Source organism: Syntrophus buswellii, assembly GCF_046097065.1.
Classification (GTDB): domain Bacteria; phylum Desulfobacterota; class Syntrophia; order Syntrophales; family Syntrophaceae; genus Syntrophus; species Syntrophus buswellii.
The window spans coordinates 2,395,172-2,452,842 of sequence record NZ_CP175563.1 but is presented as its reverse complement, the minus strand read 5'-3'; the positions used below and the strand labels follow the sequence as shown (position 1 = coordinate 2,452,842).

Annotated in this window: 42 protein-coding genes and 1 tRNA gene (1 of these 43 cut by a window edge); 20 read left to right on the top strand and 23 right to left on the bottom strand. The window is 56.5% G+C overall.

The window, feature by feature from the left end; all coding sequences use genetic code 11:
- Positions 1 to 365: 365 nt before the first annotated feature.
- Entirely contained in the window at positions 366 to 719 is a 354-nt protein-coding gene (locus ACJ77P_RS11185; RefSeq protein ID WP_367359736.1) for a hypothetical protein, read from the top strand.
- Here the strand turns inward: ACJ77P_RS11185 and ACJ77P_RS11180 are convergent.
- Positions 704 to 946, bottom strand: coding sequence for a hypothetical protein (locus ACJ77P_RS11180; protein ID WP_408998271.1), 243 nt, complete (start codon positions 944 to 946; stop codon positions 704 to 706). The two genes, ACJ77P_RS11185 and ACJ77P_RS11180, sit on opposite strands and share 16 nt — an antisense overlap.
- On the opposite strand from ACJ77P_RS11180, the gene pcnB reads away from it, so the two are divergent.
- Positions 937 to 2,289: a polynucleotide adenylyltransferase PcnB gene (gene pcnB, locus ACJ77P_RS11175; protein ID WP_367359734.1), complete on the top strand. Its 1,353-nt coding sequence runs from the start codon at positions 937 to 939 to the stop codon at positions 2,287 to 2,289. The two genes, ACJ77P_RS11180 and pcnB, sit on opposite strands and share 10 nt — an antisense overlap.
- Before the next feature lie 119 nt (positions 2,290 to 2,408).
- Here the strand turns inward: pcnB and ACJ77P_RS11170 are convergent, their stop codons facing one another.
- Positions 2,409 to 2,714 carry a hypothetical protein gene (locus ACJ77P_RS11170; RefSeq protein WP_367359733.1) on the bottom strand — a complete coding sequence of 102 codons (306 nt, stop codon included), beginning with the start codon at positions 2,712 to 2,714 and terminating at the stop codon, positions 2,409 to 2,411.
- Between the two features lie 293 nt (positions 2,715 to 3,007).
- Between ACJ77P_RS11170 and ACJ77P_RS11165 the strand changes: the two genes are divergently transcribed.
- From ACJ77P_RS11165 to ACJ77P_RS11150, 4 genes are all read left to right on the top strand, one after another.
- Positions 3,008 to 5,806: a C25 family cysteine peptidase gene (locus ACJ77P_RS11165; protein ID WP_367359732.1), complete on the top strand. Its 2,799-nt coding sequence runs from the start codon at positions 3,008 to 3,010 to the stop codon at positions 5,804 to 5,806.
- Between the two features lie 103 nt (positions 5,807 to 5,909).
- Positions 5,910 to 8,309: a PD-(D/E)XK nuclease family protein gene (locus ACJ77P_RS11160; protein ID WP_408998270.1), complete on the top strand. Its 2,400-nt coding sequence runs from the start codon at positions 5,910 to 5,912 to the stop codon at positions 8,307 to 8,309.
- The gene (locus tag ACJ77P_RS11155; RefSeq protein WP_408998269.1) at positions 8,303 to 11,125 is read left to right on the top strand and encodes a UvrD-helicase domain-containing protein; all 2,823 of its coding nucleotides are present in this window, start codon (positions 8,303 to 8,305) and stop codon (positions 11,123 to 11,125) included. The genes ACJ77P_RS11160 and ACJ77P_RS11155 overlap by 7 nt, the downstream gene beginning before the upstream one ends.
- A 467-nt stretch (positions 11,126 to 11,592) precedes the next feature.
- The gene (locus tag ACJ77P_RS11150; RefSeq protein ID WP_408998268.1) at positions 11,593 to 12,825 is read left to right on the top strand and encodes a calcium-binding protein; all 1,233 of its coding nucleotides are present in this window, start codon (positions 11,593 to 11,595) and stop codon (positions 12,823 to 12,825) included.
- Here the strand turns inward: ACJ77P_RS11150 and ACJ77P_RS11145 are convergent.
- The 3 genes from ACJ77P_RS11145 to istA form a co-directional block, all read right to left on the bottom strand.
- Positions 12,817 to 13,323: a hypothetical protein gene (locus tag ACJ77P_RS11145; RefSeq protein ID WP_408998267.1), complete on the bottom strand. Its 507-nt coding sequence runs from the start codon at positions 13,321 to 13,323 to the stop codon at positions 12,817 to 12,819. The genes ACJ77P_RS11150 and ACJ77P_RS11145 overlap by 9 nt on opposite strands.
- Before the next feature lie 312 nt (positions 13,324 to 13,635).
- On the bottom strand, positions 13,636 to 14,409 hold the full coding sequence (gene istB / locus ACJ77P_RS11140; protein WP_408998266.1) for an IS21-like element helper ATPase IstB: 774 nt from the start codon (positions 14,407 to 14,409) through the stop codon (positions 13,636 to 13,638).
- Between the two features lie 11 nt (positions 14,410 to 14,420).
- Positions 14,421 to 16,052 (bottom strand): IS21 family transposase, encoded by a 1,632-nt coding sequence (gene istA, locus ACJ77P_RS11135; protein WP_408998265.1) that lies wholly within the window; start codon positions 16,050 to 16,052, stop codon positions 14,421 to 14,423.
- 70 nt (positions 16,053 to 16,122) lie between these two features.
- Between istA and ACJ77P_RS11130 the strand changes: the two genes are divergently transcribed.
- The 8 genes from ACJ77P_RS11130 to ACJ77P_RS11095 all read left to right on the top strand — a co-directional run bounded on the left by ACJ77P_RS11130 (position 16,123) and on the right by ACJ77P_RS11095 (position 34,554).
- The gene (locus ACJ77P_RS11130; protein WP_408998264.1) at positions 16,123 to 16,677 is read left to right on the top strand and encodes a Fic family protein; all 555 of its coding nucleotides are present in this window, start codon (positions 16,123 to 16,125) and stop codon (positions 16,675 to 16,677) included.
- A complete protein-coding gene (locus ACJ77P_RS11125; RefSeq protein WP_408998263.1) occupies positions 16,643 to 16,987 on the top strand; it encodes a hypothetical protein in 345 nt (114 codons plus the stop codon). The genes ACJ77P_RS11130 and ACJ77P_RS11125 overlap by 35 nt, the downstream gene beginning before the upstream one ends.
- A 752-nt stretch (positions 16,988 to 17,739) precedes the next feature.
- Positions 17,740 to 20,994 carry a DISARM system SNF2-like helicase DrmD gene (drmD, locus tag ACJ77P_RS11120; RefSeq protein WP_408998262.1) on the top strand — a complete coding sequence of 1,085 codons (3,255 nt, stop codon included), beginning with the start codon at positions 17,740 to 17,742 and terminating at the stop codon, positions 20,992 to 20,994.
- Positions 20,991 to 26,360 (top strand): Eco57I restriction-modification methylase domain-containing protein, encoded by a 5,370-nt coding sequence (locus tag ACJ77P_RS11115; RefSeq protein WP_408998261.1) that lies wholly within the window; start codon positions 20,991 to 20,993, stop codon positions 26,358 to 26,360. Before drmD ends, ACJ77P_RS11115 begins: the two co-directional genes overlap by 4 nt.
- 47 nt (positions 26,361 to 26,407) lie before the next feature.
- Complete coding sequence (locus ACJ77P_RS11110; RefSeq protein ID WP_408998260.1) at positions 26,408 to 26,641, top strand: AAA family ATPase; 234 nt, start codon at positions 26,408 to 26,410, stop codon at positions 26,639 to 26,641.
- A 166-nt stretch (positions 26,642 to 26,807) separates the two neighbouring features.
- Positions 26,808 to 27,623 (top strand): hypothetical protein, encoded by an 816-nt coding sequence (locus ACJ77P_RS11105; protein ID WP_408998259.1) that lies wholly within the window; start codon positions 26,808 to 26,810, stop codon positions 27,621 to 27,623.
- On the top strand, positions 27,613 to 28,611 hold the full coding sequence (locus tag ACJ77P_RS11100) for a nucleotidyl transferase AbiEii/AbiGii toxin family protein (protein WP_408998258.1): 999 nt from the start codon (positions 27,613 to 27,615) through the stop codon (positions 28,609 to 28,611). The genes ACJ77P_RS11105 and ACJ77P_RS11100 overlap by 11 nt, the downstream gene beginning before the upstream one ends.
- A gap of 15 nt (positions 28,612 to 28,626) precedes the next feature.
- Positions 28,627 to 34,554, top strand: a complete 5,928-nt coding sequence (locus tag ACJ77P_RS11095; RefSeq protein WP_408998257.1) for a DEAD/DEAH box helicase — start codon at positions 28,627 to 28,629, stop codon at positions 34,552 to 34,554.
- Positions 34,555 to 34,669: 115 nt separating this feature from the next.
- On the opposite strand, the gene ACJ77P_RS11090 is transcribed toward ACJ77P_RS11095, so the two are convergent.
- From ACJ77P_RS11090 to ACJ77P_RS11015, 16 genes are all read right to left on the bottom strand, one after another.
- Positions 34,670 to 34,757, bottom strand: a tRNA-Leu gene (locus tag ACJ77P_RS11090).
- Between the two features lie 96 nt (positions 34,758 to 34,853).
- Positions 34,854 to 35,726, bottom strand: coding sequence for a type II secretion system protein N (locus ACJ77P_RS11085; RefSeq protein ID WP_367361100.1), 873 nt, complete (start codon positions 35,724 to 35,726; stop codon positions 34,854 to 34,856).
- 27 nt (positions 35,727 to 35,753) lie between these two features.
- On the bottom strand, positions 35,754 to 36,326 hold the full coding sequence (gene gspM / locus ACJ77P_RS11080; RefSeq protein WP_408998256.1) for a type II secretion system protein GspM: 573 nt from the start codon (positions 36,324 to 36,326) through the stop codon (positions 35,754 to 35,756).
- Complete coding sequence (locus ACJ77P_RS11075; RefSeq protein WP_408998255.1) at positions 36,316 to 37,779, bottom strand: hypothetical protein; 1,464 nt, start codon at positions 37,777 to 37,779, stop codon at positions 36,316 to 36,318. The genes gspM and ACJ77P_RS11075 overlap by 11 nt, the downstream gene beginning before the upstream one ends.
- Positions 37,779 to 38,747 carry a general secretion pathway protein GspK gene (locus ACJ77P_RS11070; RefSeq protein ID WP_408998254.1) on the bottom strand — a complete coding sequence of 323 codons (969 nt, stop codon included), beginning with the start codon at positions 38,745 to 38,747 and terminating at the stop codon, positions 37,779 to 37,781. Before ACJ77P_RS11070 ends, ACJ77P_RS11075 begins: the two co-directional genes overlap by 1 nt.
- Positions 38,748 to 38,749: 2 nt before the next feature.
- On the bottom strand, positions 38,750 to 39,421 hold the full coding sequence (locus ACJ77P_RS11065) for a type II secretion system protein J (RefSeq protein WP_367361096.1): 672 nt from the start codon (positions 39,419 to 39,421) through the stop codon (positions 38,750 to 38,752).
- Entirely contained in the window at positions 39,418 to 39,807 is a 390-nt protein-coding gene (locus ACJ77P_RS11060) for a prepilin-type N-terminal cleavage/methylation domain-containing protein (RefSeq protein WP_367361095.1), read from the bottom strand. Before ACJ77P_RS11060 ends, ACJ77P_RS11065 begins: the two co-directional genes overlap by 4 nt.
- On the bottom strand, positions 39,788 to 40,306 hold the full coding sequence (locus ACJ77P_RS11055) for a Tfp pilus assembly protein FimT/FimU (RefSeq protein ID WP_408998253.1): 519 nt from the start codon (positions 40,304 to 40,306) through the stop codon (positions 39,788 to 39,790). Before ACJ77P_RS11055 ends, ACJ77P_RS11060 begins: the two co-directional genes overlap by 20 nt.
- Positions 40,299 to 40,742, bottom strand: a complete 444-nt coding sequence (gene gspG / locus ACJ77P_RS11050; protein WP_367361093.1) for a type II secretion system major pseudopilin GspG — start codon at positions 40,740 to 40,742, stop codon at positions 40,299 to 40,301. Before gspG ends, ACJ77P_RS11055 begins: the two co-directional genes overlap by 8 nt.
- 20 nt (positions 40,743 to 40,762) lie before the next feature.
- The gene (gspF, locus tag ACJ77P_RS11045; protein WP_408998252.1) at positions 40,763 to 41,986 is read right to left on the bottom strand and encodes a type II secretion system inner membrane protein GspF; all 1,224 of its coding nucleotides are present in this window, start codon (positions 41,984 to 41,986) and stop codon (positions 40,763 to 40,765) included.
- A 58-nt stretch (positions 41,987 to 42,044) separates the two neighbouring features.
- On the bottom strand, positions 42,045 to 43,697 hold the full coding sequence (gspE, locus tag ACJ77P_RS11040) for a type II secretion system ATPase GspE (protein WP_408998251.1): 1,653 nt from the start codon (positions 43,695 to 43,697) through the stop codon (positions 42,045 to 42,047).
- Positions 43,687 to 45,495: a secretin N-terminal domain-containing protein gene (locus ACJ77P_RS11035; RefSeq protein WP_408998250.1), complete on the bottom strand. Its 1,809-nt coding sequence runs from the start codon at positions 45,493 to 45,495 to the stop codon at positions 43,687 to 43,689. Before ACJ77P_RS11035 ends, gspE begins: the two co-directional genes overlap by 11 nt.
- A gap of 61 nt (positions 45,496 to 45,556) precedes the next feature.
- The gene (locus ACJ77P_RS11030; RefSeq protein ID WP_408998249.1) at positions 45,557 to 46,597 is read right to left on the bottom strand and encodes an InlB B-repeat-containing protein; all 1,041 of its coding nucleotides are present in this window, start codon (positions 46,595 to 46,597) and stop codon (positions 45,557 to 45,559) included.
- A gap of 287 nt (positions 46,598 to 46,884) precedes the next feature.
- Positions 46,885 to 47,556 carry a hypothetical protein gene (locus ACJ77P_RS11025; RefSeq protein WP_408998248.1) on the bottom strand — a complete coding sequence of 224 codons (672 nt, stop codon included), beginning with the start codon at positions 47,554 to 47,556 and terminating at the stop codon, positions 46,885 to 46,887.
- Between the two features lie 206 nt (positions 47,557 to 47,762).
- Positions 47,763 to 48,551, bottom strand: coding sequence for an alpha/beta hydrolase (locus ACJ77P_RS11020; RefSeq protein WP_408998247.1), 789 nt, complete (start codon positions 48,549 to 48,551; stop codon positions 47,763 to 47,765).
- Positions 48,552 to 48,623: 72 nt separating this feature from the next.
- The gene (locus ACJ77P_RS11015) at positions 48,624 to 48,812 is read right to left on the bottom strand and encodes an SAP domain-containing protein (RefSeq protein ID WP_367361086.1); all 189 of its coding nucleotides are present in this window, start codon (positions 48,810 to 48,812) and stop codon (positions 48,624 to 48,626) included.
- A gap of 402 nt (positions 48,813 to 49,214) precedes the next feature.
- On the opposite strand from ACJ77P_RS11015, the gene ACJ77P_RS11010 reads away from it, so the two are divergent.
- The 6 genes from ACJ77P_RS11010 (at position 49,215) to ACJ77P_RS10985 (ending at position 55,084) form a co-directional block, all read left to right on the top strand.
- The gene (locus ACJ77P_RS11010; RefSeq protein ID WP_367361085.1) at positions 49,215 to 49,772 is read left to right on the top strand and encodes a YbhB/YbcL family Raf kinase inhibitor-like protein; all 558 of its coding nucleotides are present in this window, start codon (positions 49,215 to 49,217) and stop codon (positions 49,770 to 49,772) included.
- Positions 49,773 to 49,846: 74 nt separating this feature from the next.
- Positions 49,847 to 50,560, top strand: a complete 714-nt coding sequence (locus tag ACJ77P_RS11005; protein ID WP_367361084.1) for a J domain-containing protein — start codon at positions 49,847 to 49,849, stop codon at positions 50,558 to 50,560.
- 268 nt (positions 50,561 to 50,828) lie between these two features.
- Entirely contained in the window at positions 50,829 to 51,905 is a 1,077-nt protein-coding gene (speD, locus tag ACJ77P_RS11000; protein WP_367361083.1) for an adenosylmethionine decarboxylase, read from the top strand.
- A gap of 29 nt (positions 51,906 to 51,934) precedes the next feature.
- The gene (uvrC, locus tag ACJ77P_RS10995; RefSeq protein ID WP_408998246.1) at positions 51,935 to 53,779 is read left to right on the top strand and encodes an excinuclease ABC subunit UvrC; all 1,845 of its coding nucleotides are present in this window, start codon (positions 51,935 to 51,937) and stop codon (positions 53,777 to 53,779) included.
- A gap of 78 nt (positions 53,780 to 53,857) precedes the next feature.
- On the top strand, positions 53,858 to 54,712 hold the full coding sequence (locus ACJ77P_RS10990; RefSeq protein WP_408998245.1) for a flavodoxin family protein: 855 nt from the start codon (positions 53,858 to 53,860) through the stop codon (positions 54,710 to 54,712).
- A 24-nt stretch (positions 54,713 to 54,736) separates the two neighbouring features.
- Positions 54,737 to 55,084 carry a hypothetical protein gene (locus tag ACJ77P_RS10985; RefSeq protein WP_408998244.1) on the top strand — a complete coding sequence of 116 codons (348 nt, stop codon included), beginning with the start codon at positions 54,737 to 54,739 and terminating at the stop codon, positions 55,082 to 55,084.
- A 22-nt stretch (positions 55,085 to 55,106) separates the two neighbouring features.
- Here the strand turns inward: ACJ77P_RS10985 and ACJ77P_RS10980 are convergent, their stop codons facing one another.
- Together ACJ77P_RS10980 and ACJ77P_RS10975 are read right to left on the bottom strand one after the other, a co-directional pair.
- Positions 55,107 to 57,275 carry an acetate--CoA ligase family protein gene (locus ACJ77P_RS10980; protein WP_408998243.1) on the bottom strand — a complete coding sequence of 723 codons (2,169 nt, stop codon included), beginning with the start codon at positions 57,273 to 57,275 and terminating at the stop codon, positions 55,107 to 55,109.
- A gap of 14 nt (positions 57,276 to 57,289) precedes the next feature.
- Positions 57,290 to 57,671: the 3' portion of a hypothetical protein gene (locus ACJ77P_RS10975; protein ID WP_408998242.1), read on the bottom strand. Its footprint extends 35 nt past the window's final position; the window shows 382 of its 417 coding nt (coding positions 36-417); its start codon lies beyond the right edge, outside the window — the gene reads right to left on this strand; the stop codon is at positions 57,290 to 57,292.

Below are 57,671 nucleotides of genomic sequence, written 5' to 3'. Positions count from 1 at the left end.
GGGAATTCTATTGAAGCTTAGCAGAAATTGACAAATCGTCAACGGATGCTTTTGCATGCGGCCTGCTTTGCCTTCAACAGGCCAGGAGATTAGGCGCATGAAGGGGGCCCCGATTGCGGCGGCCGGATCGGCCGTGCCGGCAGGCAGACTGTCCACGGAAAGGGCGTGATTTCGTGTTGACAGACCATTTTGTTCCGGAGTATGAAGGAGACATGGTTTGGGCGGAACGTGTTATCGTGTCGTTTTTCTTCATCAATCAACTCAGCCCCTGGTGATTGCTCCAGAAAGGCGATGCGAAGTTGAACCGCGGCATTCCCTCTGCGGAATAAAGCGGGTGGTCCTCATTTTTTAAAGAGTCTTTGACTATGGTGAATTTTATTAAGGAAGTCCTGTCTCCTGATGATCGATGCGTCTGCGTCTTTACAGAGCAGGATGGATTTCAGAAGAACCTTGCCCTCGATGCAAACGGCATCTTCAAGAGCGGCATCTGGAAGCTTGATGAGCTCGATATGCTGGGGGTGAACAAGATCGTTGTCTACTACCGGAATGAGAAGATCAATAAAATCATTATCGGGGACTACAAGGGAGTCAGTCCCACAATTTTTCGCGGTCATTACTGCATCCATTTCCAGATGACGAACATCGATCAGACGCTGACGAACTGGAATGACTTCTGTAATGCGGGAAACGACTCGGTAAAATATTACCGCCAGGATTGACGGGCCTGCATCCGGGCAAGGCAGGCGGTGAACAGTCTCAAGAAGCGGGCGCTTTTCCCCCTGCCGCGAACGCATGTCCGTCTCCTGCCGTTGAGCAGGCCGATGTCCGGGAATCCGGGCCATCGCCGGGCTGGTTCGTGACGCCTGCCGGGAAGTTCAACGGCGTTGCCGATCATGGGGTTTTGCTTTTTCTGCAGAGCGTGGTATGGTGCGGGCCATGCAACCACAAATTCTTCCCAGGAAGGAACACCGGATATCCCGGAAGCACATAAACCAGAATGTTCTGCGTACGCTCTATCGGCTCCGGGACAAAGGCTTCATCGCTTATCTGATCGGAGGCTGCGTCCGCGACCTGCTCTTGGACCGCACTCCGAAAGACTTCGATATCGCCACAAACGCCACACCCAATCAGATCAAGCGGCTCTTCCGCAACTGTCGCCTTGTCGGCCGCCGTTTCCGGCTGGCTCATCTCCACTTTTCGGACGGAATCCTTGAGGTTTCAACGTTCCGGGCCTCCGCCCCCTCCGGCGAAGAGGAGACGGAAGAGCCAGGCCTGGAGAATCGGCCTCCCCGGCACCTCAAGGACAGCGACGGAATGGTTCTCCGCGACAACGTCTTTGGCACCCCGGAAGAGGACGCCCTCCGCCGTGATTTCACGATCAATGCCCTTGCCTACAGTATCGAAGATTTTTCTGTGATTGACTACTCGACGGGGCTCAGCGACCTGCGCGAGGGGCTGATCCGGCCCATTGGCGACCCTTACGAGCGGTTTACCGAAGACCCGGTACGCATGCTCCGGGCCGTTCGTTTTGCCGCAACCCACGGCTTCACCATCGAGGAGTCCACATGGGAGGTCATCCGCCGGCTGTCCTTCACAATTTCCCGCGCATCGCCGGCAAGGCTCTACGAAGAAATGCTGAAGCTCTTCCTGATGGGTTCCTCGCGCCCGGTTTTCGATCTGCTCGAAACAAGCGGCCTTCTCGCCGCGCTTTTCCCCCTGCTTGGCCAGTGGCTCAGTGGAAGCAGTGATCACAGGGCTGCCCTGGCGGCAAATCTCGAAGGCCTGGACCGGCTGTTCCAAAGTGGAACAGCGCCTTCCCCGGCGCTTTTCTTTGCGGCGCTGTTCGGCCCCAGCCTGGAGGAGGGGGCGCTGGAACACCAGAGAGACGGCATCCCCCGCCAGCAGTCGCTGGATGCCGTCTGCACGGCTTTCCTGCAGGAGCTCCGCAATATTGTGAGCCTTCCCGCGCGGATCGGCGCACAGATGCGGACCATCCTTGCCGTGCAGACAGCGCTGCACAGAAGGCCGCCGCGCCGCCCCGCCATCATGGCCGGCAGAGCGGGGTTTGCCGATGCACTGGCGTACCTGCGCCTCACGGCGGAATGGAAACGGGAAAATCAAGCGGCATTAAAATGGTGGGAGGCTTACCTTTCAGGGGTGCCTGCCAAAATGGAAGCAGAGCCCTCTCCCGAGGAAGCCCCGGTAAAGCGGCGAAGAAAAAAAAGGCGCAGACACCGCCCTGCCGCTCCAACGGCGGCGATTCCTGGCGCGCCTGAAGCGGGCAGTTGATTTCCCCTCCGGATTAAAGCTGATTTGCTGCAAATCCGTTCGGAAGGAAGATTCGCTGCTCAGCCGGGACGGCACCGTTTCTGTCCGGTCCATGACGCCGGACCTTCTTCTTATTTCCTTCATTCGGTATTGCCGTCCTGGGTCATGTCGATAAGACGCTGCAAAAAGTTTTGCAGGATCCGGATTCTAAATTCAATCCTGCCTTGATCCTCTTTTTCATGTCGACATGATTTTTCGTCGCCGGTGATCTCACCTCCAACCGGATTCGTGATGTTTTGCAGTTCCGCCTCATATGACGACAATTCTTCCTCAACGGCGAGAATCTGTTCATATCGCGTCATGGATGCGAATTCTTCCGACGGGATAATTTCGACAAGTCCCTTTTCTTCCGCAATTTCAATCTGAAACAATGAGTTCGAACTCATGATGCAGCCTCCCCTGTCATATATTTTTCTGATGGCGTTGCTCTCTTTAATATCCCATACGCCGAAGAGCTGCAAGTATGGCATGTTCTACCAAGCCGAGAATGAAAATTAAAGAAACAAACGATCATTGTTCTTTTTTTAATTGACAGATCCATATCCTGATTTTAGACTTCACAATCTTTCAAGAAGATTCACCTTTTCCCATTTTCAATTTGCAAAGCGGCTCTATGAGCTGGTTCTTTTAATCCAGCTTTCCTCCAATGACTTATGGCGCTTCTAGAAAGGATCATCTCATGGTAAAAGAAACCGCCGGAAAGGCAACCCCCGCATCCGTCACAAGAACTACCGAAAAAACCCTGCTATTCAGAAAATCCGACGTTCTGTTAAAACCAACTCTCTTCGGCATTTCTCTGTCCATGAAGGATTTTGAAACAAGAGGCGAACCGGGAGAGCCGGCACTGCCGAGGAAAATAATCCGTGTGGCTTTGCCCAAGGGGCATTCAGCCAGAAAGCTTTCACAGAAAACGGGATCGACTGTTCTTCTCAACCATACCCCGGAACCTCTTTCCTGCATTCAGGAGCCATCTTTAGGCACCAATCCTGAGCTTCCCTATTCCCGCATAAAGCGCACCCTGGTTCGGCCCGACAGAGAAAAATATCAAGCGGCTTTCACCATGGGGAAAAAAGTATGTCGGCTTGCCGGCCAGGAAATGATGGGGCTGATTCCTTGTGCCCTTGTAGAAATCTGGCCCGTCCGGTTCACGCGGGAAGGCTTGCTGGAACTGGTCGAAGAGGTCACATTGAAGATCGTATCGGAGCCGTCAAAGGAAATCGCCCGGCAGGAAAAAGAAACGCTGCTCAGACTTTCGCCGAAAACAATTGTCCGCAGGCATGTGATTGCTAATGATCTTGTCATTAATAATGCCCTGGTGCAGAAGGAATTGAAAAGGAACATCGCCACGCTTCAAAGGTCTCTGGAAAAAGAAACAGGGCTAAAGAAAAAGACCTTCAAGGCCAATAGCATAAAACCGCCGTCCGAATGCGATTATCTTATTCTCACCGACAACAACAAGTGGGATCCCGCCACAATGCAGCCGACAAGCCTTATCGGAGACATGGTGGGGGAATTCGTGCGGTTGGCCAACTGGAAGAAGTCCCGTGGTTTGAGAACCTACGTGGCCACCGTGAAGAACATTGTGGACGGTAAGTACGGGGATTTCAAAACGGGAGCCAGGGATCTGCAGGAAGTCATCCGTAATTTTCTCCAATGGTTTTGTCGTTCCCGGGGCGTTGAATACCTGCTTCTGGGCGGAGATGTCAGCATGATCCCCGCCCGACAGGTTGCGGGTGCGGCCTGGGGCCAGATCGGCTTTGGTTCACTGGACAAAAAGAATGTCATAGAGTGGAAAGGCACGTACATGGGGATGCATATCGACACCGGCGATTTCGGGCAGTCTACGCATATCCTCACCAATTACGATACCGGGCGAATCATTCCTTTCGACAGTGCGGGAACCTCGAACACGACAACTGCCGGCTGGTATCACACGACGGACAGCACATTCACGACGCGCACAGCGGCCAATACGGAATGGGTTCGGATCAATGGCCCCTCGGCCCAGATCAACGCGAAGATGGTCTGGTACACCAACATGAATCTGATTCCCACCGATCTCTATTATGCCAGCCTTTACGGATCCGGTTATTCCGTAGCGGGCAAACATGACTGGGATCAGCTCGACAACGGCCTATACGGTCAGCACAATGCGACGAATAATTTCGACATGGTGAATTATCAGGCTGATGTCAGCGTCGGGCGTGCACCGGTTGAATCGATTGCAGAGGCACAAACCTTTATCGATAAGATCCTTGAATATGAAAAATGGGGTTCCACGCCTCGGCCGGATTCTGATTACGACCGCTTCCGCCGCATGCTTTTTGCGGCAGCGACCTGGGGCAAATACATCCGTATAGAGCGTGATCCTGCCGGCAGTGACCCGCCGGCAAACAACAAATACACTTCGTCAGGTGAGCACGCCCTCCTCCATTGCGATACCCTGCCGCCTGACGCCGGCAGTCAATTGACCTGTTATTTCAGTGATCAATATTATCGGCTTTTGAATTACAACAGCGGAGCAAAGCACAATCATCCCGGCTGGTACTATGCCAAAAGCGGCAATGACCTTTCACCCAGTGTGACGGTATGGGATTTTTTCTTCTTTTCCTGGGAATTTCCCAAGCCCACCGCGTGGATTGCAGTCTGGGACGGCAATCCGGATGTGCTCAATCCCATGTACTATGCCTTGGATTTTCCGGATCTCGACAGCTCTATCACCGAACAGGAAGCGCTGCGGGAAAAGATGCAGACGACCTTTCCGGAGATTTCCCAGATCGAACGGCTTTACACCGATGAGGCGGACATGAATCCGGCTGAAGTTGCAGAAACCTGGCTCCGACACCTGACCTCTGAGAACCTGACGGATGCCCTCAATCGTGGACCTCATTTTGTCAGCATGACGGGGCATGGCAATTCAGACTGGTGCGCCTATCTGTGCACCGCTCTGGTGAACGGTCTTATCAACGGTCCCAACACCTTCATCCTGTATGCCGATTCCTGCATGACCGGTATGTTTGATGTGAACGACTGTGTGGCGGAGGCTTCCCTGAAGCATCCCGGGGGCGCCGCCGTGGCCTATGTTGGAAACAGTCGATTCAGCTGGATAGGAACGGGCGCCCTTTACCGTGAACTGTTTTTCACGCGGCTGCAGACCGTCCGGCATATCGGGGAAATGAATGACTCACGCTTTGAACTTCTAGCCGGAACAACGGGATGGACTCGCGAATCCAGAATCTGGTATTGTTTCGTTCCTCATCTTTTCGGCGATCCTGAAATGCCTGTTTACCGCAACATAGCAGAAGCAAAGAACTACTATATCGGGAACTGGAATACCTATGAGTTGCACGATTGCCGTTGCCAGTGGGTGGAGCGCATGAGCTTGAAGCACAAAGTCTATTTTGAAAAGCTTCAGATGGGATTGAATGCCGGTTATGATGGGTGCGGCTTCTGCCTGAAGAAGCATCACACCTGTTAAGAAGGTACTTTAACGTACCGAATATGGATTGAAATACCGTCCCGGCCATGGAAGCCTTACGATTTAGTTGTCTTTGACACAACCCCGGAAGGAATTTGTTGCCATGCCTGATCCCAACTCTCGACAGGAAGATCTCCATCCGGCTGTCGATGCCCTCATTGACCGGCTGCGGGCCTCTTACCCGGACATGAGTGCCTTCACGATTGTTTCGATGACGGATCGTGGCCGCGACTTTTTGCATCACCTTGTCCATACCCGGATTGGCGGTCTTCTTCCCACCATCCTTTCATTCAACGACTATCGAACCCGGCGCATCGCGGAAGCTTCGGGCCGCTCGGCCGTGCCGGAGGATGAAGCCTTCATCCATTTCCATGTCCTGCGTTGCCGGGAAGCGGGCCGATCTCTTCCCCCGGCCGACACCCAGCGCCTGCTCTCGTTTCTCACCATGATCGCCGATTTTTCCGTTACCATGGACGAATTGCGTGTCCTGGATCGGATCGGTCCCGAGCAACTCGACCGGATTGACCGGTTCTTCACGACGATGGAGGATTTCCGCGCCCGCCTGGCTTCCTCGGGGCTCTTCTATCCGCCTTTCGAAGCGGCGAGGTTTGCCGATCTGACTCCGGAGAAAAATGAACTATTCTTTGGTCTCCCTCTCATGACTCCCGTGAACGAACGCTTTTTTAATCGCATCCCGCAGGATCGGCTCTTCGTGGATGCACCGCTCTTCGGTCCGCAAATGCCCGTGGAGACGCCAGAGTTCGAGACGTCCCTCTCGCTCGTCCGGCGTATCGGAGTTGACGAAACACGCCATCACGGCGAGCCGCCCGAGTTCACCGAACTGGCCGAACGGTCCGCTCTGCCGGCGCTCCTTGCCGGCGAAATCGACGACGTTCTCCGGGAACGGCAAGGCGACGGAGAACCGCTCTTTATTGTGCTTCTGGACGAGACGCTCTCGTTCTATCTGTGGGAATTTCTCTTCCGGCCTCTTGGCGGGCAGGTCAACTTCGCGCCGTGGATTCCCTTCACCCACTTCGCGGCGGCACACCGGCTCCGTTCTGCGATCCACACCGGACAAGGGCTGGCAACCGCGCGACGTGACCTCGTCGCCGAACTTACGGCCAGATGGAGCGAGCTTGACGAGGCCGACCGATCGGCCTTCGAAGGGGCGATTACGCTGTGCGATGAACTGGAACGTCTCCGCCCGTTGATCGGTGGCGAATGGTCGGCCCTGGCAGAGCACTTCGTCGCCACAAAGAAACTGCGGCTCCACGGAAGGCGCACCGCCCCGATCCAGGTGGTGGGCTTAGGCGACGCAACCGGCGTTCCCTATGGACGCGCTGTCATCCTGCCGATGAACAGCGGCGTCTTCCCGAGGGAACCCTTCAGCGGTCCCTATCTCAACCTGATCCATCTGCCGCGCATCTACCGGACCCAATACGAGGCGGACGATCTTGCCCTGCGGCAGTTCCTCTCCTTTGGCCGCTCGGCCCACATCGCGGCCCTCTATAACCAGGCGGGCGGTCAGGCGCCGTCACCTTATTTCTCGTTTCTCGCCACTGAATTTGACAGCAGGACGGTGAAGCGGCGGATGGTTCCGGTCCCCTTCTCCGTGCCTACGGGCAGCCTCGCCATCGAGAACACCGACGAACTGAGGGAGCAACTGCGGCGGTACACCTGGTCTTTCAGCTCCCTGAAGAAATTCTTCACCTGTTCGTGCCGCTTCATCCTCGAAGATATGCAGGGCTTGACCCCGCCGCCGTGCTTTGAGGCCGAAGACAGCGCCAACCTTCTCATCGGGGATTTTCTTCACCGTTTCTTTGCAGAACTGAAGGAGCATCGCCCGGCTGTCGATCTGTGGCGCGAACGATTCGACGAATGCTGGGAACGCGAAGAGGAACTCCAGGTGAAGCTCCCGGACCAGGCGGTCCGCAAGGCCATTGTTTCGAGCCATCTGGGCGATATCGCCGCCTGGGAGAAGGAAACGGGGCGGCTGCTTCTCTTCTCCGATGACGTTACCGCCGCCGAGCTTGAACTGCGTGCGCCGTTCGGCAGCGGCCGCTACCGGCTCAAGGGACGACTCGACCGCCTCCAGCATCAGGGAGACAGGGAACTCATCGCCGATCTGAAGTACAAGGAGAAGACCTCCCGAAAGGGGCTCCTGGCCGACCAGGTCGAAGATCCTGATTCCTTCGATGATCGGTTTCAACTCCTCATTTATGCCTATCTCGCCCTTCACAGCGGGCGAGCCGCACCCGACCGACTGGACGCGGCCCATCTCTTTCTGCGGCCGCGGGTACGCGGCGATTACGAGAGCCGCCTGGCCCTGGAGGATCTTGCTCATTGCGATGAGACAATGGAGCGGATCGCCCGGCGCCTTGACGCCCTCCTTGCCCAGGAATGCTTTATCCCCAACTTCCGAGCCGACGGCTGTCCCTACTGTCCCTGCAAGGCGCTCTGCCTCAGGCCCGATCTCTATCGGACGGGAGGGCGCCCATGGTAAAGAGCCTCTTCGTTACCGCCTCGGCCGGTTCGGGAAAAACCTTCCGTCTCACCCAGGAGGTCCGACGCCATATCGAGCGGGGCACGGAATTTGTCGTCGCCGCCACCTTCACCCGCGCCGCAGCGGCGGAAATGGAAAAGAGGATCCTTGAAGCCATCGAGAAGGGGCCGGAGTGCGCCGCCGACAAATTACGGCTTCTCATGCGGGCCGCCCGGGTCCACTTTTCGACGATCGACGCGCTCTTCCTCCGCTTCCTTTCCACGGAGGCCTATGTGCCGCAGGTCGCCGACGATCATGAAAAGGCCATCATCACGGCGCTCGCCGACGAGCGCTTCTTCCGGCATCCGCGCGTCCTGGCAGACATCGAGAGTATCGTGATCGCGGCCAGGATCCTCCACATGCAGCCCGAGTCACTGATCAAGGCCCTGGACAATGGTAAAGAGGCTCTGGAGGCCTGGGACTGCCCCGAGGATCTCCTGGACACTCTCAGGGGTGAACAGGGGCGCCTGGCAGCCGAGTACGAGGCGCTGCAGAAGCGGGTGCAGGCCGTCGCGGAGACGACCAGAGGCGCCCTGAAGTCGCAGGTTGTCGTCCCACTTCTTGCGCCCCTCGCCGAGGTCGATCTGAGCAAAAAGGTATTTCTCAAATCCGGTCTGGAGGACGTGAAAGTCGCCGCCGCCGACCGCGGAACGGCCGCCTACGCCACCCTGCGGGAGCTCTATCCCGCAATGCGCCGCCTCGTCGCCCGGCATCTGATCAACACCAAGCGCCTCCGGAGCGCCCTGCTCAAGCATTTCATTGCCTTGCGCTTCGCAGTGGTTGCTGAAGAAAAGGAGAAACTCGGCCGGCTCTATTTCGACGATATCCCCAGGGCGCTCATCGCCCTGGACGGGTCCCGAAACCCCGATCGGCCTTTCTTCATGGCGCGGCTCTACGAACTGGGATTCCACCGGATGGCCCATCTGCTCCTCGACGAGTTCCAGGACACCTCGCAGATCCAGTACGACCTGCTCCGACCGCTGATCGAGGAGATTCTCAGCTCCGTGGGAGAGAATGCCGAAGGAGAACGGTCCGTCTTTCTCGTGGGAGACTGGAAACAGTCGATCTACCAGTGGCGGGATGCGGCGCCCGACCGGCTCCGTGACAGCATCGCCCCTGCCTTCGCAAGCGGGCAGATCGCCACGGAGACGCTGCCCCACAATTACCGTTCATCGCCGCTCCTCATCGAGTTCTTCAACAACCTGGTCGCCGTACTCTTCGCCGGTACGGACAAAGTCAACCTGCAAGAGCCGCCGGAAACGCCGAAACATCCTTACAGCGGTCTCACCGAGGTAGCCGTCATTCCGGCTGCCTGCAAAGCCGGAGACGAGCCGGCCTATGAGCGGCTCGTGGCGGCTATGATTCAGAAGAAGGAGGAATTCGGTTGCCCCTGGGGCGATATGGCGGTCCTCTGCCGCACCAACATGCATATGGATAAGGCTGCGAAGATGCTGGCGAATGCCGGCATCCCCACTTCGGGGATCCGCGGCCGGGAGCTTCTGTCTCTCCGGGAGGGAACGGCGCTTTACCTGTCCCTCATCGCCCTTTTCACCGGCCACGACGGTCAATTTCTCCCTCGGGCTCTTGCCTGCCTGGGCTATAACGAGGCATTGACAACGGCCATTACCGGGCTTTCCGGCACAATCGGCAACGCGACTCAGCCTCACCGTTTCGCCGCCTTTGCCTCGGCCCTGCGGGAACTGACGCCCCATTTCCCGCGTGTCCTCATCGAGACGCTCTGGGATGAGGCGGAACGCTACTTCGACCGGCCCGACGCCGTCGATGGGCCTGCCTTTCTGCGCTATCTGCTTTCGATGTCGCACCTTGTCACCGTGCCCGAGGGGGAACATGCCGACCGGGTAAAACTGGCGACGATTCACGGCACCAAGGGCCTCGAATTTCCCCACGTCTTCCTCTTCTGGAAGGAGGGGCGAGACCGGGCGCCCGAGATTCCTCACCCCGATGACGGCTGTCCGCTTAGCCTGAGCAAGGATGAACTGGCCTTTCTCGCAACCGGCCCCATTCCGGGAGCGACGGCCATCGCCGAGGCGGTGGATGCGGCAAGGGAAGAGAAGGCCGAGGAAACGGCCAACCTTCTCTACGTTGCCGCGACCCGCGCCGCCCAGAGCCTGACGATTCTCCTCCGGGCCAATGGCGAAGGCGCGCTGAAAGGTTTCAGTGAGTTGATGTTGCAGACAGCCCGGGAGGCCATCTCGAACGCCGAACGGACGGCATTCGGCTGGCGGCATGACTATGGCCCCGAGAGGCCGCGGCCTGCGGATTATGAGGAACTGGCGGCGCCCGATCTAGCCGGAATCTCCCAACCCATAGACGATGAAGAAATGGACCCGACCCTCCGTTCTGCCGACATCGAGGCGGGGATCGAGCGCGGGATCCGCATCCACGAGGCTCTCTCCCGACTCACCAGCGGCGGCCGGACGATCCTTCCGGGCATCCTCGCCGGAGAGGAGCAGGCCGTCGTCGAGAGGTTCCTGGACAATGCAAAGGTACAGGAAATTCTTTTCCGGACCGGGAAAGTGCTTACCGAGCAGCACCTTTCCGACACCCGCGCCTTCGGCATCGTCGACCGGCTCATCATCGCCCCGGACCGCATCACCCTCATCGACTTCAAGACGGGCCGCGTGGGCCACCTGGCCGACAAATACCTGCCCCAGATGCTCCGCTACAGGACTATTCTCCAAAAGCTGTTCCCGGCACGTCCGGTCGAATGCTATCTGCTGTTTGTGGACGAACCGCAGCGGATTGTGATGATCTGATTCCTTCTCCACCGCCGATCACGAGTAATTTCCACTACCTCCCGTGGGGCTCTCTAATTGTGACAAAATCCGACCACAGGAATTTTCTCAGAAGCCATGGAAGATTAGCCGTCTCAGAAAAGAGAATGCCGATTCTCTGATTTTTAAAGAACTGGTGAATCGGGTTTTCAAAGGAAACATTGGCCGCTACGGCCTGTCCCATGGCGTCACATCGTGCGTAAAGGGATTTTCTTGGGAAACAAAACCCATATATCACACGTTTTTACAAAATAATGTTAATAATTAAAATATGTTACAAATATTTTGCCGCTGCGAGAGTTGAGCTCTATGAACTTATTCCACAGTTTTTAACTGATATAAATTCCGTAATAAACTCGTAGTGACTTCATCGTATAGACGGTTTAGTTTGGAATCCATTCATTTGATATAAATTCCTCTGTAATATTCTATTGAGGAAGGAGAAAATCATGGCAAATATCATCCTTTATGTTCCCGAAGAGAAAATGCATTTTGAGAATCTTGACGATTTTTATGACATAGAAGCCTCTTCAAGCAAGATTACGATTTACTGGGACAGCACTTACCTCAACAAGACAATCGCTTACGGCTCCTTCGATTATGAAGATGAAACCGGAGTCATCACGGGTATCGAGCATTACTGGGATGGAGAAAAGCAGCTCAAGATCAGCGATTTCAGTATTGACGTGAACGATTTCGACATCGATCATTTCACCGACGCGGAATTCCTGAGATACAACGACAAGATTACCGGTTCTTACGGTGCGGATTACCTGGAATCATTTGCAGGTGATGACACGCTGTACGGTAATGGCGGCAATGACACCCTGGATGGCGGAGCGGGAAGCGACAAGCTGTATGGAGGTGCCGGCAACGATAAGCTGATTGGCGGCTCCGGGAATGATTATATGGCGGGCGGGACCGGCAACGACACCTACTATGTAAACAGCGCGGGAGATTCTGTTTATGAGACTGCGAGTGCCGGAACGGATAAAGTCTATGCAACGATCAGCGACACCCTGGATGCCAATGTGGAAAATCTTTACCTTTCCGGGACAGCAGCGAAGGGAACCGGCAACACGCTTAATAATATAATCCAGGGCACCACCTATGCCAACACTCTCTACGGGCTTGCCGGCAACGACACCCTGAAGGGGTATGGCGGCAATGACACCCTGGATGGCGGGGCGGGAAGCGACAAGCTGTATGGAGGTGTCGGCAACGACAAGCTGATTGGCGGCTCCGGTAATGATTATATGGCGGGCGGGACCGGCAACGACACTATCTTCGGAATGGGCGGTAATGATAAGTTGTATGGCGGCACCGGTCAGGACCGTTTTGTCTTTGGCGAATCCGGCTCGGCCAATCGCGACGAGATCTTGGACTTTTCGCATCTTGACGACACGATCGTTCTGAAGGATATTCTTGACGGCGCAACCAATTCTTCCATCAAAGGCCTTTCTTTCAGCGGCGGCGTTCTGAATGCCGGCGATTATTTTGAAGGCGCCAACAAGACGGGCAGCGGTCTCGATGACGTAAGCGGTATTTACAACAACACGACGACCGGTGCGATTTATTACAATCCCACAGACCACGTTGGCGGAGATTCCATTCTGATCTGCACGGTCGGAATTGCCTCAGCCACATCACTGGACAACGCAGACTTTGCCTACTCAACCTGAATTACCAATTCTCTGCGTCATCCAGCAGAGTTCCCTTTGATGATGTCTGCCAGATGAATGACCCTCGTCCACCCTCTCGGCCGGAACATCGGTTGCCTTGCGGGTCGCTTCCCTGAGCCGCTTCTTCCTGTTGGTGCAGCGGTCAAGATCGGTTCGTACGGGAACCAGCCGATTCTGTTCCTTGCTGGACACCAACAGAGTGCAGGAAATGAGAAGTGCATGTTCCGCCACCAACCGGTGATATATCCGCGGTGCCGTGTGGCGCTGCTTCTTCGGCTGATCCTTGTCCTCCTTCAGCCACGTCTCAATCATCTCCAGGAAGGGTTCAAGAGCCGGAAAGGGCTGATGCTCTCTTTCCCTATAGCCCCATAACTCACCCCGGATCGCCTTCTTGATCGTGTTCCGGGAATGACCCGTCAATCGTGCGATCTCGCTTATGTTCTTGCCGTATACCCGATGACTCGTCCGTACCAACTCATGCTGATCCATCTTGAGCAACTCCGATTCCTCCTGCTTGAAAGATCTGGAATACAGTATCTTCTTAGCAGGTCTCTGGTGCTCTGGGGTGGTCAATTTTGGGTTAGCACAAGGCCCTTTCCCTGATCAATTTTAGGTTAGCACAACCACGCGTGAACCCTTGGAAGCAGCACGCGTTGCCGATATCATGGAAATCATAAATTACAGAAAGGCTATGAACCATGCTGTTGATTTTCTAAGTGCCCGTCCTTGTCCCGGATGGCCACTTGAAAATCCCCCACCTGTGGCCGGGTCAAAATCCCCCACCCCAAGGTCGGCAGAACAGGTGTTAAGCTAGTTATTTTTCTTTTCTAACGCAAGTCTTTTAGAAGCCTCCTTGAGCCGGTAACTCTTTCCTTCAAATTTCAGCAGATGCCCGCGGTGCAACAGACGGTCCAGAATGGCCGAAGCTGTAGCATTGTCGCCGAGGAGCTTTCCCCAGTCCTCAATCGGCCGGTTTGAAGTGATCATCGTGCTTCTTCGGTGGCGATAGCGCTCCAGAATCACATCCAGCAGATCATCAGCGGCGGCCTGCGGCAGACGTTTTTTCAGAAACAGATCATCAATCACCAAAAGATCGGCGCCGCAGAACAGCTTGAACAGCTTTTTGCGCTTTCCTGTTTGCGTGGCTTCAAAGATGTCTTCAAAGAAGCATTGCGCTTCCCGGTAGGCCACCTGATAACCGGCCTGGATCGCGGCATGCGCAACCGCTTTGGCAATGTGGCTTTTACCAGTGCCGGGGTGGCCGATCAAAAGCGCATCGGCGGCAGATTGCACAAACTTTACGCTGATCAGCTCAAGAATCTCCTGTCTGGGGAGACGGGGATTATAAGACCAGTCAAAATCCTGCATCATCTTTCGTTCATCCAGCCCGGAGCTGTGAAAACGTCGCTCAATCAATCGTGATTGCCGGCAGTCCAATTCATCTTGAACAAGCTCTGTCAGGACATCCAGAACACTCATTGATCCGTTTTGTTGTGCCTGCAGACAGCGGGCTTGAAGGGTCTGGGCCATGCCGTGCAAGTGCAACGATCGGAGGTGTTTCTCAACTTCTTCAATCGTTCTCATGATTCCTCCTTTCACTGAAGTATACGGGGATGACGACCGTTGCCGGCTGCGTGGGTTTCAAAAAAAAGCGCATAGTCCTGTGGGGAACGAATGAGACTGTGCTCCCGGGTCAATTCGTCGGAAGACTTCTCCGGGGTGGTTGCTTTGTCTAAATCCTCAACCAGCTTTCGAATGATTCTGGAGGAAGAAAGCCCCCGTTCAAGGGCCATCCGGGCAACCTGCTCAATATGAGCAGCACAATGTTTGCGGGCAAGCGCAACAATGCCCTGCATGCGGCGGTGCCCCTGCCGGCCCTCCCCTTCAAACAGTTGCTTGCACAGTTTTTCCGTAATAGGACCGATCGCCGCGGCCTGAGCCAATAAATAACACGTCTGTCGGGAAGGATTGAAGATCCGGTCTTTTTCCTCAATCACGACCATCCCCTTGCGGGTGCCTTTTGGATGCCGCCGCAAAACAGTCAGCGTTTGAGGATCAATGATTTCAATCTCGCAGTCGTAAATGCGCACCATCACTTTGGTATGCAGCCGGGCGGGCAATGCGGCGTAATAGCAGTCGTGGACCTGGATGGTGCCGTCATCCTGAACCGTGCGGGTTTCCTGGGAAAAGTAGGAGAAGCTGCTCAATGGAAGAGCCTGGAGAAACGGTTTTTCTTCCTCAAACATCTCCTGGACCTGCCGTTTCATCCGGCCGTGAATCCGTACGGAGGCCCAGCGTTCTTCCCAGTGCATAAGCCACTGGTTTTGTTCTTCGATGCTTTCAAACCGGCGGCCTTTCAGGGCTGTGTCCTGGGTGTGCTGGATCGCGTTTTCAACGCTGCCCTTGCGATCGGGATCTGCTACGCGGGCAGGATCCGCCACAACGCCGTAATGAGCCAAGACAGAGGCATAAACCGGGTTTAACCCCGGTTCATAGAGATCGGGCTTTATGACCCCCTCCTTCAAGTTATCAAGAACCACATATCGCGTAGCCCCGCCAAAATACCGGAAGGCCTCTTCATGCAGTTTGGCCCATACCACCTGACTTGATGTCCAGACAACCTTCCGGAAACAGCGGCGGGAATACTTCAGCGTCATGACAAACAATCGGGGACGGCGGTATGTGTTTGTGCCTGGTTTACGTGTGAGAGCGCCGAGACCGTAGTCCACCTGCGCCTCCTCGCCAGGTGGAAACTCCAGCCGGTCATACTGGACAGGATCTTTTCTGCGCAGTCCACGGCAAAACCGTTTCACGCTGTTGTATTTGTGCTCGAAGGCAAATCGTTCAACCAGGTCCTGATAAATGGAGACGGCATTGCGCCCCAGGCGTACCTGTTCCTCAATCCATAAACGGTGAGGATCACAGGCTGAGCGGGCATGGGCCGACATGGGATACTCATCCTCTGACGACTCAGATGCGGATACTGACGCCTCCTGAACCGGTGGCCGGGGTGGGGGATTTTGATCAACACCCTCTCCGGAGTCGATGGCCACTTCGGGGGATTTTGAGTTACCTTCGCCAATCGGCTTGTTGCTTCCCACCATACGGGCATATTTACGGATGGTTTTGCGATCCACGCGCACTTTGCGCTCGATTTCGCGCTGACTGATGCCATTGGTAAGTAATGTAATTATTGCTGCTTTCTTGTCCGGCTGCAAAACGTTCATCCTTTCTCTTCCTCCCAGGTATATAAAATGGGAGTCTGTAACGTTCTGCCAACCGTTTGTGAAGGTGCTTTTGAAAACCTGGTTTTCAGGTCTTAAAAACAACCGCTGGGTGGGGGATTTTCAAGTGGCCACAGGTGGGGGATTTTGGGTGGCCACCCGGGCTTGTTGCCTAAATCTCATGAAAGAGCTGCATTTCATCCTTTTGGACAGTGTTCGGGGGCGCGATAAAGCACGAGGCGAATTTCGGAGAATTCAAAATTATATCGGTAGACCGGGAGATCCTATTGAAAAAGCCTCTTTCATGCCGCCTTTGTGGAACGACGTGGAACCTGCATTGGACAACTGGGAAAAATATTTACATACGGATGAAAAGGATCGGCTCGTTCAGCTGGCTGTGTCCAAGGCTCAGTTTGAATTGATACACCCTTTCCTTGATGGTAATGGTCGTTTGGGCAGAATGCTCATTCCGATCTTTCTTTATGAGAAAGGCCTTTTGTCCAGTCCTATGTTTTATATGAGTGAATATCTTGAGAAAAACAGAGATGTGTATTACGACAGGCTAAGAGCTCTGTCGCTGAACGACGACTGGAATGGCTGGATATCTTTTTTTCCTGCAAGGGGTTAGGGATCAGGCGACTGCCAATACCTTAAAGACTAGGAAAATACTTGATCTCTATGAAAAAATGAAACGGGAAATACCTGACATTGTCCACTCACAGTATGCTGTTCAAGCCATTGATGCGCTTTTTGATCGACCTATTTTTAGCAGCAGTGATTTTGTTGTCCATTCAAAGGTGCCACGGGATAGCGCACTGAGAATCTTGAAGGACTTAAAGAAAAAAGAAATAATACGAGATATTCGACCATCACGCGGTAGGCAAGCGGCAATTATTATTTTCCCTCAACTGATCAATATCGTAGAGGAATCAAGTTGAGTTGCACAAGATCCACAAAAGATCATTTGAGTTGCAAAAACAAAAAAATATGCAACACAAATGATTTATAAAATAGCAAGTGCCTAATTTCAAAATACAATATTTACACTATTAGACGTGCTAGGGATTTTCAAGTCGTCGTTCACAGATTTAGTGATTTTTTGAATTGTAAGAGAACATGGCTGCAGTTATCTCGCTCATCAACTTCAAAGGCGGAACCTGATATGCACTATGTCTGCTTAAAAGAAAAATCAAGTGGGCGTGTCCCGCAGCAAATCGAGTTTGTTTTGGCTGATCTGCCGGAAAACCTAAGGGAGAAGTTAACTCAGGCAAGAGCGAGGGCATCCAAAGAAGTATCCCCGAAGGGTGTTGAATAGGGAACGCCCGAAAAAGCTCTGACAACAGCACTCTGCATTCCTACCTTACCCCAGCATCCAAGACACAATGCTTTATCATGCCGTGTTGTCACGGATATCTTCCATCTTGCAATATATCGATATGGTTAATCTTTTATATGCCGATTATTCCATTATGATGCCGAATGTGATATAGCTCTGCCGGTGTTGCTCGATATTCTCACGCTGGGTTGACTCTATGGACCTTCTTTATATCCATTCAATAGCGGCATTCTTTCCTTTCCTTTTGTCTGCTCTAGTATTATCCATATTATCGCATGCCGTGATCAGAATCGCTGAAGGTAACTTTTCCGAAATAAACGATGTAGTCATCAAAACTATGGATGAGTAATCCGCATGGAAGTGACATCAAATATAAAAGTGCCTCGCCCCGGTATGTTCGCCATAGTTCGTAACCGTCGAGGAATCGTTTCTGCTGTGGAACCTTTCGATGGTGCAGAAGGACGGCTTCACCTTGTCCATCTTGACTACAAGGACGACCAACTTCCTGCTGAAGAGCAGCTCCTGTGGGAACTTGAGGTGAGAAAAGTCCTTCTCGAACCCACGGCCCTTCCGAGCGTCGTTAACACCGATCCCATGCCGGCGGAAGATTTCGATGCCCTGTTACGGGCAGCACGCTGGACGGCAGGAATGCCCTTTCTCGATCCTGACGACGGTGGTCCATTGAATTCTCTGCCTATTTCCAGCCCATTCCATGGAGCCTTTCAGGTCGAGGACTTTCAGCTTGTGCCTCTTCTCAAAGCCCTGCAGATGCCCCGAGTCAATCTTCTGCTTGCCGATGACGTAGGTCTTGGCAAGACCATCGAGGCCGGATTGATCCTGAGCGAACTTTTACTGCGGAGGCGGATCCAGCGTGTCCTGATCCTGACCCCGGCCTCGCTCCGTCTCCAATGGCGTGATGAAATGTGGGAAAAATTTTCTCTGCCTTTCGCTCTCGTGGACAGAGCCGAGACCCAAAGCCTGCGTCGGCGCCTCGGTATGGATGCCAATCCCTGGCGCACTTTCAGCCGCATTATCGCATCCTATCATTACCTGCGTCAGGAAGATGTACTTACACAGTTTCTGGCCGCCTGTCGCACTCCGGAGGGGTCGCCGCATCTGCCGTGGGACCTGCTCATCGTCGATGAATGCCACAACCTGATGCCTTCACCCTTTGGTGAAGAAAGCGATCTGTGCCGCATGCTTCGCCTGCTGGCGCCCCAATTCGAACACCGCCTATTTCTCAGTGCGACACCACACAACGGCCACACCCGCAGTTTTACAGGCCTCCTCGAAATTCTTGATCCCGTGCGCTTCAGTCAGACAGACGAGATGAAAAAAGCGGAAAGGGAACGTGTCCATCAGATCGTTCTCCGGCGTCTGAAAAAAGAAGTCAACGCTCGTACCAATCCACCCAGGTTTTGCAAACGCAATCCGCCTCAGGCTCTCGTTCTTGAACTCTCACCTCAGGAGATCGCCTTGAGCACGGCTTTTGATGACTTCCGCAAAGCCATTCGGAAACTGGTCAGTGCCGGTGAAACCCGTCGCCGTCGCGCCGGCTGTTTTGCCGTTGAAATCCTCGGCAAACGTCTTCTGAGCTGTCCGACAGCCTTTGCCGAATCATGGCGTCGATGCCGCGAAGGTCTGGAAGAAGGCGTTCCCGCGGAAGAAACTGACGTCATGGCAGCCAAGCGCCACCTCGAACGAGAAACCGGCGACGACAGAGAAACCCAATCCCGCGAAGCCACAGCCGCTGGTGTCGTCGGTTCCTGGCTGAAAGCCGTAGCCTCCGATCTGAGAGAAGAGATAGCGGCCATTGACAAGGCCGTTGCCGAGATGGGATTCGACACGTCTTGCAACAATCTCGACGCTCAGGACCCTGCCGCCGATGCTCGCTTCGATGCCTTCATCTCTCTTATTGAAAGGCTCCTGCGGCATGAACAGAACTGGCGCAATGACGAGCGTCTCGTGGTCTTTACGGAATACAAGACCACCCTCGACTACCTGACTCGTCGTCTCCGTGAACGTTATGAGGCGGACCGGATTCTCACGCTCTATGGCGGGATGGATGAGATCGAACGCGACCTTGTAAAACAGGCCTTTAACAATCCCTCACATCCCGTGCGCATTCTGCTGGGCACCGATGCCGCGGCCGAGGGACTGAACCTCCAGTGGACGGCGCGAACCGTCCTTCACTTTGACTGCCCCTGGAACCCTTCTCGGCTCGAACAGCGCAACGGCAGACTTGATCGTCATGGCCAGGCCCGGGATGTGACGGTCTATCACTTCGTCACCGACCAGGATCAGGACTTGAACTTCCTTGCCCACGTGATCCGTAAGGCGGACGAAATCCGCGAAGATCTGGGGTCCACGAATGAGCTTTTCGACGAAGCGGCCCACCGGCGCCTGGTTGAGGGAGAGAGCGCGGCTGGTGTGCAGGCCGATCTGGACCGCCGCATTTCCTCCGCCCTTGGTCGGGCGGTTGTTGAAGCTGACGATACAACCGAAACCGGTGCAGAAGGCCGGGCTGCGGATGAACGCCTCCACTTTCTGGCCGCCGAAATGGATCTCGATCCGGAATCTCTCCGGGATACCCTCGAAGGAGCGATGGCGATCCGAGTCGGCCGTCCCCAATTTGAGCGGCGACGAGATGAGGCCACCTGTCGGATTTTGAATCCTGCTCTTTCCGGCTGGAGTGAGGTCATCGATGAAACCTTGCGACGCAGTGCAGGAAAGGGCAGTCGTGGACCCGTCGCCCGTCTGGCCTTCAGTCCCGAGCCCTTTCTCCAGCAGATCGGCGAACGGCGCATCTTCGCTCCTCGACCGGACGTCCTGCTCATGCATCTCTCTCATCCGATGCTCCAGCGTGCACTCTCCGCCCTGACGCGCCGTCGTTTTCCCGGCGGCGGGGAGGAGGTCTCCCGCTGGACCGTGAGGAAGGGAAACTTACCACCAGACGCCGAGGCGCTGATTCTGTTCAGCATCGAAGAACTAGCCATTAATGACCTGCGGGAGACCTTTCACCATTGGGTCCGCACGCTCCTTTTCCCCTTTCGGAACGGCGCCCTCGGAAAGCCTCTTGCCCATCGTCCCGCGATGGATCTGCGCTGTTCTGCTGCCGTCAATGACGATCTTTTATACGACAAGGCCCGTGACCTCATTGATGAAGTGTTACCAGACCTCAGGCAATTCCTTGCCGATTATAACCAGAAGCTCACGGCCGAACTTCGGAAGCAGTTGGAAGCAACCGGTATCCAGGCCCGACGGCAGGAAGAAACCCGCTACCGCAGCCGCCAGGGTGAGGTCTCGGCACTGATTGCCGAAAATACCCTGGGTAAGCTTGAACGGGAGATTGATAAGCTGAAGAGAGAACGCCGACAAGGCCTTCTTTTCGATGAAGAAGCCCGGATCGATGCCATCGACCGCTCCATCGAGGAAAGGCAGGCGGAAATTGCCCGCCGCACCCGGCACTACGAAGAAGTTCGCGTTCAGCTGGAAAAGGAGCGCGAGCGGATCGTGCGGTATCTTCTTCCCCGAAGGCATGCCATGTCCGCCCCTGCCCTGGTATTCCCCGTCGCCATCGAGGTATGGCTCCCCGGAGGTGTTTCATGAACGGTACGGAACTGATCGGCTGGGACCGCCTGCGTCATGGAGGGCTTCTTCTCGATGCGCCGCGACTGAAGAGGATTGCCGAGCATATCCCGGAAACGCTTTCGCCTTGGCGGGAAAGAGAACTGCGGCGTCAGGCGGGGGCGCTTCTGGATGATGGGGGGAACAAAACGGAATTTGTTCGCTTCGTCCTGGAAGAAATCTGCGGTTTTGCCTCACCAAACGGATCATGGCAGCGGGGCAGTCAGGTGAGCGCCGAATGGGGCCGCCGGGCCGTGACGGGTGAGACGGTGAAACCCCGCCACCTTTGGCGTGCTTCAAATGACGCGGTTCTTCCCGTCTTTATCGATGATGAGGTCCGCCTCGGTGTCGGACGCGGCCGGCGCTCTGTCAGCCAGGTCGTGTCCTGGCTCCGTGGGGGAAACGAGCGTCTTGCCGTCCTTACCAACGGCCGCCAGTGGCGGTTGATCTTCACTGGTCTCGATTTTGACGCTTGGTGTGAATGGGATCTGGAACTCTGGTTTGAAGAGGGCACCCTGTCCCCTCAGGTGGCCGCTCTGCGAACACTCCTGGCCCCGGCTCTCTGGACTCCAGTAACCTCGGGGGCGCCTTCCCCGCTCCTGGAGGCGATTCTCGACAGCCGCAAGGGGCAGGCGGAACTCTCGGCTGTCCTGGGCGAACGGGTCCGCGAAGCCGTCGAGATCCTCGTTCAGAGCCACGGCGATATTCTGAAGGAACAGGGAGGCGGGATCGATCCTGCCGAGATTTACCAGGCCGCCGTAAGGATCGTCATGCGGATGGTTGTCATCCTCTTCGCCGAATCCCGCGATCTTCTTCCCCGCGAAAATTCTCTCTATTACGGCGCCTACGGCTTGACAGGTCTCCTCGAAGATCTGGAAAAGTCAGCGGCTCGCGGCGGCAGCCGCCTTGCCCGCTCCTGGAGCGCATGGCCGAGGATTCTGGCCCTCTTCCGTCTTGTTTGTCAGGGCTCTTCCCATGAAAAGCTCCTTGTGCCCGCTTACGGCGGTGAACTCTTCGCCCCGGGCGATGCCGTTTCACCCGATGGCCTGTCGCGAGCCCTTGCCATTTTCGAGAACGCCTGCTTCGATCGGGAAATTCTCTCCGATCGGGAAGTCCATCACATGCTGGAACTCCTCACAAGGACACGGGTTAAACTCCGGCAGGGAAGGGTCAGTATGTGGGTTCCCGCACCTGTCGACTTCTCGGATCTCTCCAGCGAATACATCGGCATCCTTTACGAAGGGCTGCTCGACTTCGAATTGAAAACCGCCCCGCCCGGCGATCCGGTTATCTTCCTGGCCGTCGGCAACCAACCGGCCCTGCCGCTTTCCCGTCTCGAAGGGATGGACGACCGGGCTATCGCCGATCTCCTGGAGAAGATGAAGAACACGGGGCAGGAAGAAGAGACAGATGAGGAAACCGGCGAAGAAGTGTCCACCGACGGTGATGAAGAAGCTGCGGATACTTCCGATGATGGCGATGAAAACGAGGATAGGATCGGAGGCCTCTATGCCGTTGCCGAGGAAAATTCTGCGGAAGAGAGAATCGAGGAACCGGGCGACGATCGTCATGTGACGCGCACCCGAGCCGAGACCTGGGCACGCCGGGCCGTGGATGTAGGCAACCTTGTCCGCCGCCCTCGTGGCGCCCTGACGCCAGAACGACGTATCGTTTATGAAGACGCCATTGCCCGGAAGGCCCGGCAGCTTGTCGTCCGAGTTATTCTTCCCGGCGAGTGGTATGTCGTTCGCTGGGGCGGCACCCGCAAAGGATCGGGAACCTTTTATACCCGGCCGGGTCTGGCCGTGCCCACGGTCCAGCGAACCTTGCGTCCCCTGGTCTATGATCCTCCGGCCGATGCTGCAGGTCAGCCGGATTTAGCCGCCTCGGCAGTAGCATGGACGCCCCGAAAGCCCGAAGAGATTCTTGCCCTGAAAGTCTGTGATCCCGCCTGCGGCTCCGGAACCTTTCCCGTAGCGGCACTGCGTTTTCTCACCGACGGCCTTTACGCCTCGCTCCATTTCCATAAACGGATTGCCGTCGACGGCGAAAAGGCCATTGCAAGGCTCATTGCACCCCTGTCGGATCTGCCGGAAGAGCGGCTCTGCCAAGAGTTCCTTCCCTGCCGGCCGGAAGACGAAGACTTCGAGAAGAAAACCAAGGCGCGCCTGCGCCGTCATGTGGTGGAGCGCTGTATCTACGGAGTGGACCTCGACCCGCTGGCGGTGGAGCTCTGCCGCCTGTCCCTCTGGCTTGAAACCATGGATCGGGAGCTGCCCTTCTCCTTTCTCGACCACAAGATCAAGTGCGGCAACAGCCTTGTCGGCGCCTGGTTTGACCAATACCGGCACTATCCCGTCATGGCCTGGAAGAACCGCGAAGGAGGCGACAAGAATTTTGCAAACGGTGTCCACTTCGAACGGGAAGCGCGGACAAAGGCCTTGAAGGCTTTCGTCAGGGAGAAGCTCACCCCTGATCTGCGGCGATTCCTGGAAGGTCCCACTCTCTTTTCGCCGGATATTCAGGAGGAAGCCGCCAAGGCCCATGCCGATGCCCTAGCCGTTTTTGCGCGCCTCCATGAACTGCCCGTCCAGTTAAGTGCGGAGCGCGCCCGGATCTACCGGGAGGAGATCCTCGGCTCTCCGGCATGGCAATCCCTGAAGTCCGCTCTGGACCTCTGGTGCGCCTGCTGGTTCTGGCCGGCGGATGCCCTGGATTCCGCTCCTCTTCCGACGACCTTTTCTGAACCGTCGCCGGAGACCCGGTCACTTGCCGCCCGGATCGCCCAAGCCAAGCGCTTCTTCCACTGGGAGCTGGAATTCCCCGACGTCTTCTGTGCGCAAAAGACCGGTTTTGACGCCATCCTCGGCAATCCGCCCTGGGACATCGCCAAGCCCAATTCCAAGGAGTTCTTCTCCAATATCGATCCCCTCTATCGCGCCTACGGCAAACAGGAAGCCCTCCGCCATCAGACCGGATACTTCGAAACTAGGGAAATCGAACAAAACTGGCTTGACTATAACGCCGACTTTCGCGCCCAGTCGAACTTCATGAGCTATGCCGCGAGCCCCTACGGCGATCCCAAGGAAAACGAGGCCAGTTCCGACCGCTTTGCCATTGCCCGCGGCCGGGACAATGCCCTTTTGCATGCACACTGGCGGAAGATCCGCTCGCAAAACCGGGGCTTCGCCGATCCGGCCCATCCCTTCCGTCATCAGGGATCAGCCGATATCAACCTCTACAAGGCCTTCCTGGAGCAGGCCCATGCCCTCCTTCGCCCGGACGGCCGCTTGGGATTCATCGTCCCTTCGGGCCTCTATTCCGACCACGGAACAGGGGGACTGCGCCGTCTCTTTCTCGATCAATGCCGCTGGGAATGGCTCTTCGGCTTTGAAAACCGGGACAAGGTCTTCGAAATCGACAGCCGTTTCAAGTTCAATCCCGTCATTCTCCAGAAGGGCGGCGCCACGGAGGCGATCTCCACGGCCTTCATGCGCCGCAAACTCGAAGACTGGGAGCGCGCCGAGACCTTCGCAACGCCTTATTCCCGCACCCAGATTGCCCGCTTCAGCCCCCGTTCCCTGGCCATCCTCGAAATCCAGTCGCAGCGGGATCTGGAGATCCTAGAGAAGATCTACGCCAACTCCGTTCTCCTCGGCGACGACAGCCCCGACGGCTGGGGCATCCGTTATGCCACGGAATTTCATATGACCAACGATTCGCGGCTCTTTCCTCCGCGTCCCCGGTGGGAAGCCCAGGGATACCGCCCCGATGAATACAGCCGCTGGCTTAAAGGCGACTGGCGGCCCATCGAAGAACTCTGGGCAGAGTTGGACATCGACCCAACCCGTCCAAGACCTGCCGAAATCGAGCTCGAAGATTGGCTCTTCGATACCTCTGCCGGACCGGAAAAACGCACCGCCCAGGCACGCCACATCCACGGCCATTGGCTCAAACCCGGCGACGTTCAGCGCACAACCTGGCGCGTCCGCTGCGCCCAGCCCCCCTACGACACCCTCCCCATTCCCCGTGCCGACATCCCGCCAGGCATCATCCTCTCCCGCGAAGCCGATGCCTGGATAAGGGAAAAGCAAGTTGAGGATACGGCATTGCCATTATATGAGGGCCGGATGATCGGCCAGTTCGACTTCAGCCAGAAAGGTTGGGTCAGCGGAAAAGGCCGCGGGGCAGTCTGGCGGGATATTTCCTGGGACAGGAAGCAGATCGAACCGCAGTATATGCTCTCGTTGGAGAAATGGCAGGAACTGGAATTATTGGCCTATCTCCAGGAATTCGCAAAAATTTACAGCAGAGAAGAGGCTGAATGGGAGGCTGAAAGACTCCGTGATCCGGTCAATTTCACCCAATGGTGGTGGCCAAGTCGGCGTAAAGTGACCTTCATCGATGTAACCTCGGCAACCAATACCAGAACGATGTTTTCTTGTACTGTTGCCGAAGTGCCCTGTGGAAATTCCGCCCCTATCCTCAGGAGTGCAACCCCCCTCCTGTTAGCGACAATCCTCAATTCCTTTGCCTATGACTCAGTTTCCCGGTTCCGATGCGGCGGGCTTCATCTGAACTGGTTTGTAATTGACGAATCTGCGCTTCCTGACCAAAGTCCGGAAAGTGACAAGAGTCTGAAGGGTATCGCTCTAATACTCAATGCTCCCACTGAAAGAATGGCGGAGTTTTGGATCGAACCCGAACAAACAATCTCGGGTGCCTGGAAGGCTAATTGGGCGCTATCCGAAGCTGAACGCTTTCGACTCCGCTGTGTGGCCGATGTACTCATAGCCAACCGATATGGACTTAGCAGTGGTGACTTACGCCACATTTTGTATGGCTGTGACCATCCGCTTCCAATCGCAATAGGAAATAATCCTAAAGGTTTCTGGCGTGTCGACAAGGACAAGGACCCCGAACTCCGTCACACAGTTCTGACCCTCATCGCTTTCCACGACCTGGAAGAAAAGATCCGCGCCTGCGGTGGCAACCGTGAAGAGGGAATCAAGCTATTCCTCAATCAAAACGATGGCAAGGGTTGGATGCTCCCCGAAACCCTCTGCTTGGCCGACTATGGCCTCGGCCATGACGACCGGGCGAGGTGTCCTCAACCCGTTGCCTCCCGCCTCGGACCACGCTTCTATGACTGGCAGCTTGCCCAATCGCCCGAGGAATCCTGGCGCGAGTGTCACCTCCACGCCCGCAACCTCCTGGGAGAAACGGGCTATCAACAACTTCTTGATGACATAAATTTCCCCGGGAGCGAGCAAAAATTACTCAAGGGACCAGAGCAACCTACAACGGCAGATCTTGGCAGAATGAAACAAGGCGAGCTTTTTGACTGAAGACATCCTGGAGCTTACGTGGGTTAACGGGCCATCGGAAAAATGAAATGAACGAATTGCATCGGATTACATCGGTAAAGTTCTCACATTACAAAGCATTCCAAGATTTTTCTGTATCATTGGAACGGTTTAATATTCTTGTGGGCCCGAACAACTCAGGAAAATCGACCATTCTGGAAGCTTTTCGAATTTTAGCCGAAGCACTGCATAGAGCCAGGGCAAAAGCGCCAACATTTGTTCATGGACCGCAAGCTCTTCGTTGGTTTCTGAAAGTAAAATGACTGGCTGTGCGCATCGATCGGGAAAAGACGACCATTTTGGTGAAAAGGTTCGTTTGCATTATGCGATTGAAAAGGTAAAATAATTACCCATAGTGAATCATATTAGCAACAGGCCGGCTGCTGCCAGTTGGCGTTTCGACTTGATACAGGGAATATTATTACCTATATGAACACAGAACAAAAACCACGAGGGACAGATTTCTTTGCCACCCACCCGGTTTTTTCTCTCGACGAGGCCGTTGCGGACCTGGCACCGGGGGGAAAACGGTTGCGTGTCGTCGAACGACTAAAGCACCATCTCAGGGTGGGTCGCTTGAAACACGTTACACGCGAGATATATGCTGTTGTCCCTCCGACTTGGTCCCCGGAGCATTTCCATCCCGATCCTTTTCTGGTGGCAAGTGCCATGTACCCTGACGGTGTCTTTTCGCACCACAGCGCCTTGGAGCTGCTCGGTGCCGCGCACTCGCTTTGGAATCAATGCACCCTTTATATCAACGGGCGCCGTCGGCCGCTTGTACTGGAAGACGCAACTCTCCGTTTCCTGGATATTCCCCTTTCAATGAAGGGCGACTCGGACAAGCAAATCGGCACACGGCGGATAGAGCGTCAAGGCAAACTGCTCAATGTCACCGGCCCCGAACGAACATTGGTTGAAGGATTCAGCCGACCGGCGCTGATCGGAGGACTGGAGGAACTGGTTAACTCCGCCGCCGGTTTCACCACCCTGGATCTTGAACTCCTGGAGGAGGTCCTGAGCCGGTACGACATGGCAAAGCTCTGGGCGGAAACGGGTTGGTTTCTGGAGAGGTTTCAGAACGTTTTCCATGCGCCTGATGCGCTTCTGACGCGCATGGAACAGCACCGTCCACGTTCCCGGGCGTACATCGAGCGCGGGCAGCGGGGCGGCCTCCTTGTCAAACGCTGGAACCTGATCATTCCCAAGGTTGTTTTGTCTCCGGGAGAGCCTGATGAACGTTAGTCTGGAGTACCTGAGACACTGCTCAAATCAGACCGGCTATCGGATCGAACCGCTGGAAAAGGTCGTGCGGCTCGGGGAAATGGCGGCAGATATCAAGCGGCACCCGCTTCTCGGGGTGGTGCTTGCTCTAAAAGGCGGCACGGCTTTCAACCTCTGTTTCGGTCCGCCCAAACGGCTCTCCGTAGATCTTGATTACAATTACATAGGGCATCTCGACCGAACGGACATGCTGGAAGCCCGGCCGGTTGTGGAGCAGGCTGTTGTCGATCTGGCCCGGCGCCAAGGTTATCGTGTGCAACAGTCAGCCGACGCATTCGCTGGACGGAAGTTTTATCTCTTCTACCGATCTGCCCTCGGTCCGGAGGATCGGATCGAGATAGATCTGAATTTTCTCTTCCGGATGCCTATCGCCGGGACTGAGAGGCGCGAACTCTGGCAGCCCGGTGAATTGGATCGCCCCCTTGTCCAGGTCGTCAGCCTGGAGGAGATTCTCATCGGCAAGTTCTTGGCCCTACTCGATCGCAGTGCGGTAAGAGATGCCTGGGATGTCGCCTATCCTCCGCTGGCATCGACAGAGGCATTCAAATCAATCCGGTTTCGGCGATGGTTCATCGCCCTTTCCTCCATTCTTGAACATCCGCTTATGACCTATACCAGAGAACGTCTTGAGGCAGGCCTGACCGATCAGGCTATTGAAGAACGGCTTGCCCCCCTTCTGACTGGTGTCACGGCTGTCCGGGGGGAACTTATTGAACACGCATGGGGAAACTTGGCGAAGTTTCTGACCTTGGATCCCGATGAGGAAGGGTTCATCGCCGCCGTTCATCAGGGGGAGCTGCGGCCTGAATTGCTCTTTTCACAGGATCCGGAGGAAGCCGGCCGTATCGCCGGGCATCCAGCTATTCTATGGAAAATTCAAAATGTGCGGAATTATCTGGCCCGGCCGAGCAGGCCGGGAAAAGGCGCCGGTCCGGACACACAGCGCTGATTACGAGGGCTGATCATGGCATTAAATCCGATTGTCTTTACCGAAAAGGTTGTCCGAAGTTTTCTCCGCTATCAGCTTACCGCCTATCCTTTCGCCGATGAGCGCCTCCATGCACAGATGCGGCAACTGCTGTCTCTGGATGAAACCCGGCATTCACCCCTCTTGAAGGGGCCCTATATCAGCCTCTCCCGCCCCTTCCGGCAGGGGACAACGATCGAAGAGCTGGTGCGGGAGAGTATCTTTCACCCCCACATGCGACACCGCATCCCCGCGGAGATTTCCCGGGTCTACGGGCACCAGGAGGAGGCGATCCGGGCCATTCATGCCGGGCGGACGACTCTGGTCTCGACGGGAACCGGCTCCGGCAAAACCGAATGCTTTCTCTATCCCATTATCAGCAAATGTTTTTCCTTGCGCGATGAAGGGGCGCCTGCGGGCATCAGCGCCGTCATCGTCTATCCCATGAATGCCCTGGCCGAAGACCAGCTCGGCCGTCTGCGGTCTCTTCTGGCCGGTACGGACATTTCCTTCGGCATGTATGTCGGGAAGACACCGGAGCGGGAGGCTGAAGTAACGGGCATCCGCCTGCCCGCCGGGTCGTCCCTGGCCGATTATGAGGCAAGACTTGCGGAGGTGCACCGGGAAAAGCGAAGTGAAACCGTTCATCCCCCGGAGGAGATCTGCTCCCGGGAAAAAATGCGAACTCCCGGCCGTCAACCGCGAATCCTGCTGACCAACGTGAAGCAGCTGGAGCTCCTGCTTACCCGCCAGCGGGATGTCGAGTTGTTTGCCGATGCAAGGCTCGATTTCCTCGTTTTTGACGAGGCTCATACCTTTGCGGGCGCCCAAGGGGCTGAAACGGCCTGTCTCATCCGCAGACTCCGGACCTTCTGTGGGCGGGAAACCCAGGAATCCGTCTGCATCGCTACATCGGCAACCATTGCCGATCAGCGGAATCCCGATGCGGCACGTGATTTTGCGTCCCGTTTCTTTGGCGTGGAGAAGGAAAGGGTCGTCACCGTCAGTGAGGCATACCAGCCTGAGGTATGGGCCCACAAACGCGTAACGCCCCCTATGCCGAAAAAAGATACCGGTCTGTTGCTCAATGAATGCGTGCAGGCTGTGGAGGAAGAGCAGGAAGAAGGAGCCGCTGTCCGCACGGTCTATCGCTCACTGGCCTCATCCGATCTCTCGGCTGGGAATTGGTCCGAAGCCCTTCATGCCGGTCTAGCAAAGAACGAGATTGTCTTTCGACTTACCGAAGTCCTTGCATCGCCGCGCCCTCTTCAAGAACTTCCGGTTGAGTTGGAAAAGAAAATCGGCCGTTCCGTAACCGAAGCGGAGGTTCTGGCCTGGCTTACTCTAGGGGCGGCAGCAAGGAAAGAGGGTAGGCCACTGATAAGACCCGTTGTACATGTCTTTATTCGAGGCATCAGCGGCGCCGTTGTGTCCTTTCCGGAAGGCGAAACGGGGCCGAAACTCTGGCTCGCCGCAGAAGACGAAATCGAAGCCGGAGGAAGTGAAGAGCGAAGCGCCCATTTTTCTGTCACAACCTGCACCACCTGCGGGCAACATTACTTTGTCGCCTTTTTGAAGGATTTTGAATTTTCAAGCCGACGGCCGGGCGGCGGCGAACTTTCCGGCGATGGGTTCTTCTGGCAACCGCTGGAAGAAGCTCAAGGTGGAAACCGAGTCGTGCTCGTTGACCAGATTGTCGGCGGCAGCGATGACGAAGATCTCGACGAACATGAGCGTCTCGCTGCCATCTATTTCTGCCGCCGTTGTGGCGCCGCCCATCCCGATGCAGTGAAGCGTTGCCGCCATTGCGGTGCAGTCGGGGAACCGGTGCTTCTTTATGCCGTGCGGCAGAAGGGAGACAATCCAGGCATGCTTACGAGTTGCCTCTCCTGCGGGTCCAACGGGCGGCGTATCGGCAGCAACTACCGGGAACCGGCGCGACCGGTCCGTGCGACCAATGTGGCCGACGTGCATGTTCTGGCTCAGGACATGGTGCACCATTCGGAACGGCCACGTCTCCTGGTTTTCTGCGACAACCGGCAGGATGCCGCCTTCCAGGCAGGCTGGATGAAGGATCATGCCCGTCGTTTCCGCCTGCGCGCCCTCATGGCCGAGGGTCTCAAAAACGGTTCTGTTTCCATCGGCGATCTGGCCATGCACCTCGATGAGATTCTGGAAAGGGACGAGGCGCTTTCCCGTGCCCTTGTTCCCGAGGTGTGGCAAGTGGTCCGTCGAGAAGGCGGAGGCGGTCGCCACGAACAGGAACGACGGAAATTTCTCCGCATTCAGGTGCTGCGGGAAGTCACGCTTTCCTCCAGGCAAGCCATTGGTCTCGAACCATGGGGACGGATGAAGGTGGATTATGAAGGCCTTGACCCCGCGTTGCCCTGGATTCAGGAAAATGCCCATGCCCTCGGCATGCCTCCCGAGGATCTCCGCGACGGTGTCGCAGGCCTTCTCGATTATCTGCGACGCAAGCGGGTATTGCATGACCCGGAACGCGAAATTTTCACCAAATACTGGATGGATGGGGATCTCGAAGTCCAGCAGGGCTACCTTCCCCAGTTGGGAGGACCGGTTGGAACAAAACTTCAGCGCAGCCCGGAGGAACGACAGGAACTGGTAGCCCAATGGTTCAGCGATAAGGGTCATACCACAATAAGTCAGATGGCCAGAAAGTGGGGCGTGTCCGCGGAGAATACCGAATCCTTTCTGGAAGGCTTGTTCCGCCTTCTCGTGGGTATAGGTCTCCTCAAACCGGTCCGCCTCAAAGGATCGAAGGGAAAGCCCCTCTCAAGAGTCAGCGGTGTCTACCAGGTTGACGCCGACCGCCTGCGTCTCCATCAGAATCATGGAGTGTGGCGATGCCGGAGCTGCCGACGCCGCACGACACGACGTACTCCGAAGCAGACCTGTCTGGCCTGGCGCTGCGACGGTGATCTGGAATTCATCCCAGAAGAAGCAGACAACTACGACCTGCAACTGCTCGATCAGAGATATTCGATGCTCCGGCCTGAAGAGCATACGGCCATGGTCCCCCATGAAGAACGGGAGCGCCTTGAAAATCTCTTCAAGGGCGATTCCGAAGCGGTTAATGCCTTTGTCTGTACCCCCACCCTCGAACTGGGCGTGGACATTGGCAAGCTCGATGCGATCCTCATGCGAAACGTCCCGCCTTTACCCGCTAATTATTGGCAGCGGGCCGGCCGTGCGGGTCGGCGTCACCGGATGGCGGTGGATTTGACTTATTGCCGTCCCGTCTCGCACGACCGAGCGTATTTTGCCGAACCACTCAAACTGCTGGCGGGCCTGGTCGACCCTCCGGCATTCAATCTGCGCAATGAGCTGATGGTCGCCAAACATGTTCATGCGATGGTCATTACAAGGCTGCACCAGTACGCCCGCGATGCCTCCCGATCCGCAACGGAGCGTCGCAACATCGAAAACACACTGAAAACCTGCCTCCCGGACAGAGTGTCGGATTATCTCTTTGAAAACGGCTTTGTGAAGGAGAAACGACCAGACCTTGCTCCTCTGCAATCCTTGATCGACGGTAACATCAATGATCTCTCCAGCTACGTGGAGCATGCACTCTGCCAGGGTTGGCCGGAAGTAGACCAAGAAGTAACGCGCCCGGAGGCGTTACGCAGCCATGTGAAGGGCATGGTCGGTACGCTTGAGGAGGTGATTTCCCGGCTGGAACGCCGTCTGCGTTGGGCTCTGGAACAGATAAGGCGACTTAACGGGCTGAGGGAAAAACAGGGCGATCTGGACCAGGAAGACGAGTCCCTTTTCCGGCGCTGCGATACCCTTGTCAAGCGCCTCAAAGGCACAGCCCGCCGTACCCGCCGCGAAGCGGAAGGATATGACGATGTCAACACGTATGGGGTTCTGGCTGCTGAAGGCTTCCTGCCCGGTTATGGACTGGAAACAGGCTCCGTTCTGGGAACCGCAGAGATTCCTTTCTGGCAGGCGGGCGCAATGGCGTTTGCGCTGCCTCGACCGCCCGGAGTCGCCTTGAGGGAGTATGTGCCCGGCAACCTGATCTATGCCAATGGAAATCGCTTTGTGTCTCGCCGGTATCATCGCGACATCGATGAACAACGGCAGGAAACGCCTGTCTTCGAAGTATCGTACGAACGACAGGCTGTCAAATTGACCAATATAGGCATTCCTCCAGCCGCCCTTGGAGCGGTTGTTCTGCAAACCATTGCAGTTTGCGACGTAGATCTTGTACACCAATCCCACATTTCCGATGAGGAAGAGTTTAGATTCCAGATGAGTGTGGCGGTCTACGGCCTGGAACTCGATCAGCACAATGGCGGGATTGCCTACAGATGGGGTGGTCAGGCTTTGCACCATCGCCGCGGAGTCAGACTGCGTATGGTCAACGTCGGCGCCGCATCGGCAATCGACCGGTTCGAGAGGTTCGGCTATCCTGTTTGCAGGGTCTGCGGGCAGAGCATCTCACCTCTCTCCTCGGATCGGCAGCGCGAACACTTTGAACAGACCCATCAAGAGCGCTGCGGAAGACCCCTTGTCCCCATCGGGTTTTATGCCGATGTGGTGGCAGATGTCCTGTCAGTGCCGGCTTGTTCCGATAAGACAATGGCGTATAGCGTCCTTGAAACGCTGCGCTTTGCGGCCGCCCGGGTCCTGGATATGCACCTGGATGATCTGCAGATCCTCGTTATCGGACATGTAGATCGCGAAGAAGTGGATGCTCTGCTGTGGGACCCCATGCCCGGCGGTTCAGGACTTCTGGATCAGATTTGTCAAAGATTCGAGGAAATTGCCGCAGTAGCGCAAGAGGTTGTGGAGCACTGTCCGGCTGCCTGCGAAAAATCCTGTATCGATTGTCTCCAGACCTTCCGCAACGGATACTATCACAAGTATCTCGACCGGAAGGCTGCACAGGAACGTCTTGCAGCATGGGGAACAGGATTGACGGAGGACCACGAGATCCCTGCCAGACAACCTTCTAAAGCCCCCGCTGAGGGAAGCCAACCAGTCAACGAAGCGGAGCGACGACTGCGACATCTGTTGTTAGCCGCCGGGTTTGAAGAAGGAATAAGAGGCCGGCAGATCCGTCTTGACCGGGCCATCGGAACGACGACACCTGATGTTATTTACCGAGGACCACACCATGATGAGGATGAGGGCGTGTGCATTTATCTCGATGGATTGAGCGCCCATCTCCACGGCAACAGCGCAACAGCTGAACAGGATCAACGCATCCGGTCCTGGCTGCGGAACAACGGCTATGAGGTCATTGAAATCGCCGTCAGCGACCTGAATGATGAAGGGGCAATGACACGCCATTTCCGAAGGTTGGCCGGTTATCTCAATGCCGGCGACCTCCGGGATGCCTTGCGGAAGGATCAATCCTGGTTTCGACAAGGAAGTGAAGCGGAAAAAGAAAAGGGGCGTTTCGGCCTTCGACTTGTACATCCAATGCCAGAGGATCGCTTCGTTCATTGTGTCCCCCTTATGCCCCTCAAAGCTGCCGCCGGCTATTTCAGTGAACCACAGAACGTGTCAGACTTGGATTGGGAACAGGATTGGGTGGAAATTGACACTGGTCGGCGCTTGAGAAAGGGGATGTTTGTGGCTCAGGTGATAGGCAAGTCTATGGAACCGATGATTCCCGATGGCGCCTACTGCCTCTTCGGATCACCGGTTGAAGGAACACGCCAAGGCAGAACGGTGCTTGTTCTTCTCCGGGACGCCGCGGATCCGGAAACAGGTCAACGATTCACCGTGAAGCGCTATGAAAGTGAGAAAACAGTTAGCGAAGACGGCACATGGCGGCATGTGAGGATAATACTTAAACCTGCTAATAAAGATTTCAAACCGATTTTAATGACTTCCGAAGATGAAGGCAGTGTAGAAGTGGTTGCTGAAATGCTGGAGGTCTTAGGTTAATTTGTGACACTTAATCACCGGTTAGCCGGCCACAAAAAATCATTGATCTTGTTTATGTTCACAAAAAATGAACATTGCGATGATGTGAACGTATGAACTTCCTTGGATCATCTAATGGTGCCTGGGGAGGGAATCGAACCCTCACAGCCACAAGGACCGAGGGATTTTAAGTCCCTTGCGTCTACCAGTTCCGCCACCCAGGCTCCAATAGTTTTTCGGTTATTATTTTTTTTGCAACAACTGTCAAGGAATAATTGGAATTTTCGGAACCCCTCTCGTGAAGCCGCATGGGCGTTTTTTTATGGAACCGCCAGAACCATGGGCTGTCCTCGTCTCTTAATCTGATAGGTCGTCTTGGCGGAGGACGAACCCTCGTTCAGGGACTTGAGCAAAAAAACATCGTTGGGTTCCTTGATCATTTGATCGTTGACGCCCTGCAGAATGTCCCCGCTTTCGAAGCCCATGGCCTTAAGGGGGTTGTCGGGGGTGATGCGGCCGAGGGTGAAGCCGTCCATTTTCCCGCTTGTGAAGTGGGGGCGGATCTGGCTGGTGTCGACCATTTTGCCGATGCTTTTCGTAAATTCGACACGCTCTGCAAGCGGCTTCTGAGAGTTGTCCCCACCCCGTCCCTGAAGCTCAATCGACTGCATGGGGCGATTGCGCGCATAGAGGCTTTCCATGCTGTCGCCCCTTTTGAAAACGGCGGTGTTTCTCGTAACCTGGACAAGGGTTCTTCCCCCGCCCACCGAATCCCCGATTTTATAGACCCGCGCCTTAGTCTGCCCTGCCTCTTTAAGAATGGCGAATCCCTTTAAATCGCCGAACGAGATGGTTCCAAGAAGTTCCGGCGGAGGAGGGGGCGGCGGCGGTTGCGGCTGCTCCACCTTCGGCGCCGCTTTGACGGTGGGAGCCAGGCCGAAGGGATTTCTGTCCATGATGGACGAGTAGGCGGAAAAGGGAGGCGCTGGGGCGGATCCCCGGGAATCGTTCGCGGACAGGGAGGCCAGGGGAGGGCGCGTTAACGCGATCTTGCCGGGTGCTGAATTCAGCACGTGAAGCAGGTCCCATCCCGTCCAGATCAATGCCCCGGCGACGGGAACCAGCGTGAGGATCCGGTAAAAGCGGCCGGGATGATCCTTTATGAACTGGGGCAGGTTAAAAGATTTGAGCATGGGACGCCTCGTCAATTCCAGGAAAAATCAGGCGGCTGGCCTTTCCGGCCCCGATGGCTTCTTCCCGTAGGTTTTCAGGGTTACCGCCGCGTTCAAATATTCCGTTTCAGCCGGCGTTCTGGTTATGGATATGTGATCGATCCTCATCCCATGCTCCGGCAATTCCACGAGATAGAGAAATTTCATCAACTGATCCATTTTGACCCTGTTGATCCTGATCTCCGTCCGGACCACATGATGGTTCTTCACAGACGATCTGGTCGTCTGGAAATCCTGAACCTGGGATTTGAGATCCGCTTCCCTGAGGATGCCGTCCAGCCTGGAAGACAGAGCGAAATCCGAATCGCCCCGGCCTGTTCCGTGGGAGGGGGCTTTCGATCCCTTGAGGCGGCGATACTGTTCGTCCAGGGAAATCAGCTCCTGGAGGACCTTTTCCTGGCGTTTGATGGAGTGGCTCAGCTTGTCCCGCGCTTCGAGAAAGGGCATCAGAACAAGAAGGCAGAACAGGATAAGAAGAACCCACGCAAGCCCTGCACCGGCAACATATCGTTCCCGTTTGCGCAGGCCGGACCAGTAGGAGATGAGGCTTTTAAAGGGCATGGGTCATCCTCAGCCTGAAGGTTTTTCTGCCTTCCATGTCTTTGCCGCCTCCAAAATGCATCTGGACATCCGCAAAGGACCCGGCCTTTTCCAATGCGCTTTTCCAGCTGTTGATGGCTTCATAGTCCGGCGCCTCCCCGTTGATTTCCAGGGAGATCGCATTGCAGGTGATCCCCGTGACAAGAATCCCGGAATCTTCCGGCTGCGTGTCCATCGCCTTTTTCCACTGTTCAAGGAAGAGGGGACCCTTTTCTATCTCCCCGGGGAGATTCTTTGCCTCCTTGATCTTCTGCTCCAACTGGCGGACCGGATCGACCATCCGGGTGACCTCGGGGCAGCTGCCTTTGAAGGTCCTTGCGATTTCCGCCTTGAGGATGCCGAGTTTCCGGCTGTCCGCATAATAATGGACGGCCAGGTCGGCCCCGATGCAAAGGAAAAAAAGAGCGAGCATGATCGCTGTCCAAGGAAGATGCCCCCTGAGCCCCTGCGGCTCCCTCTTTGCGGAAGGTTCCTCCTTCCTGAAGTTGAGGCCCCTCGATACCGTCATGCCGCGAAGGGCCAGGGCCAGGGCCTGATTCATGAGAGGCCCGTCCCAGGCCACGGGATGTTTTGCCAGGATGGCGATCCCTCTTCTCTGGAGCAGGTCGACAACGAGAACCGGCAGCTTGAAGAAGGCCTCCAGGTCTTTGCGCAGGGAATCACTGAGCGCGCCGCCCCCGGTCAGATAGAGATGAGACGGCAGGGTTCCCAGAAGGCCCTTGGCCCCGAGGAGGTGAAGCGTGTCGGCGATTTCCTGGAAGTGCTGAAGCCGGTTCCGTTTTGTTCCCGGGGACGCCCCGTCCGCCTCCAACAGATGATCCGCCCCCCAGGCAAAGGATCTCACGTGCACGATGGTTTTTTCCTGCACGAATACGGCGGCGGCGGATCGCGCCCCAATGTCCAGCAGGATCCAGGTTCCGCATGGGGCGTCGGACTCCAGGAGATTCAGGGCGACCGGGACGGCGTCGGTATCGATGGCGGCTATGCGGCGGCCGACTGCGGCTTGCGACAGCTCATGCACATCCCGTCTTTTTGCGGCGGCCGCAAGAACCTCTGTCGATCCGCCGGCGGACGAAATCGGCAGGGAATCGACGATCACCGTGTCGATGGGATCCGGAAGATGGGGCTCCAACTCGTAGGTGATGATCTCATCGATCGTCTTCTCCTCGGAAAAGGGAAGGCTCAGATGACGGAAGGAACAGGACCCGGCCGGGAGCGAAAAGATGACGTCCCCGGTTTTGAAGCCCTTGTCCGAAAACAGGCTCGCCAGGGACGATTCCAGGCCCCCGGCGGCTTCCAGGTCGATCAGGGCCGATGCCGTCACGCTCACCCTGCCCGAAAGAATATCGCACTTCACGGCGACTGCCTTCAGAAAGGCCGAACCGATATCAATGCCCAGAATTTTTTTGTTCATCAATCCATCCCAACAAACCGGAGTTTGAACTTCTCCGTTTTTCCTTCCCTTTCCAGGACACCCGTTACCGCTCTTCTGCAGCCTTGCAGCCGTCCCGTGGAGGAAACCCGGAGGGCGTCACTTTTCACCGAAATCAGGTCCGACGCCGGGTTCAGGCCGGATGTCCCGATGATCTGCCTGTACCAGGCCGGGTCGCTGAGCTTTTCATTTTCCGATGATCGGAACTGTTCCATCTGGTCCGCTACCGCCTCGGATATCCCCGGAAAAAGGGCTTTCAGGACGGCTCTGGGCGCGGTGTTGATGTTAATCTTCCCTTTGCCGTAAAGGGTGATGCAGGCGCACAGCCCCGGCTGATCGGTCGTCCCGTAGAGGAGGTCCCTGGTCAAGGCGCCGGTTTTCAGAATCTCGTCCGGAAATTGAAAGGGCCCTTTTCTGTCCGCTGCCGATGTTTTCTCCTGTGAACCGGACCCTTGGGAAGCGGGAGCGGCCGTGGCCATCCACGCCTGCAGCCGGCTAACAATTTCTTCCCTCTGCTCCTCCTTCAAATTCCATTCCGGCTGGGCCAAAAGACGCAAGAGCATGTCCCGAAGCCCCTTGTTGACGCTGCCGTCAGGGTTGATGAGAGCGTTGAGCGGGATTTTTCCCGTTTCATCCTCGATGACAATGGAGACCTCCCCCTCCGCGAACAGCTCGTTGAAGCGGGCCGAGACGGCTTCGGCATCCGCCCAGGAAGAAGTCAGGCTGTCGTAGTCATGATCCTCGGCGTTGAGGAGGGCCTGGCTGAATGCGATTCCTGAGCGGGCAAGGTAAAGGGCCCGCAGGCCGTCGCCGAGATCGGCCGTTTCCGCCGTTTCCCTCCGCGTTTGAGAGATCATCTGGACGGAAGCTCCCACCATGACGGACGTCATGCAGAGGACAACGATCAGGGCAATGCCCCGTTCACCGTGTTTTTTAAGGGTAGCAGCCATCTTCAGGACTCCAGGGAGGCAAGATTGGCCGGATAGACCCGGGTCATGAAGTGAAAGGGCTTCCCGCCTTCCTGCGGATTGGCCAGCGTGAGCTCCAGGACGACGCTTGCCGGCCTTCTCCTGGAATCCTCGGAGCAGAAGGGTTCGGATATCTCTTGGCCGTCGCGGTCATAGAACCGGAAGGTGAGCTCGAAGAGGCCCCGGCAGATGACGCAATCCGACCCCGTGGACTCGGCCCCGATGTCGGAGGATTCGCTCCGCGAGAGTTCGTATTCTGCCGTTTCCGGGTTCTGCCTGACGGCGTAGGTGATCCGGCTGATTCCTGCGGGGGGCGTTTCTTCCCCCTCCGGATTGGTCCGGCTGCAGGCCGTGAAGCTCAAACGGGGGAACGTCTTTTCGTTCAGGGCCTCGGTCTCCATGGCAAAGGGGCACGAAGTTTGGTCCGGATAAGCGGATTCAAGGTCCTTGATCATCCGGTCCATGGCGCTCCGGGCCATGCTGTAGGCCCGCCCCGTATCTTCCCAGTCCCGCGTCATGTTCAGGGTCCCCGTGTAGGAGGCGAAGAGGCTGGCGAACACAATGGAAAGGATAAAAAGAGCCAGCAGGATCTCGATCAGGGTGAATCCCGCCTCGCGGGAAGCTGCCGTAACCATGTTTTCAGGCGGAAGTCTCACGGCGTTTCATCCCGGTACTGAAAGCTGAAAAGGCGGTAGCCTTCCGTCGTGTCTGAAAGGCTGTCCGTCACCGTCACCTCCACCTTCTGCAGCTGGGGGAAGCCGCCTTCTCTGACGGTGACCTGCCAGGCATACTGGGAGAAGTCGCCGGGAAAGCGGCCGCGGTCCGAAACGGGAAGCTCCCTGGACGATTCCACTTCCGCCATTTTGCTTTGCGCCAGCAGGGCAAGTGTCGTCTCCGTCTTGATCCGGTGCGCCATGGCCAGGCTTTGCGCCAGGGCCTGGGCGACGGCCGAAACGACAAGGGCCAGGATCGTCAGGGCGATCATCGTTTCGATGAGGGTGAATCCCCTCTGGCTTCTTCCACTACGCTTTATCGGCGTCATGGCCCTCCTCCGGCGCTTCGATCTGTTCACTTCTGATTTCAACCTTGCTCATGAACGGGCGGATCGTGAGGCTCACGGAACGGTCGTCCCGAAGGAGATAGATGACGGCGGGCCGGGCATAGCTGCGCCCTGAGAACAGAATCCGGGCTTCGCCTGCTTTCTGGATATCCCCGCCTCCGCATTGGATGCCGGCGATCCGGACGCCACCGGGGAGGGTCCAGGCGGCGTTGCCGGAGCCATCCGGCGGCTCCGCGGATTCGGAAGCGCGGCAAGTCCGGAGACGGCCCTTTTCAATATCCACGGAAAGCAGAAAATCCGCCTGTTCCCGGGATGCCCGGCTCCTGGTTTCCTCGATGCACTCTGCCAGCTTTTTTGCTTCAGTCCTCACCGGGTAGGCCGACAGGGTGTCCCGCACGGCAGGAAGGGCAATGACCAGCATCATGCTGACGAGCGCCAGGACGACAATAAGCTCGATGAGGGTAAAGGCCCGGCTATTCACTGTCCCAACTGTTCACATCCCTGTTTTTTCCCTCTCCCCCCGGTTCACCGTCGGCGCCGTTGGAGCTGAGGTCGTATTCTCCGTTCGTTCCAGGCTGGATATAGACGAAGGCGTTTCCCCAGCCGTCCAGGGGAACCTTTTTCTTTTCAAGGTAGCCCCCCTCCCGCCATGCCTTGGGCAGTGTCCCTGTCGTCGGGGGCTCGGCAAGGGCCTGGAGGCCCTGCTCTGTAGAGGGGTAAACGCCGTTGTCGAGCTTGTAAAGCTTCAGCGCCGCCTCCAGGCTGTCCATCTGCAGCCTGGTTTTGACCTGCTTGGCCTCTTCGGTCCGCCCCATCATCCTCGGGGCGATCAGCCCCGCAAGAATTCCGAGGATCACCAGGACCACCATGAGTTCGATAAGGGTAAACCCCGAGCAGTTCTTTCGTTTGTTCCACATGGTTTTTTTACTCCTTGAATTTATTTCACAAGTTGATTCATCTCAAAAATGGGCAGCAGAACGGAAATCACAACGAACCCGACCAGGAGGCCCATGATCAGGATCATGACAGGCTCCAGCAGGGACATGAAAAAGGCGATGGCAGAGGCGGTTTCCTTCTCATAGCTGTCTGAGATCCTGTAAAGCATCTCTTCGAGTTTGCCGCTCTGTTCGCCGATGGCGATCATTTCCGTGGCCATCCGGGGAAAGAGGCCGCTTCTGGACAGGGCGGGGGCGACGCCCTGGCCCTCCTTGATGTCCCGTCCCGCAAGTTCAATGGCTTCGGCGATGAGGAGATTCCGTGTGATGTGCCGGGAGATTTCCAGCGCCGTCAGCAGCGGCACGCCATGCTGGACCAGGGTGCCCAGGGTGGACGCGAAACGGGCCACCGCCATCTTCCGGTTCATCCTGCCGAAAAAAGGGGCCTGGAGAAGGGCCTGGTTCCATAACCGCCTCCCCCCTTCCGTCCGGGTGACGGCAAAGCGGCAGGCCATGACGGCCGCCGCCGCTCCAATGAGGATCAGCCACCAGGTGCGGCGGAGGAGCGAACTGAAGGAGATCAGAAGGCTCGTGACCGCCGGAAGGGACTGGTGCATGTCGTCAAAGACATCCGTGATGCCCGGGATGACGGAGGTGATGAGGAAAAAAAGAATCAGCGTGCCGAACAGGAACATCAACACGGGATAGGCGAGGGCCGCACGGATTTTCCGGGAAAATTCCTGCTGCTTTTCGCCGTGGTCGGCGAGCTGCTCCAGAACAACGGGAACCGTGCCTGAAGCCTCTCCCGCCCGGACCATGCTGACGTAAAAGGGGGAAAAGATCCGGGGAAACTGGGACAGGCTTCCGGAAAGGCTTCCTCCCTCGACGACATTCCTGCGAATCTGCGAAAGAACATCCTGTAAAGACTGGTTTTCCGTCTGCGCTTCCAGCACATTCAAGGCCTGAACAAGGGGCATGCCTGCGGCAAGAAGCGTGGCCAGGTGGCGGGTGGTTACCGAAAGTTCGCCTGCGGAGACCGGCCGCCCGAAGGACGGTGTTTTCCGGTGCGGGGCCTCCCGGGGTCCGCCGGCGGCCTCTCTGCAGTCCACGGGAAAGATGCGGGAGTCCCGAAGCCTCTGCCGCGCCGCTTCGGTGCTTGCCGCTTCAAGGGTTCCTTCGATCCGTGTGCCGTCCTTGTCCCTGGCGATGTATTCATAAACAGGCATGTTCGTTCCAACGGTTTCTTGCAGTGGAAATCCTGGTTCCCGGAAAACCGGGAGGCCGTCAACTGTCGGCCGTGGGGGCAGCCCGCTTTCGCGAGCGGGTTTTTAAAACGCGTGTAACCCGCAGGACCTCTTCGATGGTCGTAACGCCTTCCTGGACCTTTCGGGCCCCGTCCTGCAGCAGGGTGATCATGCCGCATTCGAGGGCCTCGCGGTGGATCGTATTGGCGTCCGACGTTTGCAGGATCGTCTGTTTCACCGTCTCGTCCATGAACATGATCTCCGTGATGGCCGTCCTGCCGTGATAGCCTGTGTTCATGCACAGGGGGCAGCCGCCCTTCTTATAGATCGGCTGCTTTTCGGCGATGTCCTCGGGCAGCCCGATATTGGCCAGCGACTGCCTGTCGGGCAGGTAGGGCTGCCGGCAGGAGGGGCACAGAACGCGCACCAGGCGCTGCGCCGCAACGGCAAAGACCGAAGAGGTAATGAGAAAGGGCTCAATGTCCATGTCGATCAGGCGGGTGACGGCGCTGGCTGCATCGTTGGTGTGGAGCGTGGAGAGGACGAGATGGCCGGTCAGGGAGGACTGGATGGCGATTTCCGCCGTCTCCTTATCCCGGATTTCTCCAACGAGAATGACATCGGGATCCTGGCGGACGATAGAGCGCAGGCCATTGGCAAAGGTGAGATCAATTTTCGGGTTGACCTGGATCTGGGCGATCCCGTCGATCTGGTATTCGATGGGGTCTTCGATGGTGATGATGTTGATCCCCGGGTTGTTCAGGTGGGAGAGCATGGCGTAAAGGGTTGTCGTTTTGCCGCTCCCCGTGGGGCCGGTGACCAGGATGATGCCGTAGGGGGTCTGGATCAGGCGGTTGAAGGCGCCGATGGTCTGGTAGTTGAATCCCAGGTCCGTAAATCTCAGCACGGAACGGGTTTTGTCCAGGAGCCGGAGCACCAGGCGTTCACCGAAGGCGGTGGGCAGTACGGATACCCGGACATCCACGCTCCGGTCCCCGACGCGGGCGTCGATTCTTCCGTCCTGGGGAAGGCGCTTTTCGGCAATGTTCAGCCGGGCCATGATCTTGATCCGTGAAACAAGGGCCGCGTGAATTTTGCGGGGCAGATCCATGGCGCTGCTGAGCATTCCGTCGATGCGGTACCGGATCTTCAGGGAATTCTGGTAGGGTTCGATATGGATGTCGCTGGCCCGGTCCCGGATCGCCCGGGAGAGGATGAGGTTGACCAGCTGGATCATGGGGGCTTCATGGGCGTCGTCGAGAAGATCCCCTGTGTCTTCGATTTCCGAAAGAATCCGGTCATAGGATTCGTCTGAGAAGGTCTGTACGAAGGCCTTTACCGGATCGGAGCTGAGGTTGTAGAGCGAGTCGATGGCGGACAGGATGGCGCTTTCCGGTGCCAGAACCAGTGAGGTCTCCGATCCCTTCAGCAGGCGCTTCAGGTCATCGACGGATTCGAAGAGCGTCAGGTCGTTGGCGGCGATGTACGTTTTCCCCTTCACGACCAGGGGAACGATCCTGTGGCGCCTGAGAAACTGCAGGGGCACGGGCTGCGCGAATTCTACAGCGGCGATCCCGTCGGGCGTCTCATTCCAGACGGGAAGATTCAGCGCCTCGGCCTGGGCCAGGAGCCTTTCCTCCTCCGGGCTGGAGGGAATATCCATAACGTCAGAGGGGGTTATTTCAATGTCCATGGGTATCACCGCTATCGGGGGTCGCTTTCTTCCGTTCTGCAGGGAAAAACTCGTCCTTCAGCTTTTCGATGTGGTCGTTCTTTTCCTGGTAAATGCCATTTGAGTCTCCCGAGTCGCGGATCACCCGGGGAGTGATGAAGACGTAGAGGTTGGTCTTTTCACGGTTGGTTGACCGGGATTTGAAGAGCCAGCCCAGGAGGGGGATGTCGCCTAGAAGCGGGACCTTGTAGGTGCCGAGCTGCGTGCTGTCGCCGATCATTCCGCCGATCACCATGGTTTCGGCGTCCTTGACCGTCACCGTTGTGTTGATGGTGCGTTTCAAGGTGGTGGGCAACCCGCTGGAAGATTCCGAGGTAAGCTGGCTCACCTCCTGGGCGATCTTCATGCGGACGTAGCCGTCGCTGCTGACATGGGGTGTTATCTTCAGGCTGACGCCTACGTCCCGGTATTCATAGGTGCTGTAATCCCGGTCTGTTGTGGACGTCTCCTGCCGCGTCATGTAGGGGACGTTCTTGCCGACCTGAATCTGGGCCTCTTCGCTGTCCATGGTCAGAAGCTGCGGCTTGGAGAGTATGTGAACGTCGCTGTCGTTTTTGATGGCCTGGATCATGGCGCCGATATCGGCGAACTGCGATCCGCCGATGGTTATCCCCTTTCCCAGAAGCCCGAAGGCAAATCCCGAGGCGTATTTGGTCATACTATTCGGCAAAATGGCATAGCTGCCGGACTTTCCGAGCCCGCCCGAACCGATCTGCCACAACCCCTCACCGGTGCTGCTGTTCACATCCTTCATGGCGCGCCACTCCGTGCCAAGGTTCAAGTCCCTTTTGACATCGACCTCCAGGATCAGGGCCTCGATGTAGACCATCGGGCGGGGCGCATCCAACTGCCTGATGAGCCCCTGGAGCATCGCATAATCTTCTGCGGAGGCGGTGATGACCAGGGAATTGGTCGTCTTGTCCGGAAGAACCTGGACATTCCTGGAAAGGGCGAACCGGCCCTTGTCGCTTCCAGGCGAAACGCTTTTGGGATACAGGTTGAGAAGCGCCTTGGCCAGCTCTTCCGCATTGGCATTCTGAAGAGGATAGACATTGACCGTGGCGGTGCTTTTGTTGAGTTCGCCATCGAGGGCGTCGATGATCTTCACGAGCCGGGCAATGTTGGTCTGGACATCCGTAATAATCAGCATTCCTGAAGGCGGATAGGACTGCACAATGCTCTGGCGCGAAACCAGGGGGTCGAGAACTTTTTTGACCTCTTCGGGATTGCCGTATTTCAGCTTGACGATCCGGGTGACCAGTCGGTCCTCAGGTCCGGCGCTTTCCTCCTGGGTCAGGGTGGCAATGCTCTTTTCCCGGGCATCCTTCAAGGGGAGGATCTTGGTGATGTTGCCCGCGGGAACCGTCGTGAAGCCGTGCATTTCCAGGACGGACTGGAAGACGCGGTATGCCTCCTCGGCTGTGATCTGCTTTGGCGAAAATACCGTCACGCTGCCCTGAACCTGTTTGTCGATGACGAAGTTTTTCCCGGTCATTTCACCGATGGCTTTGATGAACGTCTGAATGTCGACGTTGTCGAAGTCGATGGTCACGTTCATCGAACCCGGATAGGCCGCGGCTGGTCTTACAGGTGCCGCTTCTTCCTGCCGGGGATTTCCCGATGAGGCGGCAGCCGCAGGAGCCGAAGAAGGTGGGGGCTCTCCGGCTGCTGGAGCGGCCAAAGAGAGCATCAGAAACATGGCCAGGTGCCGGGCCATATTTCTGATGGGTCTCTTTTCCTGTATCCCGTTGCCGCTCATTGGTTTTCTTCCGGGCTCTGCACGGTATTGGGTTTAAAGCCGATCATATCCATGGCCGGCATTACTTCTTTCTGAACAGAGCCTTGATGGAGTGATTTGCGGTAACGTTGCTGAAGGTATAGGAGGTCAGTGCCCCCTTATCCACCCCGTCAACGGTCACCTTGGTTATTTTGTAACCGGTCTTGGGGGTTATGGAGTAGGACTTGGAGGCGCCTGAAGAGAGGCTGACGGTTCCCGAGGGGGAGATGGTGCCGCCGGATCCGGTAGATGCGGTAATGGTGTACGTTGCAACGGGCTCAAAGGTGGCCGAGATGGTGTGGTTCGCTGTGACATTGCTGAAGCTGTAGGAACCCGGTGTGCCGACATTGACGCCGTCGACCGATACACTGGAGATGGCGTAGCCGTCATAGGGGATGATGGTGTAGGCCTGGGAGGCTCCGGAAGAAAGGGTAATGGTTCCCGAAGGGGAGATGGTGCCGCCGGATCCGGGAGATGCGGTAATGGTGTACTGGGCAACGGCTTCGAAGGTGGCCGAGATGGTGTGATTCGCTGTGACATTGCTGAAGGTGTAGGAGGCCGGTGCGCCCACACTGACGCCGTCGACCGATACGCCGGAAATCGTGTAGCCGCTGGCCGGTGTCACGGTGAAGGTCTGGCTGGCGCCGGAAGAAATGGAAATCGCTCCGGACGGGGAGATGGTGCCGTTGGGGCCGCCGGACGCCGTCAGAGTATACGTCGTGACTGGAACATTGTAGCTTACTTCATTGGAATACTCGCTGTACAGGCCCGAGGTGTTGTAGGCCTTGGCCGCATAATAATAGGTTGCTCCCTCCTGAAGGCCGGAGATGTCGACGCTGTTCATGTTGCCGACATCCAGGGTTTCGGTATAGCTGCCGGAAGCAGTACCGGTGTATACGACATATCCAGCCAGGTCTGTTTCAGTATTTTTATCCCATGTCAACGTGATATTGGCCGCCGCATGGCCTGGAACGGGGCCGGCCAGGAACAGACAAAGAAACAAGACCGCGAAAAGACCGAGAAACGGGATTCGTGAAAAAACGTTCTGCTTGCCCGAAGGTTTATAAATCTTCTTCCTTTTCATGACAGGACTCCTTGATAAGTTTTTTGCCTTTTGACAACTTCCCCAAAAAGTCGGCAGAAGGCGCTGGACTTGATTAAGGGTCATCCTGCAAAATAAATACCGCCGGGATCATGACCCGGTCCGCCGGAAAAGGATCGGTATGTGATAAATCTCTGGTTAGGATTTTGAGGTGAGGGGATCCGGCCGACAATCTTCCAAGGGTGAGACGGGATCAATAACGAAATGCTTGAACGGTCCCGGAAGACATCGTTATGGCTCTGGGGATCGTTCCAAGTACAGGAGGGAATTTATTGGAAAGAAAATAGAAACTCGACATAGGAATCTCCCCTAACACCGGGAAGAAGGAACGTATTTGAGCTCTGCAACGTCAAATTCCCATTGACTTTAACCCCGGTAACTATGCAATAGGAGGCGGGGTTCATTTGGAAGCTGATACTGGATCCTGCCGTGAAATAATTACCGGAAGGATAAGAGGGCGTTATGGTACTGTATTTATTGAAGACGGAGGCATCTACATCTCTAATCATTGAACCCGTTCCGCAGCCTCTCAGCACAGTAGTGACCTTGTAGAGTGCAGGTGGAGCTTTGTAGCTGACCTCGTTGGAGAAATCGCTTTCCAAACCCGCCTCATTATAAGCCGTGGCGGCGTAGTAGTGCATGCTGTTATCACGGGAAACTGTAAGGGCGCAGCTGTATGCGGTGCCGCTGCTGATAATCTTAATGGGGGTCGTTCCGTATTTTCCAGGGGACGTTCCACTGTAAATCTTATAACCTGTGATTTCGTTGCTCTCGTTTGGCGGGTCCCACATCAAGGTGATGGTTGTTGTGGTGATCGCTGTGTGGCCGGCGGCGGGCAGGAGAAGGAAAAAACAAAGAAAAGCTGAAGCGAATATAAAGCAGGAACTGACCGTGGTGAAGAAAGACGGCCTTGTCCTGTACATCTTAGTTATTTCTTTCATTACGTATCTCCATGTAACTCTTTTCAAATGCGGATCTTATCCTTCAGATCGCAAAGATAGAAAACTCTTATTTCAACTTTACGACCTTGTCAAGAAGCGATTCCAGTTGTCTGAACAAGGAGGAAAATGGTTTACATAAGGTTGGCGGAATCCAGGGATGGAGTATGAATGTCCGATAAAACGGGGAGGTGGTTCAAACTGCTGGTTTATCGGGCTGTTTGCGCAATGAATTCTGAGATTGCACCGAAATAAAGTTGAGGGTGGGCAAAGATGATCGTGTTGTGATCCGCATCCGGGATTGTCAGGAGCTGCTTTTCAGGGGATCCCAGGCCGTCATAAAGAGTTCGGGCTACGGAAAGAGGGACGATCGTGTCCTGCTCCCCGTGAATCACGAGAGCGGGCAGTGTGATGCTTCCGACCAGCGCCAGGGCGTCCTGCTCAATTTTTTCCAGGAGCCCTTTGTCCGGAAGCAGGAAGAGAAAGAAATTCCGCCAGACGGGAATGACACTGGTGAAGCCACTCTCAAGGATGATGCCGTTGATCTCACTAGGGTGGGATGCGGCAAGTTCAAGAGCGGAAAGGCTGCCCAGCGATCTTCCCATCAGCCAGAGCTTTCCGGCATACCCCCGCCGGGCAATTTCCTGGCGGAGCGAGGCAAAGACAGAATGGCAATCCTTCAGCATGCCTGTGAGAGAAGGAGATCCGGAACTCTGGCCGTAGCCGCGATAATCCACCACGGCCAGATTGATCTTCCGCTGCAGATAGTACGGCGCAATCTCGTCATAATCGCCGGCAATCTCGCCGTTGCCATGAAAATAAAGAATCCATGGATTGGAGGGCTCCATGGAAAAAAGGCGACAGGAGACAAAAATGCCATCGTCCACGGGAATCATGGCGTCAGAAGCGTAAGATGGGCAGGGATCGGCACTCCCCCGGGGATAAAAAATCAGGGACAATACGTCTGGATTCTTGTCAAATTCACTGTAATCTGGCATCTGCATCTCTATGAAACCGGCTTGGCGCGGATCGTTGTCCCTTTCCCGTGAAAAAAAAGGCGGAAGGGTGCGCTATTTTTTTGTCTTTTTAAGGCAGTCTTCCTTCCAGAGGCAGTCGTTCTCACACTCCTGCCTGGTTTGGAAGCAGGGTTCGTTTCCTTCCCTCACCTGGATATCCCGGATGAGTTCCTGCTTCGACCGGCCGACCTTTGTGTCAATCCCCCAATATTTCGCGATCTTCCTAATTTCCTGTATTTTCATTCCACTCTCTCCTGTTGATGGATTTCTGAAGTTATGAAAATCTGCAACGTCACGACCAATTCTGCCAGGAAACCAAAGGGCAACAACGGCCACATTCTTTCATTGCGATATAAGATATAGAAAACACAAAGGAGTGTCAAATGGAAAGTTCATCCCTGTGCCGGACCGGCCGCCGGGGCGCCTGTCTGATGAAAACATTTGACAACGGAACTCTGCCTTCGTATCTTAAAGTCTCATTGCGACACCGCATCGGGAAGGCAATCAACGTCTGCTGTGTTGCCGCGTGCTCCATGTTCTGCGGATGCCGGCGTCGCCTCCATCCTTGCCGGAGGAAACGATGCATTTTCCGCCTCTGGCCGGAGGAGAACCGGCATCCGGGGAAAAAGGGGGCAGGATGAGGGGATGAGAAGAGGGATTGGCTGGATGTTGATCGGGGTCATGAGCCTGGTTTGTCTAGGATTCCATGATCATGCCCTGTCCGCAACGAAAGGAGGGAGAGCGATGAAGATCTTCAGTTCCGCTTTCAAGGACGGCCAGAAGATTCCGTCAAAGTATACCTGTGACGGAGAGGATATTTCACCGCCTCTGGAATGGGAATCGGTTCCCGACGGAACACGGAGTTTATCCCTGATCTGCGATGATCCGGATGCCCCGATGGGGACCTGGGTGCACTGGGTTGTTTATGACATCCCGCCGGATGCGAGGAAGCTCGGAGAGAGCACCGCACCGGAGCGGGAATTTGCCAGCGGCATGCGGCAGGGAAAGAATGGATGGTCGAGAATTGGTTATGGAGGACCTTGCCCTCCCAGCGGCTCACACCGCTATTATTTCAAACTCTACGCGCTGGATGCGGAATCAGGCCTGAAGCCGGGCGCGACCAAGGAACAGTTGCTGCAGGCAATGAGGGGCCATGTCCTTGCCGAAACGCAGCTGATGGGAACCTATTCGAGGCAGAGATAGAAAAGAGGCGGTGAATGTCTCTTTCAGGCCGCAGAAATCGAAACGTGTAGCACGGCGGCAGGCTGTAACGCAAAGTGAATGACCTTACCACCATAAAAGAAAAAAGAAAGAAGATCTGCCTGTCCTGCGGGGAGACCATCGAACGGGGCAGGCGGAAGTATTGTTCTGTGGCGTGCCGGCAACGCTTGCGGGATAAGCTGGATCTGCGGACAGGCCTGGTTCAGGCCCTCAATGCCCAGTACGCGACCTTTTACTTTTCCGAACTGGCGGTCATGATGGACATGATCCCCTACAGCTCCCGGCAGATTTACAGCTTTTCATTCCCCCGCACCCTGGGTAAAACTCCCGCCGATGATTTCAGCCGGATGGCAGACCATCTGGGCGAGATATGGTGGGCGGAACAGAGGCGGACCAACAAAAAGTACCTGGCTTCGAAGCTCCTGCTGGACCGGGCCGTTCGGAACAGCGGTCCGGCTCTCTTTGTAAAGCCATATGAAGTCCGGACGCCGTCCATCCAGAAAAAGTCCCTTCTGCACCTCAAGCTGGATTCCAGGCAGCTCAGCAGCGGTGATCCCGAGCTGATCATTCGCAATGCCTACCGCCGGCAGGTTAAAATTCATCATCCCGATCTCGGGGGCGACGCGGAGATGTTCCGGAGAATACAGACAGCCTATGAATCGCTGATTCTCTGGGCTAAAAATCCAACCTTCGTCAAGCGCCGCGGTTTTCCGGACAAGTGGTTCTACGACGGGAGCACGAACAAGTGGCTGCAACCCATCTCCCTGTAATTCGAAAGGGGGTCTGCGCCACGGTTCTTTCATCCCGCGCGTAAGGAGACTCTTTTCTTCAAAATCCATTTCGAGGCCACAGCCAGCCCGCAGGCTTCCGCCCATCAGGCTCCCGTTTTTCTATTGACAGGGCAAATCGTTTTTTATATAGATAGCCTTCTACGTGAGAATCCTCTGTATAACTATTTGAATTTCTTGATGTATATCTGAGCTGATTGCCGTGTCACAAATGTGACGTGGGGATTCATTGAGTAATGAAGGGACAGCCATGAAACCCACGGGTACCCAAATCCTTGCAGAATTTTTTGATTGTTCTGTCAATATCCTGAACGATCCCGGTGCGCTGGAGACAATCCTCGCGGAAGGCATCGAAGCCTGCAATCTCGGGCTGGTCGGCATCAACAGCCACTGTTACGATCCTATCGGTGTTACCTCCATCGCCGTTATTCAAGAATCTCACGTTGCCATCCACACCTACCCGGAAGCCCGCCATGCCTCTGTGGACGTATTTACCTGCTCCCGGGTCAGCCACAAATCGATGGACCTGCTGCACTATCTCGAAGAGAAACTTCTGCCGGGGACCACGCGGGTCGTTGAGGTGTCCCGTGGAAATCCCATCGAGGTGGCCAGGACCAACTGGATCACCGATGATAACAGTTCGGCCGGTTTTGATGTGCGGTACCGCATCGATCGGGAACTGTATTCCGGGATTTCAAGGTACCAGGACATCAAGGTCATCGAAAACCAGGATTTCGGACGGATGCTCTTTCTTGACAACGATCTGCAGATTGCCGAACGGGATGCCCATCTCTACAACGAAGCCATGGTGAATCCTCTCCGGGAAAGAGGGGAAGGGTTCGCCTCCGTGGCGATTCTGGGAGGAGGCGACGGCGGCGTCCTTTATGACGTCTTGAAATTGAATCCAGGCCGCGTTTCTGTCATCGACATCGATGAAGAGGTCATCCACGTGGCGAAAACCTACCTCAGGAGCATCTGTCATTCCGCCTTCGAGGACGAAAGGGTCGAGATTGTCATCGGCGATGTGTTCGATTTCCTTGACGGAAGCCACTGCTTTGACGCCATGATCTACGACCTCACCATGCACCCGGAGTCCTTTATCGTCATGGACCGGAAAGCCTACCTGGACCAGCTCTTCACGAAGATGAAGGCGGATCTGAAACCCCGGGGAGTCCTTTCTCTCCAGTGCGCTTCCGAATATGACCACAGGACGATTGAACTGGTGGACAGTCTGCTCAAGCGGCATTTTGATTCCGTGAAACTGGCAAAGAAATTTATCCCCTCCTATGGCAGCATGTGGATGTTTGCCTCCTGCATCAAAGCCTGAAAAAGCTCGCACCTTTTCGAAAGCCGTCTATGAACAGGGAATTGGAGAGCCGCATTTCCTCTGCACCAAGAGCCCCCGGCGTCTATCTCATGAAGGATTCTTCCGGCAGAATCCTCTACGTGGGAAAGGCCAAGGATCTCAGAAGCCGGATCCGCGCCTACTTCGGCGGGACCGATTCCCGCGCGATGATTCCCTTCCTCGTTTCGCGGATTTCCGATCTCGAGTTTATCGTGACGGAAACGGAAAAAGAGGCCCTTCTTCTTGAAAACAACCTCATCAAGGAACACCGCCCCAGGTACAACGTCTATTTTCGCGACGACAAGGCCTATTTCAACATTCGTGTGGATCTGAACGAACCCTTCCCGCGTTTCCAGATGGTGCGGCGCCCCCGGAAGGATGGGGCGAAATATTTCGGACCATACCCTTCCAGCGCCTCGGCCCGTGAAACCCTCCAGTTCCTTCAGACCCTCTTTCCGCTCCGGACATGCCGGAATGGGGAGCTCAGCGGGCGCACCCGCCCCTGCCTCGAATACCAGATCCGGCGATGTCTTGCCCCCTGCGTCGGCCGCGTTCATCCTGAAGAGTATCTGCGACTGGTTCGCGATGGGATCGCCTTTCTCGATGGCCGCGGAAAAAGGCTCCTCGGCGAGCTGAAAGCGAGGATGATGAAGGCGGCACAGGAGCTGAATTTTGAAGAGGCGGCCCTGTTGCGTGACCGGATCGCAGCGATCGAAAGGACGCTGGAAAAGCAGCACATGGTCTCAAGGACGGCCAGGGATCAGGACATCTTCGGCCTTTACCGGGAAGGGGCGCTCATCCAGGTCTGCGTTCTCCTGATCCGCTCCGGGAAAATTCTGGGAAGCCAGCCCCTGCCGATGCTGAAATTTGAAGGCGAAACAAAGGACATGCTTTCTTCCCTTCTCATGCAGTATTACGATTCCACCGCGGAAATTCCCCGGGAAATTCTGATTCCCGATCTTTTTGAAGACCAGGAACTCATGAGGGAGTACCTTGAGGAAAAGCGGGGCAGGGCCTTGTCGCTTCTCGCTCCCCGCCGGGGCCGGAATCTGGAGTTACTCCGGATGGCCGGGCAGAATGCCGAGCACCGTCTGAAGATGGAGCGGAAGTCTCTGGAAGATCCCGCGGAGTCTCTTTCCCTGATGGCGGATAAACTGCAGCTTCGCCGCTTTCCAAAGAGGATCGAGGCCTTTGATATCTCCAACATCGGTGGCCGGCTGGCCGTTGCCTCCATGGTGACCTTTCTTGAAGGCCGACCCTGGAAATCGGGCTATCGGCGCTTCCGCATCCGCACGGTCGAAGGGGCTGATGATTACGCCATGATGTACGAGGCCCTGAAGAGAAGGTATTCAAAAGGGGAGAATCTGCCGGACCTGATCGTCGTGGACGGCGGGAAGGGTCAGCTTGCCGTGGCCCTTTCTGTGCTGAAGGACCTGTCTCTTCCGGGATTGGATGTCATCGGCCTGGCCAAGGAACGGGCCGAGGACCTGCCGCCGGGGGGGGGAGTCAACAGGAGTGAGGACAGGGTGTACCTCCCTCACAGGAAAGAGGCGCTGTACCTGAGCCGCTGGCCTTCAACCCTCTTCCTGCTCCAGCGCATCCGGGATGAAGCCCACCGCTTTGCCGTTTCCTATCATCGCCGTCTGAGGACGAAGCGTGACTTCCTGTCCCTGCTGGATGAAATACCGGGGGTGGGGGAAGTCCGCAAAAAGGCCCTTCTCCTGTCTTTCGGAGATCTTCAAACAATCAGGGAAGCTTCCGTCGACGAGTTGGTGGCCGTCAAGGGAATCGGCAGGGACTTGGCGGAAAAGATCTCTGGGTTTTTCCATGACGGGAAGGGCGAGGCGGCCGGGTGATCCGGGGAAAAGCGCTTAAGCATGGACTCAACATCCCGTTCATGCTATAGAAATGTTCAAAAAAACGAGGGAAACGGCATGAAGATACTGGGGCTTGTTGGGAGTGTTCGAAAGAGTGGCAATTCGGAAATTCTGACCAAGGAAGCGCTGATGGGGGCTGAAGAAGAGGGCGCCCAGGTCGAAATTCTGCGCCTGACCGATTATCGCGTGGAACCCTGCACGGGATGCGCTGCCTGCCTTCTTCAGGAAAGGGACTGCGTCATCAAGGACGATGCCAATTTTATTTTCGCCAAAATGGCCGAAAGCGACGGCATCATCGTAGGCGTTCCCTGCTATATCCTGGAGGCCACGGCCATTGTCAAACAGCTCATCGATCGCGGATTCGCCCCCATGCAGCAGAATACCCTCCGGGGAAAGGTGGGCGGCGTGATCGTGCCTTACGCCACCCGGGGCTGGACCCAGAACGCCTTTCAGCAGACCAACACCTGGATGCTTGCCATGGGGATCCACGTTGTCGATCAGCTGTTGATCCATGTTCAGGGTCTCAGTGAAGCGCCTCTGATCCAGGATGCCCTGGAGAAGTCCCGCAACCTGGGAAAGCAGGTCGTCCGGGCCATACAGACCGGCGATCCCTCCTTCCAGGGGGAAGAAGGGATCTGCCCCATCTGCCATGACCGGAATATCCGGATCCTGAAGGACATGGAAACCGTCGAGTGCCCTGTCTGCGCGGTGAGGGGCAGCCTGAAAATCGAGGACGGCAAGATCAGGGTCGTCTTTACTCCCGAGGCCATTGCCAGGCACCGCTGGACCGTGGAAAACCTTCAGCGCCATTTCTCCTACCATCTGAAGCCGTCCAAGGATTTCTTCATCAAGACGAAGGAGCAGCGAAAGGAGATGGCCCAGAAATACAAGGATTATCTGAAGAAGTCCTGAAAAAGAGGATCGAGGAGGCGAACCATGCAATATCGAGTCAAGCTGAGATACTACCCCGGAGACGCCCTCCAGGCGATCCGGAAAGAGGACCTTCAGGCCATTGCCGCCAAGTGGTCGCTGCAGGTGAATCTTGAGAACATTGAGGGGGAAATGACGCCCAAGGGAGAGAAAACCCTTGACAAGAATATCGAAAGCATCAGTCAGACCGTCATCTCCCTGGAAACCGATTCGGAGGATATCCTGAAAAATTCCCTCAGGGATGTGATCCGCAGGTACCGTTCGCCCCGCACGGTCTTTTCCCTCTGGGGCAGCAGCCAAGAGGGGGAAAAGGTCGCCTGGCGGGTGATCGAGGAACTGGACGGCTGGTGGTAGGGACGGCAAACCCAAAGGGCCATCAGCTGCGGTTGCGCCGGCGGGAGCCGTACCATTCCATCCGGTCGAGCGCGAGCGCCGCAGCCTGGGGCGACGAGAGGACAATCGGGCTGTAGCGCCTGCCGAAATCGAACACCGAACCCCGAATCGGGGAGTCGGGCACGTTGAGGATCGGTTTGCCCGTCGACTCCATGAGCTCCGCCACGGACAGCAGGAATGAACTCTCCCAGGGGATGAGCCCGGCAAACTCGCCATCGGCGGTCATGGCGCGGTCATCTGTGGCGCTTGTGGGAACGCCCAGGAAGGAAAGCACGATGACCGCATCCACGGCGTCGCACTCGGCCACCGCCTTGATAACACGCGGGCCCACATCCCCCCCGGCGGAGGCCACCAGATCCAGCGGGTTCCGCCGGCTCCAGAACGGGGGAAGCATCGCATCGAGAGAGGCATAGAGCTGGGCGGGGAGTTCGGCCAGGTTCAATCCATGACGGGCGACTTCATCCGCCGCCATGACGCCGGCTCCGCCCCCCTGGGTCACCACCGCAATCCTCCGTCCCTCGGGCAGCGGCAGGCAGGCCAGGCAGCTTCCGAGATCAACCACCTCCTGCGCCGTGGTGCAGGTGACGACTCCCGCCTGCCGGGCGGCCGCCTCCCATACGGCCGCGGAACCGGCCAGGGCGCCGGTGTGAGATGCCGCCGCTTTGCCGCCGAATTCGGTCAGGCCGGCGCGCAGAACCACCACGGGCTTGACCGCTGAGGTGCGCCGGGCGACCTCCAGGAAGCGCCGTCCGTCGTCGATGCCCTCGACGTACATCATGATGCACGCCGTGTTGGGATCGTCGCGCAGGTATTCGAGAACGTCCACCGCGCCGATCTGGGCTTCATTCCCCACGCTGGCGAACTTGTCGATGCCGATGCCGCGGCGCTGGCAGTTGTTCGTCGTCATGACGCCGATGTTGCCCGACTGCGACACAAAGCTCAGCTTTCCCCTGGGCGGGTGAAGCGAGACAAAGCCCACGGCATGCAGTTGAACCTCGTTGGAGATCAGGCCCATGCAGTTCGGCCCCATGAGGGTGATCCCGCCCTCGCTGGCGATCCGGGCAATCTCCCGCTCCGCTTCGGCTCCTGAGGCCCCCGTTTCGGAAAATCCTGCGGCGATGAGGATCGCTGCAGGTATCCCTTTACGGGCGCACTGTTCCAGCATGGGGGCCCCCTGTTGGCTTCCAACGGCCAGCAGGGCCATGTCGGGAGCCTCGGGCAGCGCCTCCAGGCTCTCAGATGCCTGGAGACCGAAGAAAACGCCTCCCCGCGCATTGACGGGATACACCTTTCCCGAATAGCCTCCGTCCAGGATGTTGCGCAGGGCCGATCCGCCCCATTTCGTCACATCTTCCGATGCTCCCACGACGGCTATCGAACGGGGGGCGAGAAGCGCCCGCACATTGCTCTTGAATGTCCGCTGCCCCTGATCCGATGAAGGGGCCGGTGACAGGATGATCAGGGCATCGGCTGCGATCGGCTGATCGCCCTGCACGAGAACCGGGTTGGCATCGATCTCGGCGATTTCGGGATGATCCAGGGCCATTTGACCGATCGCCCGGATCATCTTCGTGAGGGCCGCCCGGTCCACCGGGGGATAGCCGCGGAAGGAGCCGAGCAGGCGCCTGGCCCTGATCAGGTCCGGCAGTTCCGCCGCGTCCCGTTCGTCAACGGGTGCAATGGCCAGGACCACGTCGCCCAGGGCCTCCGTCAGCACGCCGCCCAGTCCGAAGGCCACAGCCGGTCCGAACACCGGGTCGCGTTTCATTCCAACCATCAATTCCCTGTTTCCGGCGATCATCTCTTCCACCAGCACCGCCTCGAGAAAGCCTGCCGCCCGCCCTGCCAGCAGGCTGTATGTCGCGGCGGCGGCCTCGGCCCCCTCGACGCCGAGCACCACGAGCCCGGCTTCGGTCTTGTGGTGAATCTCTGCGCCGATTCCTTTCATGACAAGCCTGCCCCCGCTCCGCCGGGCGGCGGCAGCGGCCTCCATCTCGCTTCTTACCAGCACGCCGGCTGGAACCGGGATGCCATAGGCCGCGAAGAGCGCCTTTGATTGCCATTCATCCAGGGCCGGTTTCCCTGAGGCCAGGGCTTCCTTGATCCATTGTGCGGCGGCAGCGCGGCCGTTTGTCTTCAGAGGTTGGTCCATGGCGTTTTCCTTCCCTAAAAGATGCCGAACAGGCAGGGTTTGATCCGGATCCCAAGATGCTCGCAGGCCGCGGAAACATCCATGGGAGGGATTTTTCTCTCTTCCGCAATGCGCCAGGCCTGGGCACAGGGCAGGCATCCATCCTGCAGGGACTTCCGAAGCTCCTCGGCCAGCTCCGGGGACACCGTTGGGGCGGCTGTAACGGTTCTGTTTTCCGGGTGAATGCATCCCAGAAGCCCCAGTTGGCATGTGCCGAGGCGGATTCCCATCTGGTCGAGCATGCGCCCGACTGCCGATTCCGGCTCCCCAAGCCCGGCGGCGATCTGCATGGCCTCGGCGCAGCTTATCCGGCCGTTTTTGGCGAGGCGTGCAACGGCTTCTTCAAGAAGCGGGCTG

Coding starts and splice junctions, on each gene's coding strand:
- ACJ77P_RS11185 (WP_367359736.1), top strand. CDS start 366: ATGGTGAATTTTATTAAGGAAGTCCTGTCTCCTGATGATCGATGCGTC.
- pcnB (WP_367359734.1), top strand. CDS start 937: ATGCAACCACAAATTCTTCCCAGGAAGGAACACCGGATATCCCGGAAG.
- ACJ77P_RS11170 (WP_367359733.1), bottom strand. CDS start 2,714: ATGAGTTCGAACTCATTGTTTCAGATTGAAATTGCGGAAGAAAAGGGA.
- ACJ77P_RS11165 (WP_367359732.1), top strand. CDS start 3,008: ATGGTAAAAGAAACCGCCGGAAAGGCAACCCCCGCATCCGTCACAAGA.
- ACJ77P_RS11160 (WP_408998270.1), top strand. CDS start 5,910: ATGCCTGATCCCAACTCTCGACAGGAAGATCTCCATCCGGCTGTCGAT.
- ACJ77P_RS11155 (WP_408998269.1), top strand. CDS start 8,303: ATGGTAAAGAGCCTCTTCGTTACCGCCTCGGCCGGTTCGGGAAAAACC.
- ACJ77P_RS11150 (WP_408998268.1), top strand. CDS start 11,593: ATGGCAAATATCATCCTTTATGTTCCCGAAGAGAAAATGCATTTTGAG.
- istB (WP_408998266.1), bottom strand. CDS start 14,409: ATGAGAACGATTGAAGAAGTTGAGAAACACCTCCGATCGTTGCACTTG.
- istA (WP_408998265.1), bottom strand. CDS start 16,052: ATGAACGTTTTGCAGCCGGACAAGAAAGCAGCAATAATTACATTACTT.
- ACJ77P_RS11125 (WP_408998263.1), top strand. CDS start 16,643: ATGGCTGGATATCTTTTTTTCCTGCAAGGGGTTAGGGATCAGGCGACT.
- drmD (WP_408998262.1), top strand. CDS start 17,740: ATGGAAGTGACATCAAATATAAAAGTGCCTCGCCCCGGTATGTTCGCC.
- ACJ77P_RS11115 (WP_408998261.1), top strand. CDS start 20,991: ATGAACGGTACGGAACTGATCGGCTGGGACCGCCTGCGTCATGGAGGG.
- ACJ77P_RS11110 (WP_408998260.1), top strand. CDS start 26,408: ATGAACGAATTGCATCGGATTACATCGGTAAAGTTCTCACATTACAAA.
- ACJ77P_RS11105 (WP_408998259.1), top strand. CDS start 26,808: ATGAACACAGAACAAAAACCACGAGGGACAGATTTCTTTGCCACCCAC.
- ACJ77P_RS11100 (WP_408998258.1), top strand. CDS start 27,613: ATGAACGTTAGTCTGGAGTACCTGAGACACTGCTCAAATCAGACCGGC.
- ACJ77P_RS11095 (WP_408998257.1), top strand. CDS start 28,627: ATGGCATTAAATCCGATTGTCTTTACCGAAAAGGTTGTCCGAAGTTTT.
- ACJ77P_RS11085 (WP_367361100.1), bottom strand. CDS start 35,726: ATGCTCAAATCTTTTAACCTGCCCCAGTTCATAAAGGATCATCCCGGC.
- gspM (WP_408998256.1), bottom strand. CDS start 36,326: ATGCCCTTTAAAAGCCTCATCTCCTACTGGTCCGGCCTGCGCAAACGG.
- ACJ77P_RS11075 (WP_408998255.1), bottom strand. CDS start 37,779: ATGAACAAAAAAATTCTGGGCATTGATATCGGTTCGGCCTTTCTGAAG.
- ACJ77P_RS11070 (WP_408998254.1), bottom strand. CDS start 38,747: ATGGCTGCTACCCTTAAAAAACACGGTGAACGGGGCATTGCCCTGATC.
- ACJ77P_RS11060 (WP_367361095.1), bottom strand. CDS start 39,807: ATGACGCCGATAAAGCGTAGTGGAAGAAGCCAGAGGGGATTCACCCTC.
- gspG (WP_367361093.1), bottom strand. CDS start 40,742: ATGTGGAACAAACGAAAGAACTGCTCGGGGTTTACCCTTATCGAACTC.
- gspF (WP_408998252.1), bottom strand. CDS start 41,986: ATGCCTGTTTATGAATACATCGCCAGGGACAAGGACGGCACACGGATC.
- gspE (WP_408998251.1), bottom strand. CDS start 43,697: ATGGACATTGAAATAACCCCCTCTGACGTTATGGATATTCCCTCCAGC.
- ACJ77P_RS11035 (WP_408998250.1), bottom strand. CDS start 45,495: ATGAGCGGCAACGGGATACAGGAAAAGAGACCCATCAGAAATATGGCC.
- ACJ77P_RS11030 (WP_408998249.1), bottom strand. CDS start 46,597: ATGAAAAGGAAGAAGATTTATAAACCTTCGGGCAAGCAGAACGTTTTT.
- ACJ77P_RS11025 (WP_408998248.1), bottom strand. CDS start 47,556: ATGAAAGAAATAACTAAGATGTACAGGACAAGGCCGTCTTTCTTCACC.
- ACJ77P_RS11020 (WP_408998247.1), bottom strand. CDS start 48,551: ATGCCAGATTACAGTGAATTTGACAAGAATCCAGACGTATTGTCCCTG.
- ACJ77P_RS11015 (WP_367361086.1), bottom strand. CDS start 48,812: ATGAAAATACAGGAAATTAGGAAGATCGCGAAATATTGGGGGATTGAC.
- ACJ77P_RS11010 (WP_367361085.1), top strand. CDS start 49,215: ATGAGAAGAGGGATTGGCTGGATGTTGATCGGGGTCATGAGCCTGGTT.
- speD (WP_367361083.1), top strand. CDS start 50,829: ATGAAACCCACGGGTACCCAAATCCTTGCAGAATTTTTTGATTGTTCT.
- uvrC (WP_408998246.1), top strand. CDS start 51,935: ATGAACAGGGAATTGGAGAGCCGCATTTCCTCTGCACCAAGAGCCCCC.
- ACJ77P_RS10990 (WP_408998245.1), top strand. CDS start 53,858: ATGAAGATACTGGGGCTTGTTGGGAGTGTTCGAAAGAGTGGCAATTCG.
- ACJ77P_RS10985 (WP_408998244.1), top strand. CDS start 54,737: ATGCAATATCGAGTCAAGCTGAGATACTACCCCGGAGACGCCCTCCAG.
- ACJ77P_RS10980 (WP_408998243.1), bottom strand. CDS start 57,275: ATGGACCAACCTCTGAAGACAAACGGCCGCGCTGCCGCCGCACAATGG.